The organism is Duganella zoogloeoides, from assembly GCF_034479515.1.
Lineage (GTDB): Bacteria > Pseudomonadota > Gammaproteobacteria > Burkholderiales > Burkholderiaceae_D > Rugamonas > Rugamonas zoogloeoides.
Genome location: NZ_CP140152.1, coordinates 226364 through 283787 on the forward strand (window position 1 = coordinate 226364; position 57424 = coordinate 283787).

A 57424-nucleotide genomic window follows, 5' to 3' on the forward strand; every position below is an offset into this window, starting at 1 on the left:
CCGGGTTGACCCGCCCCACCGACGGCGTGCTGCTGTGCGCCAACCGCGAGATCGCCGGGCCGTCGCCCGAGCGCTCGGTGGTGTTTCAGAACCACTCGCTGCTGCCGTGGCTTACCTGTTACGAGAACATCCACCTGGGCGTGGAACGCGTGTTCGGCAAGACCGATTCGAAAGCGCAGCTGCGCGAGCGCACCATGGCGGCGCTGGCGCTGGTCGGTTTGACAGCCGCCGAAACCAAGCGCCCCAACGAAATCTCGGGCGGCATGAAGCAGCGCGTGGGCATCGCCCGGGCGCTGGCGATGGAACCGAAAGTACTGCTGATGGACGAACCGTTCGGCGCGCTCGACGCGTTGACCCGGGCCCACCTGCAGGACGAGCTGCTCAAGATCGTCGCGGCCACCAAGTCCACCGTGGTGATGGTGACCCACGACGTCGATGAGGCGGTGCTGCTGTCGGACCGCATCGTCATGCTGACCAACGGCCCGGCCGCCACCATCGGCGAGATCGTCGAGGTGCAGCTGGACCGTCCGCGCGACCGCGTGGCGCTGGCGCAGGATGCGCGCTACATGGCATATCGCACCGCCGTGCTGGAGTTCCTGTACCGCAAACAGGCGCATCCGGCCAAGGACGCGGCCTGATGGACATGAACACCCGCCACCTGGAAAGCGAGGCCAAGGCGCTGTCGGGCGAAGTGTTCGGGGCCATGATCAACCTGTCGGGCCGGCGCCGCTTCACGTCGCAGCGCATCGTGCTGTACGCGGTGCTGGCGTCGCAGGGGCAGGAGGGAGCCGAGACCATCGCCCGCGAGGCGCTGGCCCTGTTCCGGGGCGCCCACAAGGCGCTGCTGGCGGACGCCGACGGCTTGCCAGGCGTGTTCTGCGCCGAACTGCGCGAAGCGTACTTCGGCAAGCTGGCCGGCGACCGCGAGATCGTCGCCTTTGCCGAGCAGGCCGACCGCACGCTGGCGGCCATCGCCAGCCCGCACGGCAAGGGCGCGGCCGACGGGCTGCTGGCCGAACTGGTGCGCCTGACCACGCCCACGCTGGCGATCCTCAACCAGATCACCAGCGTCTATGAGGAACAGGCGAAATTGCACGCGCGGCTGATGAAAAAGCAGCTGCGCGGCGTGATCACCGATATCGAGAAGATCAACAAGCAGGCGCGCATGGTGGCTTTCAATGCGCGCGTGGTGGCGGCGCGCGCGGGCCAGGCCGGGCGCGAGTTTGCGGTGGTGGCGGGCGTGCTGTCCGGGATCACCGATGAAATCGACCAGATGGTCAATACCGCGCTGGCCGCGGCAGCTTGAAGGGACTACCGATGAATACCCAAGGCAGTGTCACCCTGGTGGGCGCCGGACCCGGCGACCCGGAACTGTTGACCATCAAGGCCGTGCGCGCCATCGAGCGCGCCGACGTGCTGCTGATCGACGACCTGGTCAACCCGCAGGTGCTCGACTACGCACCGGCGAGTGCCCGGGTGGTCCACGTTGGCAAACGCGGCGGCTGCGCATCGACGCCGCAGGAATTCATCGAACGGCTGATGGTCGCCGAAGCGCGCGCCGGCCACCACGTGGTGCGCCTCAAAGGCGGCGACCCGTACATGTTCGGGCGCGGCGGCGAGGAACGCGCCACCTTGCGCGCGCAAGGCATCGCAGTGGACGTCATCCCCGGCATCAGCAGCGGCCTGGCCGCACCGACCAGCATCGGCGTGCCGGTCACGCACCGGTCGTGGAGCCAGGGGGCCACGTTCGTCACCGGCCATGGCAAGGATGCCGCGTCGGAGCCGAACTGGCAGGCGCTGGCGCAAAGCCGGCTGACGCTGGTGATCTACATGGGCGTGGCGCGCGTCGAGTCCATCGTGGCCGGCCTGCTGGCCGGCGGCGCAGCGCACGACACGCCGGTGGCGGTGGTGCAGGCGGCCACGCGCGACAACCAGCGCAAGCTGCTCACCACCCTGGGCGAGCTGCCGGAGGCGCTGCGCGCCAGCGGCCTCGGTAGCCCAAGCATCATCGTGGTGGGCGACGTGGTGCGCTGCGCCGACGACTGGCAGGACCTGGCGGTGGCTGCACCGCTGCAGGCCAGCGCCTGACGGCTGGCTGCACCGCCATGGCGCACTGATACCGTGCGCCATGCACCGCCAGCTTGCACCAGCCAGTCTTTTCATCTCCGCACCAATTCCCCGCAAAGCCGCATTCCCCCTCTGTAGCGCCCTCAAACACCCATCTGGCACGCCTCTTGCAATACCCAAGGCAAGAGGTCAACGGCGATCTCCCTGCAGCACACGAATACATAGCCGGTCCAAAGACGGACTGGCAGGACAACGGCGTCCGCCCAACCCGGTCTTTATGGCCCGGTTGCGCGGGCGCCTTTTTGTTTTCTGAACGGGATAAAAAATGGCCACCAAAGCTAACAGCATCAAGCTCCTCTCGATCTCAACGCCGCAGATGCGGGCGTTCCACCTGACCTGGATGGCGTTCTTCGTCTGCTTCTTCGCGTGGTTCGCCTGCGCGCCGCTGATGCCCGTCATCAAGGGAGAATTCAACCTCTCCGGCGCGCAGATCGCCAACATCAATATCGCCGCAGTGGCCATTACCATCCTGGTGCGCCTGATCGTCGGCCCGCTGTGCGACCACTTCGGCCCGCGCAAGACCTACACCGGCCTGCTGCTGCTCGGCGCCATCCCTGTCATCGGCGTCGCTTTCGCCCAGAGCTACGAGAGCTTTTTGTTCTTCCGTCTCGGGATCGGCGCCGCTGGCGCGAGCTTCGTCATCACCCAGTACCACACCTCCGTCATGTTCGGCCCGAAAGTGGTGGGCACCGCCAACGCGGCAGCTGCCGGCTGGGGCAATGCGGGCGGCGGCGTGGCGCAAGCCGTGATGCCGCTGTTGATGACCGCGATGATCATGCTGGGCGTGTCCGAAACCTTTGGCTGGCGCGCTGCGCTGATCGTGCCGGGCGTGCTGATGATCGTCATGGCCTTTGTTTACTACCGCTACACGCAGGACTGCCCGCAGGGTAATTTCAGCGAGCTGCGCGCCGCCGGCATCGCTATCGACGGTGGTAAAAAGGGGGGCTGGGAGAGCTTCAAGCTCGCTGCCGCCAACTACCGCGTGTGGCTGCTGTTCATCACCTACGGCGCCTGCTTCGGCATCGAGATCTTCATCCACAACATCGCTGCCATCTATTACGTCGATCACTTCAACCTGACGCTGGGCCAGGCCGGCATGGCTGCCGGCAGCTTCGGTTTGCTGGCGCTGTTTGCCCGCGCCCTGGGCGGCTGGGCGTCGGACAAGTTTGCCGCACGCGGCAACCTCAATCATCGCGTCACGCTGCTGTTCGTGCTGATGCTCGGTGAGGGGGCGGGCCTCTTGATGTTCGCCCACGCCAGCACTGCCGTCCTGGCGATTGGCGCCATGCTGATCTTTGGCCTGTTCACCCACATGGCCTGCGGCGCGACCTACGCCGTGGTGCCGTTCGTCGATAAACGTGCGCTCGGCGGCGTGGCCGGCATCATCGGCGCCGGCGGCAACGTCGGCGCGGTGGCCGCAGGGTTCCTGATGAAGGGCATGGGCGACGTCCAGCAGACGCTCTCCATCCTCGGCATCGTGGTGGCAGCCACCGCCCTGTGCGCACTGGCGGCGCGCTTCTCCAGCAGCACCATCGAAGAAAACGTCATCGCCTCCAAGCTGGCAGCGTAGTTACAACATCAAGGAAAAAATATGAAAATCATCGTCATCGGCCACGGCATGGTCGGCCACAAATTCCTCGAGTCGCTGGCCACCGGCGGCGCGCCGAACCTGCAAGTGACCGTGCTGTGCGAAGAGGTGCGTCCCGCCTACGACCGCGTGCACCTGTCCGAATTCTTTGCCGGTAAAACGGCCGAGGACCTGTCGCTGGTCAAACCTGGCTTCTTCGAACGGGACGACATGGTGCTGCGCCTGAACACCCGTGCCACCGCCATCGACCGGACCAATAAAACCGTCACCACCGGCGACGGCGATGTGCTCCCGTACGACAAGCTGGTGATCGCCACCGGTTCGTTCCCGTTCGTGCCGCCGCTGCCGGGCAAGGAACGCAAGGACTGCTTCGTGTACCGCACCATCGAAGACCTGGAAGCGATGCTCGAATGCGGCGCGCGCTCGAAGACCGGCGTGGTGATCGGCGGTGGCCTGCTGGGCCTCGAATGCGCCAAGGCGCTGCGCGACCTGAAACTTGAGACGCACGTGGTGGAATTCTCGCCACGCTTGATGGCGGTGCAGGTCGACGAAGGCGGCGCGCGCGTGCTGCGCCGGAAAATCGAAGAATTGGGCGTGACGGTCCATACCGGCAAGAACACCACGGCGATTGTCGATGGCGTCGATGGTATCGATGGCAAGGAAGGTGGACGACAGCGGCTGGAATTCGCCGACGGCGGCCACCTCGATGCCGACATGATCGTGTTCTCGGCCGGTATCCGCCCGCGCGACATGCTGGCGCGCGAGTGCGGCCTGACGGTGGGCCCGCGCGGCGGCATCGAGATCAACAACAACTGCGTCACGTCCGACCCCGACGTGTATGCGATCGGCGAATGCGCGCTGTGGGGCGGCATGATCTTCGGCCTGGTGGCGCCGGGCTACGAGATGGCGCGCGTGGCGGCCAGGCACATGCTGGGCGAAGCGGGCGAGTTCGCCGGCGCCGACATGAGCACCAAATTAAAGCTGATGGGCGTGGACGTGGCCAGCATCGGCGACCCGCACGGCAACGTGGCAGGCAGCCGCTCGTACCAGTTCACCGACGAGCGCAAGCAGATCTACAAGAAGATCGTCGTCTCCGACTGCGGCAAGTACCTGCTCGGCGGCGTGATGGTGGGCGACGCGGCCGAATACGGCACGCTGCTGCAAATGATGCTCAACAAGATCGAGCTGCCCGAGTCGCCGGAGTTCCTGATCCTGCCGCAGTCGGACGGTGCGGCCAAGCCGGGCCTCGGCGTCGATGCGCTGCCGGAAGGCGCGCAGATCTGCTCGTGCAATGATGTCTCGAAAGGTGCGATCTGCGCGGCGGTGGCCGGCGGCGCCACCACCATCGGCGACGTCAAAAGATGCACCAATGCCGGCACGTCGTGCGGCGGCTGCGTGCCGCTGGTGACGCAGGTGATGAAGGCCGAGATGAAAAAGCTCGGCATGGCGGTCAACAACCACGTGTGCGAACACTTCGCGTACTCGCGCCAGGAGCTGTTCCACCTGATCAAGGTCGGTCAGATCAAATCTTTCGGCGACCTGCTGGCCAAGCATGGCAAGGGCCTCGGTTGCGACGTGTGCAAACCGCTGGCCGCCAGCATTCTGGCGTCGGTGTGGAACGACTTCGTGCTGAAAAAGGAGCACGCCAGCCTGCAGGACACCAACGACTACTTCCTCGGCAATATCCAGAAAGACGGCACCTACTCGGTCGTGCCGCGCATGCCGGGTGGCGAAGTGACGGCCGACGGCTTGATCGCGGTCGGCATGGTGGCCAAGAAGTACGGGCTATACACCAAGATCACGGGCGGCGCCCGCGTCGATCTGTTCGGCGCGCGCGTGGACCAGTTGCCGCTGATCTGGGAAGAGCTGATCGCGGCCGGCTTCGAATCGGGCCACGCCTACGGCAAGTCGCTGCGCACCGTCAAATCGTGCGTGGGTTCCACCTGGTGCCGCTATGGCGTCGATGATTCGATAGGCCTGGCCATCGAACTGGAAAACCGCTACAAGGGCTTGCGCACGCCGCACAAGATCAAGTTCGGCGTCTCGGGCTGCACCCGCGAGTGCGCGGAAGCGCAGGGCAAGGACGTGGGCATCATCGCGACCGAAAAGGGCTGGAACCTGTACGTGGCCGGCAACGGCGGCATGAAGCCGCGCCACGCCGAGCTGCTGGCCACCGACCTCGATAAAGCCACGCTGGTGCAGTACATCGACCGCTTCCTGATGTTCTACACCCGCACCGGCGACCGCCTGCAACGCACCAGCACCTGGCGCGAAAACCTCGAAGGCGGCCTCGATTACCTCAAGCAGGTCGTGGTGCACGACAAGCTGGGGATCGCGGCCGACCTGGAAGCGGACATGCAGCACGTGGTGAACACCTACGCGTGCGAGTGGAAGGAAGCCGTGGAAAACCCGGAGACGCGCAAGCGCTTCCGCCATTTCGTCAACAGCGACAAGGGTGACGAGAACGTGCTGTTCATGGAAGAGCGCGGCCAGATCCGGCCAGCCACCGTGGAAGAACGCAAGCGCGTGATTCCGATTGCCGTTACCGCCTGAGGAGAATGCCATGCATCGAGATATTCAAACCGACCACTGGATCGCCGTCTGCCAACTGGACGACATCGTCCCCAATACGGGCGTGTGCGCCCTGCTGAACGGCGCCCAGGTGGCCGTGTTCCACGTCGATGACGGAGACTCACGTGTATTCGCCATCGAAAACTACGACCCGAACTCCGAAGCGTCGGTGCTGTCGCGCGGCCTGGTGGGGAGCGTGGGCGAACGCATCGTGGTCGCGTCGCCGATCTACAAGCAGCACTTCGACTTGCAGACCGGCGAATGCCTGGAATCGCCGGCGCACTCGGTGGGCACGTACCCGGCACGCATCGCCGACGGCACAGTGTGGGTAGGCCTGTGAATACGTCCGAGGCCCCCCCCGCCAGGCAGGCGCTGGTCGTCATCGGCAACGGCATGGCCGGCATGCGCACGGTCGAGGAGCTGCACAAGCTGGCGCCGGACCTGTACGACATCACCGTGTTCGGCGCCGAGCCGCATGGCAATTACAACCGCATCCTGCTCTCGCCGGTGCTGGCCGGCGAAAAGAGCATGGACGACATCATGCTCAACACGCGCGAATGGTATGTCCAGCATGGCATCACGCTGCACGCGGGCGACCCGGTCGAACACATCGACCGTAAAAAACGTATCGTGCGTGCGCGCTCTGGCCTGGAGGTGCGCTACGACCGCCTGCTGATCGCCACCGGCTCCAAGCCGTTCATCATCCCGGTACCGGGGCACCAGCTGCGCGGCGTGCTGGCCTTCCGCGACATCCAGGACGTGGAAACCATGCTGGCCATGGCCCGCAACCACCGCCACGCGGTCGTGATCGGCGGCGGCTTGCTGGGACTGGAAGCGGCCAACGGCCTGCAACGCCAGGGCATGTCGGTCACGGTGGTGCACGTGGGCGACGCGCTGATGAACCAGCAGCTCGACAAACCGGCTGCGCTGCTGCTGCAAAAGGCGCTGGAAGCCAAGGGTTTGCAATTTCTGATGAACGCTCATACCGCCGAAATCACCGGCACCGACCGCGTGACCGGCGTGCGCTTCAAGGACGGCACCGAGATCCCGGCCGACCTGGTGGTGATGACCGCCGGGGTGCGTCCCAATATCGAGCTGGCCAAGGCGGCCGGCCTGCATTGCGACCGCGCCATCGTGGTGGATGACACCTTGCAAACCTATGATCCGCGCATTTATGCCGTGGGCGAATGCGTGCAGCATCGCAGCGCCACATTCGGGCTGGTGGCGCCGATCTGGGACCAGGCGCGCGTGTGCGGCGCCCACCTGGCCGGCGCCGGCGTGCGCCGCTATGTGCAGCAAACCTCGCCCACGCGCCTGAAAGTGACCGGCGTCGATTTGTACTCGGTCGGTGACTTCATCGGCGGCGAGGGCAGCGAAGACCTGGTGCTGCGCGATGCGCGCCGGGGCGTGTACAAGCGGCTGGTATTGAAGGACAATCGCGTGACCGGCGCCGTGCTGTATGGCGATGTGAAAGACGGTCCGTGGTATTTCGGCCTGATCCAGAACCGCACCGACATCAGCGCCATCCGCCAAAACCTGTTGTTCGGCGAGGCGCTCAGCGCCAGGGCCGCGTAGCGAAACTTTTTCCAGATAGCGAGCCAACCTTGAACCTGTCCCAAGACCATCTTGCCATCCGCCCGATGCCCCCGGTGGGCACCGTCCGCACCACCTGCGCCTATTGCGGCGTGGGCTGCGGCGTGAGCGCCACGCCGCAGGCCGACGGCACGGTCGCCATCGCTGGCGACAAGCTCCATCCCGCCAACCTGGGACGCCTGTGTGTCAAGGGCTCGGCCCTGGGCGAGACAGTGAGCCTCGACGGCCGCCTGCTGTATCCGCAGGTGCGCGAGGCCGATGGCCTGCGCCGTGTGTCGTGGGACGTGGCGCTGGACCAGATGGCCGCCAAGTGGCGCGCCGTCATCGACGAGCATGGACCGGATGCGGTGGCGCTGTACGTTTCGGGCCAGCTGCTCACCGAAGACTACTACGTCGCCAACAAGTTGATGAAGGGGTACGTGGGCAGCGCCAATATCGACACCAACTCGCGCCTGTGCATGTCGTCGGCGGTGGCCGGCTACAAGCGCGCGTTTGGCGAAGACCTGGTGCCGCTGTGCTACGACGACCTGGAACTGGCCGACATGGTGGTGCTGGTGGGTTCCAACACCGCGTGGTGCCATCCGATCCTGTTCCAGCGTATTTTGAAAGCCAAGGAAGCGCGCCCGAACATGAAGCTGGTCGTGATCGACCCGCGCCGCACCGCTACCTGCGAGCTGGCGGACCTGCACCTGCCGATCAAGTCCGGCACCGACGTCTGGCTGTTCAACGGCTTGTTGAGCTACCTGTCGCGCATCGGCGCGGTCGCTCCCGATTTCGTCCTTGAGCACACCAACGGCTTCGATGCCGCGCTGGCCGCCGCCAGCATCGACTGCGCCGATCCGGCCGCCGTGGCCAAGGTATGCCGCATCGATCCGGCTTTGCTACTCGAATTCTACGAAGCCTTTGCGGCGACCGCCAAGACCATCACCGCGTACTCGATGGGTGTGAACCAGTCGTCCGCCGGTACCGACAAGGTCAACGCCATCATCAACTGCCATTTGATCGGTGGCCGGATCGGCCAGCCGGGCATGGGGCCGTTCTCGATCACAGGCCAGCCGAACGCCATGGGCGGGCGCGAAGTCGGTGGCCTGGCCAATATGCTGGCCGCGCACATGGACCTCGAGCGCGCCGACCACCGCGACGTGGTGCAGACCTTCTGGGACTCGCCGGCCATGGCCGACAAGGGCGGCCTGAAAGCCGTCGATTTGTTCCAGGCCATCGAAGACGGCAAGGTCAAGGCGGTGTGGGTGATGGCGACCAATCCGATCGTCAGTCTGCCCGACGCCGACCAGGCCCGCCGCGCCCTGGCCAAGTGCGAGCTGGTGGTGGCGTCCGACATCATGCAGAACACCGACACCAACGCCTACGCCCACGTGCTGCTGCCGGCGCTGGGCTGGGGCGAGAAGGACGGCACGGTCACCAACTCCGAGCGCCGCATCTCGCGCCAGCGTGCCTTTTTGCCGGCGCCGGGCGAGGCGCTGGGCGACTGGAAGATCATCTCGCTGTTCGCGCAGCGCATGGGTTACGCCGGTTTCGACTTTCCTGACGCCGCTGCCGTCTTTGATGAACATGCGCGCCTGAGCGGTTTCCGCAACCACGCCGAAGATATCCCGCGCGCGTTCGACATGTCCGGTCTTGCCGGCCTGTCGGGCGACGCGTACCAGGAACTGGAACCGGTGCAGTGGCCGGCGCGGCGCGATGCCGCCGGCGTGATCCACAGCGAAGCGCGGCTGTTTGCCGACCGCCGCTTCGCCCACGGCGACGGCAAGGCGCGCTTCATTGCCACCGCCACCCGGGCGCCGGCCAACGCCGTGTGCGAAGACTATCCGCTCACGCTCAACACCGGCCGCGTACGCGACCAGTGGCACACCATGACGCGCACCGGCAAGTCGCACACGCTGGCCGACCACATCTCGGAATCGTTTGTCGATATCCACCCGCAGGACGCGCTGCTGCACGGCGTGCGCGAGGGCGAACTGGCGCGCATCAGCTCCGCCTGGGGCGCCATGGTGGCGCGCGTGCAGCACGGCGGCGGCATCGCCCGTGGCAGCGTGTTCATCCCGATCCACTGGAACGGCCAGACGTCGTCGGACGCGCGCGTGGGCGCCCTGGTCAACCCGGTGGTCGATCCGGTATCGGGCGAGCCGGAATTCAAGCATACGCCGGTGCGCATCGACCAGTTCCGCGTCAACTGGCACAGTTTTATTCTGAGCCGCACCGAAGTGAACCTCGACAGCGTGGCGCACTGGACCCGCATCCAGGGCAAGGCGTTTGCGCGCTACGAGCTGGCGGGCCGCAACAACATCGGCGACTTCGGCGCCTGGGCGCGCGCGCTGCTGGGCGTGGCGGACCTCGACGCCGACTGGCTCGAATACGAAGACAAGACCGCCGGCGTCTATCGCGCCGTGCACGTGGTGGACGATCGCATCGAACAATGCATCTTCCTTTCGCCGCGCCAGGACATGCCATCGCGCGCATGGCTGGCCAGCCTGTTCGCCAAGGATCAACTGAGCGAGATCGACCGCGTGGGCCTGCTGGTGGGCATGCCGGTGGAGAAGGGCGCCGACACCGGCCCCACCGTGTGCTCGTGCTTTGGCGTGGGTCGCAATACCATCTGCAACGCCATTGTCGAGCAGAACCTGGAGACAGTGGCGCAGGTGACGGCGTGCCTGAAGGCGGGCGGCAACTGCGGTTCGTGCGTCCCCGAGATCAAGAAGATCCTCGTGCACACGCGGGCGGAGCTGGCTGCTGGTTGACCAGGCGGGGTTTAACTATTTACCAAATATGGTAAATTAGATCACCGATCGCTTGATCACCACCAGAGAGCGAACATGTCAATCCGTGAAAACTTTTCCGACGCCGATATGGACGCGTGGCTCAACGAGAACCGCGTCACTGAAATCGAATGCCTGGTACCTGATTTGACTGGTGTGGCGCGTGGCAAAATTCTGCCGCGCGCGAAATTTACACAAGACCGCGGCATGCGCATACCGGAAGCGGTACTGGGCATGACCGTCACCGGCAACTACCCTACCGCCAACGCCGCCTACGACCGCGCCATCTCCGCCACCGACCGCGACATGATCCTGCGCGCGGACCCCGGCAGCATCACCACCGTGCCGTGGGCGCAGGACCCTACCGCGCAGGTGATCCACGACTGCTATTTTTCCGACGGCACCCTCGTCGATTACGCGCCGCGCTCGGTGCTGCGCCGCGTGCTCAAGCTGTACGCGGACCGCGGCTGGCAAGCGGTGGTGGGACCGGAGCTCGAGTTTTACCTCACCGAGAAAAATATCGACCCCGACCTGCCGCTGCGCGCGCCGGTGGGCCGCAGCGGCCGCGCCGAAACCAGCCGCCAGGTCTATAGCATCGACGCCGTCAACGAATTCGACCCGCTGTTCGAGGATATCTACGACTACTGCGCGCTGATGAACCTCGATGTCGATACGCTGATTCACGAGACCGGCGCCGGCCAGATGGGCATCAACTTCCAGCACGGCGACGCACTGGCCCTGGCCGACAACCTGTTCTACTTCAAGCGCACCCTGCGCGAGGCGGCGCTCAAGCACGCCATGTACGCCACCTTCATGGCCAAGCCGATGGCCGGCGAGCCGGGATCGGCCATGCATGTGCACCAGAGCGTGAACGACCTGGCCACCGGCCGCAACATCTTCACCGATGCCGACGGCGCGTCGTCGCAGCACTTCCGTCACTACATCGGCGGCCTGCAGCGCTATACGCCGGCGGCGATGGCGATCCTGGCGCCGTATGTCAACTCGTACCGGCGCATGGTGCGCCACACGGCCGCGCCCATCAATGTCCAGTGGGGCATCGACAACCGCACCGTGGGCTTCCGCATTCCGATCTCCGGCACCGGCCAGCGGCGCGTGGAAAACCGCATCATCGGCGCCGACGCCAACCCGTACCTGGCCATGGCCGTCACGCTGGCCTGCGGCTACCTGGGCATGGTGGACCAGATCGACCCGTCGCCGATGGTCACCGGCAGCGCCTACGACCACGACCACGAGCTGCCGCAAGGCCTGCCGCAGGCGCTCGAAGGGCTGCGCCGCGAAGACCGGCTGCGCGACATCCTGGGCGAACGCTTCATCGACGTGTACACGGCGATCAAGGAACTCGAACACCAGGAGTTCATGACCGTGATCAGCCCGTGGGAGCGGGAACACTTGTTGCTACATGTTTGAAGCGCTGCATTTATAATCATGGGTTCGAAAAATCGGATGCGGACGACATGTCGCTGCCCGATGAGTCGTCGTTCCGCATCGGCGGACCGCCGCGCAAGCGGGAATCCATACTGAGTATCCGATTACGCGGTCTATGGATCCCCGCATGCGCGAGGATGACGGCTTGTCCGACAGTGGTTACATTTCTGTTCTCTAATTGGCACCATTAATTTTTACACAATATGACCCCAGAGCGAGCTGCTGAACCTTTTCCCCTGATCCGCAACCTGGTCAAGGACTTCGATGGCGTGCGCGCCGTCAATGATGTCTCCGTGGCGATCAACAAGGGCGAGATCTTCGCGCTGCTCGGCAGCTCCGGCTGCGGCAAATCGACGCTGCTGCGCATGCTGGCCGGCTTCGAAACGCCCACCGCCGGCGAGATCATCCTGGCCGGCCAGGACATCGTCGGCGTGCCGCCGTACCAGCGGCCCATCAACATGATGTTCCAGTCCTACGCGCTGTTCCCGCACCTGTCGGTGTGGGACAACATCGCCTTCGGCCTGCGCCGCGACGGTTTGCCAAAAGACGAAATCGCCGCCCGTGTCGAGAAAATGCTGGCGCTGGTGCAGCTGTCCGAGTATGGCAAACGCAAGCCGCACCAGCTGTCCGGCGGCCAGCAGCAGCGCGTGGCGCTGGCGCGCAGCCTGGCCAAGCGGCCGCAGTTGCTGCTGCTCGACGAGCCGCTCGGCGCGCTCGATAAAAAACTGCGCGAACGCACCCAGATGGAGCTCGTCTCCATCATCGAGGAAGTGGGCGTGACCTGCGTGATGGTCACCCACGACCAGGACGAAGCCATGAGCATGGCCACCCGCATCGCGGTCATGAGCGCCGGCCGCATCCTGCAGGTGGGCGCGCCCGACGAGATCTACGAGACGCCCAACTGCCGTTTTGTCGCGGACTTCATCGGCAGCGTCAACCTGTTAAATGGCAGCGTGACCGAGGACGAACCTGACCACGTGATCATCGATTCGCCGGAAGGGCGGCACTACATCACCCACGGCATCACCGGCACGCTGGGCATGCCGGTGGCGGTGGCCGTGCGCCCCGAAAAAATCGCGGTGCAGGCAGAGGCACCGACCCTCGAGCAGCGCGCCAACGCCAGCGAGCATGGCTACAACTGCGTGCAGGGCACGATTACCGCGCTGGCCTACTTCGGCAACGAGACGCTGTACCACGTGCAGCTCGACACCGGCATGAGCATCAAGGTCTCGCGCACCAACGCCGCCCGCCACGACGCCGCCGCGCTCAAGCGCGACCAGCGCGTGTATGCATGGTGGGACGGCGCCGATGTCGTGGTGCTTACCAGCTAGGGCGCGGCCATGAACTTCCTCAAGAACTTTTTCACGGGACGCCGCTTCGTCATTGCCGTGCCGTCGCTGTGGCTCGCGTTCGCCTTCCTGGTGCCGTTCCTGATCGTGCTGCGCATCAGCTTTGCGGAAGCCGACGTCGGCGATCCGTTCGGCACCCTGGTCACGGTGGCCGATGGTGTGATGACGTTCAAGGTCAAGATCTCGAACTACCTGTTCATCCTGCAGGACGACCTGTACGTGCTGACGTATCTCAGCTCGCTCAAGTTCGCAGCGATTACCACCGCGCTGTGCCTGATCATCGGCTATCCGTTCGCCTACTTCATGGCCCGGTCCAGGCCAGCGATTCGCCCGGTGCTGCTGATGCTGGTGATGATGCCGTTCTGGACCTCGTTCCTGCTGCGTATCTATGCCTGGAAGGGGATCCTGGCCAACAACGGCATCCTGAATAACTTCCTGCTCGGGATTGGCGCCATTACCGAGCCGCTGCAGCTGATGAACACCCAGTTCTCGCTGATCATCGGCATGACGTACGCGTATCTGCCGTTCATGATCCTGCCGCTGTACGCCAACTTGGTCAAAATGGACGTGCGCTTCCTGGAAGCGGCCGCCGACCTGGGCGCCACGCCGTTCCAGGCCTTCTGGCGCGTAACGGTGCCGCTGTCGAAGTCCGGCATCATCGCCGGCTCGATGCTGGTGTTCATTCCGTCGGTGGGCGAGTACGTGATACCCGAGCTGCTGGGCGGCCCCGATACCTTGATGATCGGCCGCCAGCTGTGGGACGAATTCTTCACCAATAACGACTGGCCGCTGGCATCCGCCGTGACGGTGGTGGTGATCATGCTGATCCTCGTGCCCATGGCAATCTTCAACAAGTACAAGGCCGAGCAGGAGGACAACCGATGAAAACCAATACGAGTTTCATGCAGCGCTGGTTCGGGCGCGGCTGGCTGTCGCTGGGATACCTGTTCCTGTACCTGCCCATCGTGGTGCTGGTGGTGTTCTCGTTTAACAGCTCGCGCCAGGACATGGTGTGGAGCGGTTTTTCGCTGCAATGGTACGCGGCGCTGATGCAGGACACGGAAATCATCAACGGCCTGGGACTGTCCTTGCGCATCGCCGTGATGACGGCGTTTGCCTCGGTGGTGCTGGGTACCTTTGCCGCCTTCGTGCTTGATCGCTACCGGCGCTTTACCGGCCGCACGATCTTTGCTGGCATGGTCAGCGCGCCGCTGGTGATGCCAGAGGTGATCATCGGCCTGTCTCTGCTGCTGATGCTGGTGTCGGTGCAAAAGGCGTTCGGTTTTCCCGAGCGCGGCCTGACCACGATCTGGATCGGCCACACCTTGCTGGGCATGGCCTACGCGGCGGTGGTGGTGCAATCGCGCCTGCAGGAGATGAGCAAGTCGCTGGAAGAAGCGGCGATGGACCTCGGCTGCCGGCCGTACCAGGTGTTCTTCCTGGTCACGCTGCCCAACATCAAGCAGGCGCTGGGTTCGGCGTGGCTGCTGACGTTCACGTTGTCGCTCGACGACGTGGTGCTGTCGGCCTTCCTGTCCGGTCCCGGCTCATCGACCATGCCGATCGTGATCTTCTCGCGCGCACGTCTGGGGCTCGATCCCCGCGTCAATGCGGTGGCCGCGCTCACCATCCTGGTCGTGACCATCGGCGTGATCGCGTCGAGCCTGTACATTGCTCGTGCCGAACGTTTAAGGCAGAAACAGATCTCCTCCGCCGGCAAGGATTAGCAGCAATTGCCTCGGCAGGCGCTCTTAGCGAATTAAGGGCGCCGGCGATATTCCCACCAGGCGCAGGCGACAAACGCCGCCGCGCCGCACCACATCACCACCGGCAGCGCGTTGATCCCGACCGAGTGCATCAGCACTCCGGTCAATAGCGGCCCGCCGCTGCTGGTGATGCCCCAGCTGGCGTTGAGGATGGCGCTGGCCGCCACCAGCCGCGCGCCCGCGAATCGCTGGCCGCAGGCCACGATCGACAGCATGTAGATCGCCCCCGCTGCCGCACCGAGCATCAATAACAAGGTCCACCACAACCACGGCGTGCCGGCCGCGAACGGCAGCACCGGCAGCAGCACGCACACGGCGATGCCGCAGCCGGTGTGCACGCGGCGGCGTCCGAACCGGTCGGCCAACCAGCCGAACGGGAACTGCAGCACCGTGTCGCCGACCAGCACCACCGTGGCCGACAGCAGCGCCAGTTCCGTGGCAATACCCTGGCGGATCGCGTAGAGCGGCAACAGGCTCAAAGCCAGCGTATCGAACAGCGCGAAGAACGCCGCGCCCATGGCGATCATCGGCATCTGCGGCAGCACCACGCGCCACGGCGCCTGTGCTTCATCATCGGAATGTTGGGCACCGCCGCGTATCAGCGCCATGCCGGGCAGCGCGAGCAAGAACAGCGCACCGGCAGCGGCAAACGCCCAGCTGATCTGATCTTCCACCGCCGCCACCAGCGCGGGGCCGACCAGCTGGAACAGCGTAAACGCCGTGGTGTACATGGCCACCACGCGCCCACGCGCGTTTCCCGGCGCCAGGTGGTTGACCCAGGCCTCGCCCACGGTGAACAGCACGCCCATGCAGGCGCCGAAGATAAGGCGCAGCAGGCCCCAAGCCAGCAGATTGTCAGTGGCCTCCATCAGCGCGGTGGACAGGCCGCCGATGACGATTGCCGCGATCATGCAGGCGCGCGCGCCATACCGCGCCACCCAGCGCGAGACGAACGGCGTGACGGCCAGGATGCCCAGCGCGCTCACTGCCGTGATCATGCCGATGATGTCGGTGCCGATGCCGCGCTGGTCGAGCCGCAGGGCGGTCAGCGGGATGGTTGCGCCAAGTCCTAGCCCGACCACGCCGATGCTGGCAACGAGCGCGATGAAGTCGCGCCACGGCAGGTTTTTCATGGGGTGAAGAAGGTCATGCGCAGCAGGTTTTAACCTGGGTCAAGTAGCAGTAATGGCAATCATACCAAATTAGGCTTATGATCAAATCTGCTTCATATTTCACAGACCAATATGCGCAGCCCCATCGTTCTCGTTCCCGCCTGCGTCAATCCGGTTGGCGCCCACGCCGCCCACACCGCGCAGTTCAAGTACGTGGCCGCCGTTGCCGACGGCGCCCGCTGCGCGCCGCTGATCATGCCGGCGCTTGGCGCTGCCACCGATTTCGACGCGCTGCTCGAGCTAGCCGACGGCATCCTGCTCACCGGCTCTCCATCGAATGTGCACGCTGGCCTGTACGGCCAGGCGGTGCTCGACCCGGCGCTGCCGCTCGACGCCGCGCGCGACGCCACCACCTTGCCGCTGATCCGCGCCGCCATCGTGCGCGGCATCCCGCTGCTGGCGATTTGCCGCGGCTTCCAGGAAGTGAACGTGGCGCTGGGCGGTACGCTGCACCAGTCGGTGCACAGCGTGGCAGGCATGAGCGATCATCGCGAACACAAGGGGCATACGTTGGAAGAGCAGTACGCGCCGATCCACCGCGTGCTGGTGGAACCGGGCGGCGTGCTGGCGCGCACACTGGGTGGCGTGGAGCAGATCATGGTCAATTCGCTGCACGGTCAAGGTCTCGATCGGCTGGCGCCTGGGCTGGCGATCGAGGCCCGCGCCGACGACGGTTTGGTCGAGGCCTACCGCGTGCGGGACGCCACCGGATTCACGCTCGCGGTACAGTGGCATCCAGAATGGAAGCTGATGGACAACCCTGATTCCCTGAGACTGCTGCAGGCGTTCGGTGACGCCTGCCGCCACTATAAAAACACCAGAACCACAAGGTTAAATAACTAGATCACCGGAGAGATTTGATGGCGATACGCGAAAACTTCACCTACACCGACATGGATGTGTGGCTCAACGAAAAGCACGTCACCGAAATTGAATGCCTGGTGCCCGATCTGACCGGCGTGGCGCGCGGCAAGATTCTCCCGCGCGGCAAATTCACCCAGGAGCGCGGCATGCGCATCCCGGAAGCGGTACTGGGCATGACCGTCACCGGCAATTACCCGGTCGATGATGCAGCTTACGACCGCGCCATTTCCAGCACCGACCGCGACATGATCCTCAAGGCCGATCCCACCACCATCACCATGGTGCCGTGGGCCAGCGACCCCACCGCGCAGGTGATCCACGACTGCTATTTTGCCGATGGCCGCCTGGTGGACTTCGCCCCGCGCTCGGTGCTGCGCCGGGTGCTCAAGCTGTACGCCGACCGGGGCTGGAAGCCGGTGGTGGCGCCCGAGCTGGAGTTCTACCTCACCGCCAAGAATACCGATCCCGATCTGCCATTGCGCCCGCCGATCGGCCGCAGCGGCCGTGCCGAAACCAGCCGCCAGGTGTACAGCATCGACGCCGTCAACGAGTTCGATCCGCTGTTCGAGGACATCTACGACTACTGCGAAACGATGAACCTCGACGTCGATACGCTGATCCACGAAATCGGCGCAGGGCAAATGGAAATCAACTTCCTGCACGGCGACCCATTGGGCCTGGCCGACAAGGTGTTCTTCTTCAAGCGCACCTTGCGCGAGGCGGCCCTCAAGCACGACATGTACGCCACCTTCATGGCCAAACCGATGGCCGGCGAACCGGGATCGGCCATGCACGTGCACCAGAGCGTGGTCGATATCAAGACCGGCAAGAACATCTTCAGCGCCGACGACGGTTCGGCCGCGCCGATTTTCAAACACTACATCGGCGGCCTGCAGCGCTACATGCCGTCGGCGATGGCGATCGTCGCGCCGTACGTCAATTCGTACCGCCGCATCGTGCGCCACACGGCCGCGCCGATCAACATCCAGTGGGGCATGGACAACCGCACCGTCGGTTTCCGCGTGCCGGAATCGGGCGTCAACGACCGCCGCGTGGAAAACCGCATCATCGGCGCCGACGCCAACCCGTATTTGGCGCTGGCCGTCACGCTGGCCTGCGGCTACCTGGGCATGATCGACCAGATCGAGCCCACGCCGATGACCACCGACAGCGCCTACGACCTTGACGTGGAACTGCCGCAGGGACTGCCCGAGGCCCTGCAACTGCTGCGCCGCGAAGACCGGCTGCGCACCGTGCTCGGTGAGCGCTTTATCGACGTCTATGCCGCCATCAAGGATCTCGAACACCAGGAATTCATGACCGTCATCAGCCCATGGGAGCGCGAGCACCTGCTGCTGCACGTCTGACCCAGTAACAGATACACGGAGACCAGAACATGACCATCCAGCTCAAAGAACTGTACGACACCGCCGCCATCCAGAAGCTCGACACGGCGCACTATATGCACCCGTTCACCGACCACAAGGCGCTTGGCGCAAAAGGCGCGCGCGTGATGGTGCGCGGCGAGGGCATCTACCTGTGGGACTCGGAAGGCAACAAGATCCTCGACGGCATGTCGGGGCTGTGGTGCGTGAATGTCGGCTACGGGCGCAAGAGCATCTCGGACGCCGTGTACCGCCAGATGGAGACGCTGCCGTTCTATAACAGCTTCTTCAACACCACCAATGTGCCGGCGGTACTGCTGGCCAATAAACTGTCGGCGATTTCACCGCCGCAGTTCAACCACGTGTACTTCACCGGTTCCGGGTCCGAAGCCAACGACACCAACCTGCGCATGGTGCGCCGCTACTGGGATGTACTCGGTTACAAGGAGCGCCACACCATCATCAGCCGCCACAATTCCTACCACGGCAGCACGGTGGCCGGCGCCTCGCTTGGCGGCATGACCGACATGCACGCCCAGGGCGGCCTGCCGATTCCGGGCATCGTCCACATCGGCCAGCCGAATTACCTGGAGTCGGGGCGCGGCATGACCGAGGACGCATTCGGCATCGAGGCGGCATCGTGGCTGGAACAGAAAATCCTGGAAGTGGGGGCGGACAAAGTCGCTGCCTTCATCGGCGAGCCGGTGCAGGGCGCAGGTGGCGTGATCATTCCGCCGGCCACGTACTGGCCCGAGATCCAGCGCATCTGCGACAAGTACGGCATCCTGCTCATCGCCGATGAAGTCATTTGCGGCTTCGGCCGGCTGGGGCGCTGGTTCTCGTCCGAGCTGTTCGGCATCCGGCCCGACCTGATCACGTTCGCCAAGGGCGTCACGTCCGGCTACATTCCGCTCGGCGGCGTGCTGGTGGGCGACCGCGTGGCCGAAGTCTTGATCGGGCAGGGCGGGGAGTTCAATCACGGCTTCACCTATTCCGGCCACCCGGTCGCCTGTGCGGCGGCGCTGGAAAACATCCGCATCCTTGAGGAGGAAAAGCTCATCGAGCGCGTGGCCGACGATACCGGCCCGTACCTCAAGCAGCGCTTTGCCGAACTGGCCGATCACCCGCTGGTCGGCTACGCCGACAGCTGCGGCTTTGTCGCGGGCCTGAACCTGGTGCGCACCAAGGCCGACAAGCCGCACGACAACGTGCCGTTCGACAGCGAGCTTGGCGTGGGCATGGTGTGTCGCGGCCATATGTTCGGCAACGGCATGATCATGCGCGCCGTGGGCGACCGCATGATCATCGCGCCGCCGCTGGTGATGACCCGCGAACAGATCGACGAGATGATCGCCCTGATCCGCCATTGCCTCGACCTGACGTACAACGACGTGAAACAGCGCGGCTGGCTGCAGGGAGATTGAGATGACCGCATCCTCGTGGCATGACCGCGCCGCTGCCGTCACCCCGGACGGTCGCGCCCTGATCGGCGGCCAGCGCATGTGGGCGCTGGGCGGCCAGCAGTTCGACAACCGCTCGCCCATCGACGGCCGCTCGCTGGGCATGGTGGCGCGCTGCGACGGCCAGGACATCGACGCGGCCGTGGCCAGCGCACGCGCCGCGTTCGAGGCGCGCGCGTGGGCCGGCAAGGCGCCGGCGCAGCGCAAGCGCGTCTTGATCAAGTTCGCCGAGCTGATCCAGCAGTACGGCGCGGAACTGGCGCTGCTCGAAACGCTCGACATGGGCAAACCCATCAAGTACAGCCAGAGCGTCGATGTCGGTGGCGCCGCCAACTGCATTCGCTGGTACGGCGAGGCGATCGACAAGATCTACGACGAAATCGCGCCCACGGCCGACAGCAGCCTGGCCCTGATCACGCGCGAACCTGTGGGCGTGGTCGGCGCCATCGTGCCGTGGAATTACCCGATGCTGATGGCCGCGTGGAAGATCGCGCCGGCGCTTGCCGCCGGCAACAGCGTGATATTGAAACCGTCCGAAAAGTCGCCATTGACCGCGCTGCGCCTGGGCGACCTGGCGCTGCAGGCGGGCATTCCTGCCGGCGTGTTCAACGTGGTGCCCGGTTATGGCAACGAAGCCGGTGCTGCACTCGCGCTGCACATGGATGTCGATTGCATCGCGTTCACCGGCTCCACCCGCGTGGGCAGGCAGATCATGCAGATGGCGGGGCAATCGAACCTCAAGCGCGCCTGGATGGAATTGGGCGGCAAGTCGGCCAACATCGTCTGCGCCGATTGCCCCGATCTCGATGCGGCGGTGGCCGCTGCCATCGGCTCGATCTATTTCAACCAGGGCCAGAGCTGCAACGCGCCATCGCGGCTGTTCGTGGAAGCATCGATCAAGGATCGTTTTATCGAGAAAGCGCTGGCCATGATGCCGTCGTTCGCGCCGGGCGATCCGCTCGACGAGAACACGGTGATGGGCGCCATCGTCGATGCCACCCAGCTCAATACCGTGATGGGGTATATCGAAGCCGGCAAGGCCGGTGGTGCGCGCCTGCTCGCTGGCGGCGCCCGCGTGCGCGACGATACCGGCGGCTACTTTGTCGAACCCACCCTGTTCGACCAGGTGGAGAGCAGCATGACCATCGCTCGCGAAGAGATTTTCGGACCGGTGCTGTCGGTACTGAGCTTTACCAACTTGAACGACGCGATCGAGCAGGCCAACGGCACCGTGTATGGTCTGCACGCGGCGGTGTGGACGTCGGATTTGACGAAAGCGGTGCAGACCTCGCGCGCGCTGCGCGCCGGCACCGTGCACGTGAACCAGTACGACAACGACGACATCACCGTGCCGTTCGGCGGTTATAAACAGTCGGGCAATGGCCGCGACAAGTCGCTGCACGCGTTCGACAAGTACACCGAGCTGAAAACCACCTGGATCCAGATCGGCTAAACCACCGGGAGAGCGGCGATGACGCAGGCAATGAGGGATTTTCTGCGCGAGCGTAACATCCACGAAGTCGAATGCGTGATCGCCGACATGACCGGCATCGCGCGCGGCAAAATCCTGCCCAAGGACCTGTTCCTGGGCGAGGGCGAAATGCGTCTGCCCAAGAGCGTGTTACTCAATACCGTCAACGGCGAGCAGCCCAACAACCGGCCGTACGTGGGCGTGACCGACCCGGACATGATCTGCGTGCCCGATCCGGCCACCCTGCGGCAAGTGCCGTGGGCGGCGGAAAACGTCGCGCTGGTGATCCACGACTGCCAGAACTTCGACGGCACGCCGGTGGGCCTGTCGCCGCGCGCGGTGCTGCGCCAGGTGCTCAGGCTGTACTTTGACCGGGGCTGGCAGCCGGTGGTGGCGCCGGAACTGGAGTTCTACCTGGTGGCGCGCAGCAGCAATCCGCACGAGCCGCTCACGCCGCCGCTGGGCCGCAGCGGCAAAGTGGAATCGGGCCGGCAATCGTATTCGATCGACGCCGTCAACGATTTCGACCCGTTCTTCCTCGAGCTGTCCACCTTCTGCAAGCAGCACCAACTGGGCGTGGAAACGCTGATCCACGAAGCGGGCGCCGGCCAGATGGAAATCAATTTTACCCATGGCGAGGCGCTGGAACTGGCCGACCGCGTATTCCTGTTCAAGCGCGCCGTGCGCGAGACGGCGCTGCGCCACGGCATCTTCGCCACCTTCATGGCCAAGCCGATGGAAGCGGAGCCGGGAAGCGCCATGCACATTCACCAGAGCGTGCTCGCTGCTGCCACCGGCGTCAATATCTTCAGCAACGCTGACGGCAGCGCCAGCGCGCTGTTTTTCAGCTATATCGCCGGTCTCGAACAATTCGCGCCGGCGGCCACCCTGCTGTTCGCGCCGCACGTCAATTCGTACCGGCGCCTGTCGCGCTTCATGTCGGCGCCGACCAATGTGCACTGGGGGTATGACAACCGCACCTGCGGGCTGCGCATTCCCAACTCCACGCCGGTCAACCGGCGCGTGGAAAACCGCGTGCCGGGCGTGGACGTCAACCCTTACCTGGCCATGGCCGCCACGCTGGCCTGCGGCTACCTGGGCATGACGCAGGGGCTGACCGCCTCGCCGCCGATGGCCGGCAGCGCCGAGCAGGTGCACGACCACCTGCCGCGCAACCTGGAGGACGCCATCAACCGCCTGCGCGAATGCGCGCCGCTGCGCGAGATTCTCGGCGACCTGTTTGTCGAAGCGTTCTGCGAAGTAAAGGAACTCGAATTTTCCACCTACAGCCGGGTGATCAGCTCCTGGGAGCGCGAACACCTGATGCTGCTGGTGTAGGAGGGCGCATGGGCACCCGCGACGGAGTGAACTGGCCCCGCGTGCAGGCGCTGGCTGTGCGCGAACGGGCCGACTACATCGCCCGCCATCCGGCGTCGCAAGCGCTGGCCATGCAGGCGGCGCCGCACCTGCTGTTCGGCGTGCCGATGCACTGGATGAACGACTGGTCCACGCCGTTCCCGTTGACGGTGGCCGCAGCCTCGGGCGCACACTTTATCGACGCCGACGGCATGCAATATGCCGACTTCTGCCTCGGCGACACCGGCGCCATGTTTGGCCACGCACCAGCGCCAGTGGCCGCCGCCATCGCGCGCCAGGCCACGGGCGGCTACACGGCGATGCTGCCGTCAAGCGATGCCGCGCCAGTGGCAACGGAACTGGCGCGCCGCTTCGCCCTGCCGTACTGGCAGTTCGCGTTATCCGCGTCCGACGCCAACCGCTTCATGCTGCGCTGGCTGCGCGCGGCCACCGGTCGCAGCAAGATCCTGGTGTTCAACGGCTGCTACCACGGCACCGTGGACGATGTGTTCGTGGACCTGGAGAATGGCGCACCGGTGCAGCGCGCCAGCCTGCTGGGCCAGGTGCACGACCTGACCGCACACACGGTGGTCGTGGAGTTCAACGACCTGGCCGCGCTCGACGCCGCACTGAGCGCACGCGACGTCGCCTGCGTGCTGGCCGAACCGGTGATGACCAACGTCGGCATGGTGCTGCCGCAGCCCGGCTACTGGGATGCCGCGCAGGACATCATCGCGCGCCACGGCACGCTGCTGGTCATCGACGAAACCCACACCATCAGCAGCGGCCCCGGTGGCTACGCGCAGGCGCACGGCATGCGGCCCGACGCCGTGGTGATCGGCAAACCGCTGGCCGGCGGCCTGCCGTGCGCGGCGTACGGCATGACGCAGGAACTGGCCCGCCGCGTGGAACACGCCAAGCGCAGCGCGCCGGCCGGCCACTCGGGCATCGGCACCACCTTGAGTGCCAACATGTTCGCCATGGCCGCCATGCGCGCCAACCTGGAGCAGGTGATGACGGCGGCGGCCTACACACAGATGTTCGCCATGGCGCAGCAACTGGCCGACGGCCTGCGCGCCAGCATCGCCAGGCACCAGTTGCCATGGTGCGTGACGCAAGTGGGCGCTCGCACCGAATTCCAGTTCGGCCCCGTGCCACCGCACAACGGCAGCGAAGCGCAGAGGCTGATGGACGAGGAACTGGAACAGGCCATCCACCTGTACCTGCTCAATCGCGGCGTGCTGATCACGCCATTCCACAATATGCTGCTGGTGTGCCCTTCCACCAGTGATGGCGATCTGCAGCATTTGCTCGCCGCATTCGACGGCTGCCTGGCAGCGCTGGTTTGACATAGCTTCGGGGTCAGTGCCGACATTTGGACACAGACTCGACCATTAAAAGCAGAGCTCGTGTCCGAATGTCGGCACTGACCCCGAAGTTCAGAAGCAGTGTTCGAGCGCCGGGAAGCTGCCGTCCTTCACCGCGCTGACGTACGCGGTGATGGCGCCGTCGATGCTGGTCTGGCCGTCCATGAAGTTTTTCACGAAGCGCGCCTTGCGGCCGGGGAAGACGCCGAGCAGGTCGTGCATCACCAGCACCTGGCCCGAGCAGTCGGGACCCGCGCCGATGCCGATGGTGGGCACGGTCAGCAGGTCGGTCACTTCCTTGCCCAGCGCGGCGGGGATGGCTTCGAGCAGCACCACGGCGGCGCCTGCCGCTTGCAGGGCCATGGCGTCGCGCTTCAACAGTTCGGCGCTGTCGGCGGTTTTGCCTTGCACCTTGTAGCCGCCCAGCTGGTGCACCGATTGCGGGGTCAGGCCCAGGTGGGCGCAGATCGGCACACCGCGCTCGGTCAGGAAGCGCACGGTGTCGGCCAGCCACGCGCCGCCTTCGATCTTGATCATGTGGGCGCCTGCCTGCATCAGCTGCACGGCGTTGTGGTACGCGGTTTCGGGCGTGCCGTACGAACCGAACGACAGGTCGGCCATGACCATTGCCGACTTGCTGCCGCGCGCGACAGCGGCGGTGTGGTAAGCCAGTTCGGCCACCGTGACCGGCAGCGTTGACGGGTGGCCATTGCAGACCATGCCCAGCGAGTCGCCGATCAGTAGTATCTCGACGCCGCAGCGGTCCATCAGCGAGGCGAAGCTGGCATCGTAGCAGGTGAGCATGGCGATTTTCTCGCCGCGTGCGCGCAGCTCGGCCAGCGTGTGGATGGTCACTGCCTTGGTGGCGGCCGACTTGGCCGGTGCAGGTGCGGGCACGTTGGCGGCGGGCTTTTGGCTCGCGGCCAGTTCGTTTCCTTGCAAATAACCAGACATGGTAATCCTTTAAAAATGGGGGCAGACGGCGCTAGTGTAGCGGTAAGCGCTGGCCGCTGCCCGGGAAGCTAAAGAGGGGAAATAGCCTGGTCGGCCACGGCGGCAAGATAATCGTGCGCCGCGCCGCGACCGGGAATATGGATGGCCGGGGCCAGTTCGAGCAGCGGCACCAGCACGAAGGCGCGCTCGGTGATGCGCGGATGCGGCACGCTCAAGGCCGGGGTGTCGATCACGGCGTCGCCATACAGCAGCAGGTCCAGGTCCAGCGTGCGCGGGGCGTTGCGGTAGGGACGCTCGCGCCCGTGCGCCTGTTCGATGGCGTGCAGGCCGCGCAGCAGCGCTGCGGCATCGAGCGTGGTGGCGATGCGCGCCACTGCGTTGATGTAGTCGTCGCCGCTGGAGTCGATGGGGGCCGTGCGGTACAGGCTGGAGGTGGCCATCAGCGTGCAGCCCGCGAGCTTTTGCAGGCGCTCGAAGGCGTCGGCCACGTTGGCGCGGGCGTCGCCAAGGTTGGCGCCGATGCCGATGTAGGCGATGGTGAAGGCGAAGCCGCCTTCATCCGGTTTGGCGATGATGCTCATGACTGCACTCAGTCGTGATCGGAACCCGCGCCGCCGGCGCCGCCATTGCCGCCGTTGCCACCATTGCCGGCACCGGGCGTGCCGCTTTCGGCAGCGGCCGCATGACCACGGGCGCGGCTGCGGCGTGGCGCACGCTTGCGCTTGGGCGCTTCGCCGGTGCGGGCCGGCGCATCGGCGTAATCATCGTCTCCGGTTGCGCCAGCGGCATCCGGGGCACCGGCAGCACTGAAACCGCCGGCACGCGAACCACCTGCACGCGAACCACCGGCAGCACCGGCGCCACCAGCACCAGCACCAGCAGCACGCGGTGGACGCGGCGCCCGGCTGGCGCTGGCGATCAGCGCCTCGCGGCCGGCTTCATCGGATTCGTAGAACGCGGTCCACCATTCACCGAGTTCGGCATCGATTTCGCCCGACGCGCAGCGCAGCAGCAGGAAGTCGTAGCCGGCGCGGAAGCGCAGGTGTTCGAGCAGCTTGTGCGGGGCCTTGCCGGTGCGGCGCTCGAAGCGTGGTTGCATCGACCAGATGTCGCGCATGTCGGTGCCGATCTTGCGTTGCAGCGCCAGCTTTTCGGTTTGCGAATCGAGCACGTCGTCGGCGGCCAGGTGCAGCGCGGGAATGGTCTGCTCGCCGGCGGCGCGGTACGCCGTCCATTTTTCCAGCACCTGATGCCACAGCAGGGACGCAAACAGGAAGCCCGGCGAAACGGTCTTGCCAGCGGCGATGCGCGCGTCGGTCGAGTCCAGCGCCAGCGTGACGAACTTGAAGCCCATCGGCTGTTCCAGCACCACGTCGAGCAGCGGCAGCAGGCCGTGGTGCAAGCCTTCCTTGCGCAGCTGCTGCAGGCAGGCCAGCGCGTGGCCGCTCATCAGCAGCTTGAGCATTTCGTCGAACACGCGCGCGGCCGGCACGTTGTCGATCAGCGGCGCCATCAGCGCGATCGGCGCAGCGGTGGTCGGTTCGATCGTGAATTTCAGTTTGGCCGCAAAGCGGACCACGCGCAGCATGCGCACCGGGTCTTCGCGGTAGCGCGCTTCGGGCTGGCCGATGATGCGCAGGGTTTTCGCGCGGATGTCTTCGATGCCGCCGTGGTAGTCGAGTACCTGCTGGTTCGCCGGGTTGTAGTACATGGCGTTGATGGTGAAGTCGCGCCGCACAGCGTCCTCCGCCTGCGAGCCGAAGGTGTTGTCGCGCAGGACGCGGCCATGTTCATCCTTGGGCGCGTTGTCCGACGTGGTGCCACGGAAGGTGGTCACCTCCAGCAAGTCCTGGCCGAACATCACGTGCACGATCTGGAACCGCTTGCCGATGATGAACGCGCGGCGGAACAGTTTTCGGACCTGCTCCGGCGTGGCGTTGGTGGCGATGTCGAAGTCCTTGGGTTTGACGCCCAGCAGCAGGTCGCGCACCGCGCCGCCCACCACGAACGCTTCGAAGCCCGCTTCCTGCAAGGTGCTGGTGACGCGTACCGCGTTGTTCGACAGCAGTTTCGGATCGATGCCATGCGCGTCCGGACCCAGTACCACGGGGGTATTGGTGTCGCGCACCTTGGTCTTGGTGCCCAGGATTTTGCGGATCAGTTTCTTAATCATTGAACAGTTCAATCAGTTGCCAGCCTTGGGCGGTGGCGTGCGTTTTCAGGGTGGCGTTGGCATTGGTGGCCACCGGGTGGCTCACCAGCGACATCAGGGGCAGGTCGTTGTGCGAGTCGCTGTAGAAGTGGACCGTGTCGAAATCGGCGAAAGTCTTGCCCATCTTGGCCAGCCACGCCTCGGTATGGGTGATCTTGCCCTTGCCTTGGGTGGGCGTGCCCAGCAGGCGGCCGGTGACGTTGCCGTCCGCGTCCAACTCGGGCATGGCGGCGATCAGGTGCTCCACGCCCAGCGCACGGGCGATCGGCTCGGTGACGAAATGGTTGGTGGCCGTGACGATGGCGACCAGATCGCCGGCATCCTGGTGCTGTTTGAGCAGCGCCAGCGCGGCCGGGCGGATGTTGGGCACGACCACCTCGGTCATGAATTGTGCGCGCATCTCGTCCAGTTTGGCGCGTGGGAACTGCGCCAGCGTGCCCAGCGCGAACTCCAGGTACTCGACCGGGTCGATGGTGCCGGCCTGGTACTGGGCGTAGAAGGCATCGTTGCGGCGGGCGAATTCGACGGCATCGACAGCGCCGAGGCGGACCAGGAACTCGCCCCACTCGTGGTCGGAATCGATGGGCAGCAGGGTGTGGTCGAGGTCAAATAAGGCGAGTTTTTTCATTCTTTTGCTTCCGCCTGCAACCACTCGCGCAACAGCGGCAGCGTGATCGGGCGTTGGGTTTCCAGTGAATATTGATCCAGCGAATCGAGCATGGTCGACAGGGAACTCATGTCTCGCTGGAAATGAGATAAGAGGTAGGGTATCACGCCCGGCGACAGCGTCAAGCCGCGCGCGGTGGCCGCTGCGCCCAGCGCGGCGACCTTTTCATCGTCGGTCAAGCCATGCACCTGGTAGATCAGGCCCCAGCCCATGCGGGTGCGCAAATCCTCGCGCACCGGCAACACTGCCGGGGCCACCGCACCGCTGCAGACCATGAAGGCGTTGTTGGCGCGGATTTCGTTAAACAGGGCAAAGGCGTCGATCTGGGCGACCGGCGACAGCTTTTCGCAGTCGTCGAGCAGGTACAGGTCAACGTCGGGGGAATAGACGAATTCGGTTTCGATCGAGAACGGCGAAATGTAGCGCGCGCGCAGCTGCTCGGCTTCGCCGCCCGCCGAGGCCAGCGCTTTCAACAGGTGGGTCTTGCCCACGCCGGCATTGCCCCAGAGATAGGCGAAGTGCTCGCGCGCCGTGCGCGAGGCGAACTGGGCCAGCAGCGCCATCGCCTCGGCATTTTGGCCAACCTCGAACGCGTCGAGACTGTGCGGCTGGTCCGCGCCCAAGTCGAGCACCAGCTGCTTCATGGTGGTCCCATCATCTGCATAACGTCGTACTTGTCATTTTTTCTTGTTAACGTCATGCATTATAGAATGTGCCGCCCCCACAACTGGCCGAAACGCTGTTTGTTTTCGCTTCCACGAGCAGAAAAATGGCGGCAAATGGCATAAAAAGGGATTTTGACGGGGCAGTTTGATAAAATAGCGGATTGACCGGGCCATAAAAACGGTCTCCGCCTTCTATTTTACCGCCTCCGCTGCGAAATACACCATGAGCCAACCTTCAAATGTTTCCCTGTCCTACCGTGACGCCGGCGTCGATATCGATGCAGGTGACGCCTTAGTCGAAGCGATCAAGCCATTTGCCAAGCGCACCCTGCGCGAAGGCGTGTTGGGCGGCCTCGGTGGTTTCGGCGCCATGTTTGAGATCAGCAAGAAGTTCAAGGAGCCGGTCCTGGTCTCGGGCACCGACGGCGTGGGCACCAAGCTCAAGCTGGCATTCGAGCTGAACCGTCACGACACGGTCGGCATCGACCTGGTGGCCATGAGCGTCAACGACATCCTGGTGCAGGGCGCCGAGCCGCTGTTTTTCCTCGACTATTTCGCCTGCGGCAAGCTCGACGTGGCCATCGCCACCGACGTCATCAAGGGCATCGCCCAGGGTTGCGAACAAGCCGGTTGCGCGCTGATCGGCGGCGAAACCGCTGAAATGCCAAGCATGTACCCGGCCGGCGAATACGACCTGGCCGGTTTCGCGGTGGGCGCGGTGGAAAAATCGCAGATCATCGACGGCACCAAGATCGCCCCGGGCGACGTGATCCTGGGCCTGGCGTCGTCGGGCGTGCACTCCAACGGTTACTCGCTGGTGCGCAAAATCATCGAAGTAGCGAAACCTGACCTGGAAGGCGACTTCCACGGCCGTAAACTCGCCGACGTGCTGATGCAGCCTACCCGCATCTACGTCAAGCCGCTGCTGGCGCTGATGGCGTCGCTGGAAGTCAAAGGCATGGTCCACATCACCGGTGGCGGCCTGGTCGAAAACATCCCACGCGTGCTGCAGCCTGGCCTGGTCGCCGAGCTGGACGGCAAATCGTGGACCATGCCACCACTGTTCACCTGGCTGCAACAGCACGGCGGCGTGGCCGACGCTGAAATGCACCGCGTGTTCAATTGCGGCATCGGCATGACCGTGATCGTCTCGCAAGAGAACGCCGCAGCAGCGATTGCCCAGCTGGAAGCGGCTGGCGAAACCGTGTACACCATCGGCAAGATCCGCGCGCGCGTGGGTGACGAGCACCAGACTATCGTGGTGTAAGTTTTATTTGTCGAAAAAATTAAAGCACGCTGCGGCGTGCTTTTTTTTAGCTCCTACCCATCAGCAAGGCCCTGTTGGCCTGGACGCGCAGCGCGATGACCGTGACCATGTCGGGCGGCAGCAGATCCCGAATGAGATCGAAAGTGTCCGTAATCCGCTTGATCAGGATGTCCATGAAACGCTGTGCCTCCTCGCTATCGTGAAAGCCGAAGCGCCGGTAATCGGCCAGCACCGATGCCCTCGAAATCTCCCGGCTCCCCCTGCTCAATTGAAGTTGCAGCGATGTCGGCGTGTCGTCCGTGCTGGGGACAAGGTCGAACGCTGGCGACAGGCGCCATGCGCCGTCACGCTCCCTGTAGTACACGGCGTGGTTGCGGCAATGATCGTCGTCGTTTCTCACCATCGCATTAAATACCATGCGGCCGAACAGTTCTTTCCAGTCTTCCATTGGAGCACCGATGCGGCGCAGTTCTTCTGCCAGCCTGGGGTAGCTTGCTGCTTTTATCTTGCGACCACGACCCACTGCCCGTTATCGGGGCGCTGCAAGTACACGTACAGCAGCCGGGAGCTTCGATCAGAAGTACTCATCATCATGTTTGTTTGAAGCGCGCGCACGCGGTGCTTCGGTGTTCATGCGCCAGAGGGTGGGATCAGGTTGCGGCGCCGTCATTTCCATGATCCCCAGCACATGCAGTGCCGACAAGTAATGGACGGCGCCGATGGTTGGTTCACCAAGTTCAAGTCGGCGCAGTGTCGGATGCGAGATGCCCAATCTGCTGCACAAGTCCACTGCCAGTATGCCCTGGGCCACCCGCTGCTTTCTGATACTCAAACCCCACTCCTTGAGCCGTTCGCAGACCAGCGTAGGGAAGTCTGCCTGCTCGATCCGCGTGCGTCCCATGGCTATCCCGTAAATGTAAATACTTTTTATATCAAGCCAGATAATCGAAAAAGTATATTCATATACGGCTCTAGGGCTTGAGTATCTTCTTCACCGGCGCCGGCCTTAGCCGGAACGCATCGGGCATCCCCGAGCCCAAGAGCGGGCGCAGGTACATCCTGAACGCATCGGTCACATCCGTGCCGCAGGCACTGATGAACTCGTCCTCCATCACCCGAGTCTTGCCGGCCACGTCCTGCAAGGCCTGCAATTCGTAATCGACCGAATAGAAGCCGGTGCGCTTGATGGCGACCGAGCCGTCGCGGTCGCCCCACATGGCGAACTGCACCGCTTTTTCTCCCACTTCGCGCGCCTCGCGCTGATCGACGTCCGAGACGCAGCCAATGAACGAGCGCTGCAAATAGCCGAAGGTATCGCCGCGCACGCGCTTGATGCCAAGCTTGGCCTTGATCTCGTCGCACAGCAAATCGGCCAGCGCACCGGTGCCCGACAGTTGCACATTGCCATGGGCGTCGCGCTCGACTTCCTGCGACAGCAAGGTGGCGATCGCCGCGCCCGAGGCGTCGTGGATGCCCTCCGATACCGCCACCACGCAGCGCCCGTAACGCGCATACACGTCTTTGACGTCGCGCAGGAACTGGTCGAGCGAAAACACCCGTTCGGGCAGGTAGATCAGGTGCGGGCCGTCGTCCGGGAATTTTTTGCCTAGCGCGGCAGCGGCGGTGAGGAAACCGGCGTGGCGGCCCATCACCACGCCCACGTACACACCGGGCAGGGCGGCATTGTCGAGGTTGGCGCCGGCAAACGCTTGCGCGACGAAGCGCGCGGCGGACGGAAATCCCGGCGTGTGGTCATTGCCCACCAGGTCGTTGTCGATGGTCTTGGGGATGTGGATGCAGCGCAGCGCGTAGTTGGCCTGTTGCGCCTGCTCGCTGACGATGCGCACGGTGTCGGACGAATCGTTGCCGCCGATATAGTAAAACTGTTCGATCTCGTGGGCGCGCAGCACCTTGAAGATTTCGGCGCAATAGGCCATATCGGGCTTGTCGCGGGTGGAGCCGAGCGCCGACGACGGCGTGGCGGCCACCATCTCCAGGTTCTGACTGGTTTCGCGCGTTAAATCCACCAGGTTCTCGTCGATGATGCCGCGCACGCCGTGCATGGCGCCATAGACGCGGGTGCAGTCGCGAAAGCGCCGTGCTTCGAGCACCACGCCGGCCAGAGACTGGTTGATCACGGCGGTGGGTCCGCCCCCTTGCGCTACCAGGATTTTGCCTGACGTCATGCTGTCTCCTCCGTATGAAGAAACCTGACTATACGCCTCTTAGCGCCTGCTAGCCGCCCGCGCCGATCTGCTTGTCGAGGAATTTTTCCACCCGGCCCCAGAAGTCGATGCGGTTCTTCGGCAGCGCCCAGCCGTGGCCTTCCTCTTCGTACTCGACCCATTCGACGTTCGGATTGGTCTTCTTGACGGCGTCGTAAAACTTGATGCCGTGGTTCAGTGGCACGCGCACGTCGGCGCCGCCGTAGGCCAGCAGCAGCGGCTGGCGGATCTCGGCCGCGCGCCGCAGCGGCGACGTGGCCTGGATCTGCGCCGCATCCTTGACCTGGTCGGCCACCAGCTCGGGCATGCCGTATTGCTTCCAGCCGGCCGACATGTCCGAGCTGTAGCGCCAGCCGCTGTCGTACATCAGGTCGATATCGGTAACGCCGATCCAGTTGATGCCGCACTTGTAGAGGTCGGGATCGTTGATCAGGCCCATCAGGGTCGAATAGCCGCCATAGCTGGCGCCGGCAATGCAGATGCGTTTGGCGTCGGCCGTGCCCTGGGCAATCGCCCAGCGCGTGCCGTCGGCAATGTCGTCCTGCATTTTCAGGCCCCATTGCTTCCAGCCGGCCATGAAGTGGGCGTTGCCGTGGCCGGTGCTGCCGCGAAACTCCGGTTCCAGCACCGCGTAGCCGCGCGAGGCCAGGAACTGGGCGTTGGCGTTCCAGTTCCAGTTATCGCCGCGCATGAACGGGCCGCCGTGGACCAGCACCACCATCGGCAAATTCTTGTCCTTGCTACCCGGCGGCAAGGTCAGCCAGGCGGGAATGGTCAGGCCGTCGCGCGCGGTGTACTGCACCAGGTCGCGCGTGCCCATGGCGGACGCCTTGATCGCGGGCGCCACATTGCCCACTTCGCTCATCTTGCCGGTCTCGGTGTTGAACACCAGGAAGCGGCGCGGCTGCCGGTCCGAGTACGATTCCACCAGCACCCACGGCGTTTCCGGCCGCTTGGGCGGGGTCACCAGGTTGACCAGGCCCGGCAGCCTGGCGTCGATTTTCTGTTGCAGCGCCTGCATGCCGGGATCGAACCACACCGAGCCCTCGGCGTCGCCATCGCCACGCACGCCCAGCAGCTTGTCGTTGCTGATCACCAGGTGGCCCTGAAAGTCGAAACCATCGAGTGTGACCAGGCGCTGGCCCAGCTTGTTGTTCTTGAGGTCGTATTGGTACAGCGCGCTCAGGTCCTGGCCGCCGTTGGCCACCACGTACAGGCTGCCGTCCGGCCCGAACGCCAGCGGCGAAAAGCTGTTCCTGTTGGCGGTGTAGGCGTTGAAACTGGCCAGCACGCGCCAGGCGCCGGTGACCGGGTCGAGGTACTGGATTTTCTGGATGTTCTGGTCCAGCGTTTCCACCAGGCGCGGTTCGCCCTGGTGGTCGAGCAGCCAGTCCTGCGCCGTGCCGGGATGATCAACCGGGCGCGACAGGCCGTTGCGGGTGTTGACGCGCACCAGGTCTTGCGAAACCAGGATGCCGGGCGCGATGATGCCGGCGTCGGTCACATAGACGTCGTCGCCGGTTTGCGGACCGTCCTGGTCCAGCATGAATGTATGCCACGGCAGCATGTCGTCGCGGTCGCCGCCGGCGCGGATGAACTGTTCGTTGCGCTTGGCCAGCTGGCGGAACTGCTTGCCGTCGCGGTTGACCGCAAACACGCCGGGCGCAAAGCGCACGTCGCGCCGGCCCTGGGTGCGGTCCACGGTGGAAAACAGCAGCCGCTCGTTGTTGACCCAGCGCGCCTGGCCGATATCGGTATCGCGGAACTGCGCCACCATGGCCGCTTCCATCGTGGTCAGGTCCACCACCGCCAGGCCGTCGCGCCGGTCCCTGGCGCCGGTGAAGGCGGCCAGGTAGCGGCCGTTCGGCGAGAGCATGGCGCCGTTGAAGGCGGGGTTGCTGAAGAAGCTGGCAATCGGCGGCGGCGCGGCTGGCGCCGGGCTGGAGACAGCCTCTGCCATCGGGACTGCCAGCAACAGTAGCGCTGTCAACCCCGTCAACGCTGTATTGAGCGCCCTCATTGCGCGGCTCCAGGTGCGTTCCCGGTCCCGGTCACGGCTGCTGCGGCACCAGCCTGGCCGATATGCTTGTCGAGGAATTTCTCCACCCGGCCCCAGAAGTCGATGCGGTTCTTCGGCAGCGCCCAGCCGTGGCCTTCTTCTTCGTATTCGACCCATTCCACGTTCGGATTGGTCTGCCTGACAGCCTTGTAGAACTTGGTGCCATGCGGCAGCGGCACGCGGCGGTCGGCGCCGCCGTAGGCCAGCAGCAGCGGCTGCTTGATCTCGGCTGCGCGCAGCAGCGGCGACGTGGCCTTGAACTGGTCGGCATCCTTGACCTGGTCGCCGACCAGTTGCGGCATACCGTACTGCTTCCAGGTCTCGGAGAGGTCGGACGCGAAGTTCCAGTGGCCGTCGTACATCATGTTGATGTCGGTCACGCCCACCCAGTTGATGCCGCACTGGTACAAGTCCTTGTCGTTGATCAGGCCCATCAAGGTGGAATAGCCGCCATAGCTGGCGCCGGCAATGCAGATGCGTTTGGGATCTGCCGTGCCCTGGGCAATCACCCAGCGTGCGCCGTCGGCGATATCGTCCTGCATTTTCAGGCCCCATTGCTTCCAGCCGGCGCGGAAGTGGCTGACGCCGAAGCCGGTGCTGCCGCGATATTCGGGTTCCAGCACCGCGTAGCCGCGCGAGGCCAGGAACTGGCTGTCCGCGTTCCAGCCCCAGGTATTGCCGCGCACATGCGGGCCGCCGTGCACCAGCACCACCAGCGGCAGGTTCTTGCCGCCGCCCTTGGGCAAGGTGAGCCACGCCGGAATGGTCAGGCCGTCGCGGGCCTTGTAGTGCACCAGGGTCTGGCGCGCCATCTGTTCGGGCTTGATCTTCGGATGGCTGCCGCCCACCGTGGTCAAACTGCCGGTCTCGCTGTTGTAGAGCAGGGTGCGCGACGGGAACTGGTCGGCATAGGCAATCACCAGCACCCACGGCGTTTCGGACCGGGTGGGCACGCTCAGCAGGTTGACGGTGTTGGGGAGCATGGCGTCGATCTTTTCCTGCATCGCCTGCATGCCGGCGTCGAACCAGGTGGTGCCGCTGGCATCGGCCAGGTAGCGCACGCCGAGCAGCTTGCCGTTGGCAGTGACCAGGCCGCCGCTAAAGTCGTAGCCGTCGATCTGTACCAGCGGCTGCGGCGCCACCTGGTTGGTGGCCAGGTCGTATTTATGCAGCGACGTGGTGTCCTTGCCGGCGTGGGTGACCACGTACAGCGTGCCGTCCGGGCCGAAGGCGCGTGGCGAGAATCCGTCCTTGCCGCCGGTATAGGTGTTGTACGTGGCCAGTTCGCGCCAGGTGCTGGTGGCGGGATCGCGGTACTGGATCGTGCTGATGCCTTTTTTGGACGTGGTGACGATGCGCGGCTCGCCCTTGTCGTCGAGCAGCCACCGCTTGCTGTCATCGGGGGCGCCGGTCACCGGCGTGGCCCGCCCGGTCAGGGTGTTGAGGCGAAGCAGGCCCGTCTCGTGCACCTGGCTGGCCCCCGACATCTCGGGACGCACCACGTACACGAACTCGCTGTCCTGCGCGGCCTTCTGGCCCAGCAGATAGGTATTGGCCGGCAACATGTCGCGGTTGCGTATCATGCTGCCGCCGGTAAACAGCGACTTGCCGCTGCGGCTGGCCAGCTGGATGAACTTGCTGGCATCGCGGTTGATCGCGTACAGGCCCGGACCATAGCGCGCGTCGCCCTGGCCCACGGTGCGGTCGGTGGCGGTAAACACCAGTCGCTCGTCATTGACCCACTGGAAGCTGCCAATGTCGGCATCGCCAAAGGTGGCCACCACCTTGACGCTGGTGTCGGCCAGCGTAACCACCGCCAGGCGGTCGCGCTGGTCCTTGCTGCCGATGCGCACCGCCAGGTATTTGCCGGTGGGCGAGAGCAGGGCGCCGCTGAACTCGGGGTTTTCAAAGAAGTCGGCGATCGGCGGCCGTTGGGCGACCGTGGCTGGCGCCGACTCGGCGGCGCGCGCCAGCGTGGCAAGCGCGGCGTTGGCCACAACAGCGGCCAGTACTGTGTAGCGGGCGCAGCGTGCGAAAACTCGGGTGGAGCACATGGTGATCGAGAGAAATTGTTAAGCTCTCAACAATACCATCCAGATATCATAAAAGCCATGAAATTATTTCTCAGGCGCACGAATATAGTCCACTAGCGCACTCGTCTGTGAGTCTTGTGGCGGCGTCAGCAGGCTCACCACCACCATTACCAGGAGCCCCGCCGGCACGCCGAAAATCCCCGCCGACGTGGGTGCGATATGGAACCACTGGCCGGTAACGCTGCCGCCCAGCACCGGGTTGGCGTGCAACATGTAGTACAGGCACACGGCAAAGCCGGCGATCATGCCGGCCACGGCGCCCTGGTGGTTGGCGCGCTTCCAGAACACGCCCAGCACCAGCGCCGGGAACAGGGTCGAGCCGGCCAGCGAGAACGCCGCACCGACCAGCGAGATGATGTCGCCGGGCCGCTGCGAGGCCGCGTAGGCGGCAATAAAGGCCACGCCGAGCAGCAGCAGCTTGGAAATCGTCACCCGTTTCTGGGTGGACGCGTGGCGGTCGACGATCTTGTAATAGATGTCGTGCGACAGCGCATTGGAAATCGCCAGCAGCAGGCCGTCGGCGGTTGACAGCGCCGCAGCCAGGCCGCCAGCGGCCACCAGGCCCGAGACCACGTACGGCAACCCGGCGATTTCGGGCGCGGCGAGCACCAGCACGTCGGCGTCGATGGTGATTTCGGCCAGTTGCACCACGCCGTCGCGGTTGACGTCGGTGATGCTGAACAGCGGCGTCAGTTTATCGACATTGGCCCAGTACGACACCCAGCCGGGCAGGTGGTTGAAGTCGCTGCCGACCAGCGCCGTATAAATATCGTATTTCACCAGGACCGCCATCGCCGGAATGGTCAGGTAGATGAGCAGGATGAAGAACAGTGCATACACCATCGACTGCCGCGTCTCGTGCACCGACGGCGTGGTGTAGGCGCGCATCAGGATGTGGGGCAGCGCGACGGTCCCCAGCATCAGGCAGAAGACCAGTGCGACGAAGTTGTTGCGCTTGATGGCGGAGGTTTCCGCGTCGCCCGCATACGGTTCTGCGTGCGGGTTGATCGGACGGGCCCGGGCCAGGTTGTAGGCATGGGCTTCGGTCCATTCGCTGGCAGCGATTTCCGGGTTCTTCGGGTAGGCGATCAGCGCCCGTTCGGCGCTGCGGATGTCGAGCAGCGAGGCGTTGCGGGTTTTCACCTGGTCGAGCCGGCGCTGGGCGTCGCGCCGGCCCGCTTCCCACGAGGCGGGCAAGTTGTCGAGCCGCTGCTGGTAATCGTCGGCGCGCTGCTGGAAGATGGTGCGCACCTCGGCTTCTTTCGGATCGGCCTGCAATACCGCCTCGCGCGCGCTGAGCTTGGGCAGCAGCTTGCCGTAGGCTACTTGCGGGATCGGATTGTCGCTGAGCTTGACCGACATCCAGATCGCCGGCAACAAAAAGGCGACCAGGATGATGATGTACTGCGCCACCTGGGTCCAGGTAATCGCCCGCATGCCGCCCAGGAACGAACAGACCAGGATCGACGCCAGTCCCAGGAAAATCCCCACGGAAAAATCGACGCCCGTAAAGCGCGAGGTGATCAGCCCCACCGCGTAAATCTGCGCCACCACGTACGTAAACGAGACGATGATGGTAGCCATGACCGCCATGATGCGCACCACGCGCCCGGCCGGGTTGTCTTCGCCATTCGCTCCCCCAACGCCGCCGAAGCGCATGGCGAGGAAATCGGGAATCGTGTACTGGCAAAACTTGCGCAGGTACGGCGCGATCAGCAAGGCGACCAGCACGTAGCCGCCGGTCCAGCCCATGATGTAGGCGAGGCCATCAAAGCCGTGCAGGTACAGGCCGCCCGCCAGGCTGATGAAGCTCGCTGCCGAAATCCAGTCGGCAGCAGTGGCCATGCCGTTGAACATGGCCGGCACTTTGCGCCCCGCCACGTAGTATTCAAGCACGTTGGACGTGCGGCTCAGCACCCCCAAGATCGCGTACAGCACGATGGTGGCAAACATGAACAGGTAGCCGATCCAGATGCGCGGCATGCCTTCCTGTTCCAGCAGCGTGAGGGAAAGCAAAAAACCGCCGAAGCCGGCGGTAAACAGCAGGTAGTAGCGCCGTAGTTTGCTGGCGAAGCTGCGCTCTGTCATGGTTTGATCCTGGCTGCGGCACGGGCCTGGCGGTCGAGCCGGCGCATGCGCCAGGCATAGAAGCCGATGATGGCCAGGTACACCAGCGAGGCGCCTTGCGCGGCGAGATAAAACGACAGCGGCCAGCCGAAGATCGACAGGTTGTTCAGTTCGCGCGCAAAAAACGCCGCGCAAAACGTGGTGATCAGCCACAGCAGCAATAACCAGCCGGTCATGCGGCGGGTTTGCTGCCAGTGGTGGCGGCGGATGGTTTTATCCATGCTTTATCCCTGGTTAACCAAAGTGGGGCGCCTCATCGGGCGCATCTGGCGGATCGGCTGGCAGCGGGAAGGTCAGGCGGAACAGGCTGCCCGGCAGCTTGGCCAGTTGTGCGCGCGGATTGTTGAATACATCCACTTCGGCGCCGTGCTGCTGGGCGATTTCGCGCACGATGGCCAGGCCCAGGCCGCTGCCTTCGGCAGTGTTGCCGAGGATGCGGTAAAACCGCTCGAACACGCGGGTGCGCTCGGCCGGCGGAATGCCGGGGCCCGTGTCTTCCACTTCCAGCAGCGCATGGTCGTCGATATCGACGCGCACCCGCACGGTAACGCTGCCGCCGGCCGGCGTGTAGCGCAGCGCGTTGTCGATCAGGTTGGACAGCAGCTCGCGCAGCATGGTCGGATCGCCGGCGATGTGCACCGGTGCCGGCGGCTCTTCGTAGCCGAGGTCGATCTGCTGGACGAACGACGCTTGCACCCAGTCGTGCACGGTGCTGCGCGCCAGCGCCGACAGCTCCAGTTGCACCATGCTGGAGCCAGCCTGCGGCTGGTTTTCCGCGCGGGCCAGGGCCAGCAGCTGGTTGACCAGCCGCGTGGCCGATTCCGAACTCTTGGCCAGTTGCTCGAGCGAGCGGTGGATTTCGTCGCTGTCGGTCTGGCGCAGCGCCAGCTCGGACTGCATGCGCATGCCGGCCAGCGGCGTGCGCATCTGGTGCGCGGCGTCGGCAATAAAGCGTTTTTGCATCTCGATGGTGTGGCCTAGCCGTTCGAGCATTTCGTTGAGCGAACCGACCAGCGGCGAAATTTCCTCCGGCACCAGGTTAGCCGCGATGGGGCTGAGGTCGTCCGACCCGCGTGCGCGTATGCGTTCCTGCAACTGCGCCAACGGAGAGAGCCCGCGCGACAGCGCAAACCACACCAGGGCCAGCACGATGGGCAGGATGATGAACTGCGGCAGGATCACGCCCTTGATGATCTCGTTGGCGAGCTGGGCGCGCTTTTCCAGTGTTTCGGCCACTTGTACCAGCGCCAGCGGCGGATGGGGCGAGGGGGCGCTGTCGCTGGGTTCGACGCGGATGTGGATGTAGGCGACGCGCACCGGCGTGCCGTGCATGGTGTCGTTGCGGAAGCGCACGCTGCCGGCGCGGGCCTGGTCTTCGTCGGGATCGCTGCCGGGGTGGGGCAGGTCGCGGTCGCCGTCGATGGCGTCGCCGCGCGGCCCGAGGATCTGGAAATAGATGTTATCGACATCGTCGGCGCGCAGGATGTCGCGCGCGGCGCCGGACAAACCACGGATCAGCTTGCCATCGACCGAGCGCACCTGCTGCGCCAGCACGGTCACGCTGTCTTCCAGCGCATGGTCGAACGGTTGGTTGGCGATCGACTTGGCCACCAGGTACGTAATCGCGATGCTCATCGGCCACAGCAGCAGCAGCGGCGCCAGCATCCAGTCGAGGATCTCGCCGAACAGCGAGCGTTGCATGCTCTCGTCGGGCTCGACGACAGGCGGCTGGTACTCGGGGGCGTCGTCTCCCGCGTCGGCCGCCCGGTCGCTCACTTGACCGCGTCTCCGGCGTCGACGGCGACAGCCTTCGCTTCAGAATATTTTTCCAGGCAATAGCCGAGGCCGCGCACGGTGACGATGCGCACGCCGCCCACCTCGATCTTCTTGCGCAGCCGGTGCACATACACCTCGATGGCGTTGTTGCTCACCTCTTCTCCCCATTCGCACAGGTGATCGACCAGTTGCTCCTTGGAAACCAGGCGGCCGGTGCGGGCCAGCAGAATTTCCAGCAAGCCCAGCTCGCGCGCCGACAGGTCCAGCATCTGCTCGTTGATATAGGCGCTGCGGCCCACCTGGTCGTACGACAGCGGACCGTGCTTGATCACGGTGGCGCCACCGCCCGCGCCACGGCGGGTGAGGGCGCGCACCCGCGCTTCGAGTTCCGACAGCGCAAACGGCTTGGCCATGTAGTCGTCGGCGCCCAGGTCGAGGCCGTTGACACGCTGCTCGATCGAATCGGCGGCGGTCAGGATCAGCACCGGCAGCAGCGAACCGCGCGAGCGCAAGCGGCGCAGCACTTCCAGACCCGACAGCTTGGGCAGGCCCAGGTCGAGGATCAACAGATCGAATTCCTGGGTGGAGAGGGCGGTATCGGCCTCCTGGCCGTTGCGCACGCAATCGATGGCGTAGCCGGACTGGCGCAGCGAGCGGGTGAGCCCGTCGGCGAGAACGCCGTCATCTTCGGCAAGTAATATACGCATGTGGATACTCCGGGTGCACTGGGGCAAAGACTCAAGCCGGTATTGTGTTGGATTTTTTGCTTGCTGGCGAATTTTTGCACGGCGCCCGGGCGCCGCCAAAATTAATCGACATTTCAATCAAATCGCGCTTGCGCTTATCACTGTTTTTTTATACAGTACTACCTGTACCGACAAATTGTCACCACCAACTGGTTGAAAGCACATTATGGACGATAAAAAAGCTGTAGTACCCGCATCCGAGAAAGCCAAGGCGCTGGCCGCCGCGCTGGCTCAGATTGAGAAGCAGTTCGGCAAAGGTTCCGTCATGCGCATGGATGCCAGTGCGCCGATCGAAGAAGTACAGGTGGTCTCCACCGGTTCGCTGGGCCTGGACGTGGCGCTGGGCGTCGGCGGCCTGCCGCGCGGTCGCGTGGTGGAAATCTACGGCCCTGAATCCTCGGGCAAAACCACGCTCACCTTGCAAACCATCGCGGAAATGCAAAAACTGGGCGGCACCTGCGCGTTTATCGACGCCGAGCACGCACTGGACGTCACGTACGCGCAAAAGCTGGGCGTCAACCTGAGCGATCTGCTGATCTCGCAACCGGACACCGGCGAACAAGCGCTGGAAATCTGCGACGCCCTGGTGCGTTCCGGTTCGGTGGACATGGTCGTGATCGACTCGGTCGCCGCGCTGACCCCGCGCGCCGAGATCGAAGGCGACATGGGCGATTCGCTGCCAGGTTTGCAGGCACGTTTGATGTCGCAAGCACTGCGCAAGCTTACCGGTTCGATCAACCGCACCAACACCCTGGTCATCTTCATCAACCAGATCCGCATGAAAATCGGCGTCATGTTCGGCAGCCCGGAAACCACCACCGGCGGTAACGCGCTGAAGTTCTACGCCTCCGTGCGCCTGGACATCCGCCGTACCGGTTCGATCAAGTCCGGCGACGAAGTCATCGGTAACGAAACCAAGGTCAAGGTCGTCAAGAACAAGATCGCGCCACCGTTCAAGGAAGCGCACTTCGACATCCTGTACGGCGCCGGCACCTCGCGCGAAGGCGAAATCCTGGACCTGGGCGTGGAAGCGAAGATCGTCGAGAAATCGGGTTCGTGGTACAGCTACAACGGCGAACGCGTCGGCCAAGGCAAGGACAACGCCCGCATCTTCCTGCAAGAGCGCCCGCAACTGGCGTGGGAAATCGAAAACCGCGTGCGCGAATCGCTGGGCGTACGCTCGCTGCCGCCACTGGCGCCAGTGGCCGCTGAAAAGCCTGATACTGTCGTCAAGCTCAAGCCTTCCAAGGGCGAAGCTGACGCGGCGTAAGTCTTAACAGTTAGCAGTCGAGCCGTCACCCCCCCGCTTTCGCGAGGGTGACGGTTCTCACCTCAAAGTTCAGAGGTTCCCCATGCCCCGTCCCCCCCTCAGCCTCAAAGGTCGCGCCCTGCGCTACCTGTCCCAGCGCGAGCACAGCCGTCTCGAACTGTCACGCAAGCTCGCACGCTATGCCGAAGACACCGACGACATCGACGCCTTGCTCGACCTGCTCGAAAAAAACAACTGGCTGTCGCAAGAACGTTTTTCCGAATCGCTGATCCACCGCCGTTCTGCCCGCTTTGGCAACGCCCGCATCATGGCCGAGCTGCAAAGCCACGGCGTACAGGGCGAAGCGCTGCAAGGCCTCAAGGAAAGCCTGGCCGACACCGAGACCGCGCGCTGCTGCGAGATCTGGGAACGCAAGTTCGGCGAAGTGGCCACCGACCCCGAAGGACGCAACAAGCAAATGCGCTTCCTGCTGCAACGCGGCTTCTCCCAGCGCGCCATTCGCACCGCCATGAAGGGTACGGCCGATTTCGACCAGTGATTGCCGATATTTCCAGTGTGAATGCCTGTAAATACCCCTGCCAGCGCCAACGGTTTATCGCCAGATGTCATATGACACGTATCAACTCGGTCTGGGGTGTGCTACACTTTTACGGTTTTTGCAGCACCGTGGGTGCGGTGGTTGTCCGTAGAAGCTACGACAACGTATATTTTTTATAAGAGAAATGTACAGGGCTGCTAACTAATCATGCCGCGCGAGCGGTATTCATCTTATGTCATTGTCGATTCCTGTTCCTCGTCGTGCGTCCCGCACGCGCGCGATCGCCGCCAGAGCGTGTACACGCCATGGCGGACCGCATGGTATCGATGCCGGTTACACCCTCCTCATGCACCCCCCGATTTGCCTTGCCGCCAGTACGATCAGCGACCGGGCCATAGTTTTACCCGAGCATCACACTATTCCGCAGTCTTAATCGATTTTTACACATCAGCATCAGAAGGGAAGCCAGCATGAAGATCCATGAGTATCAAGGCAAAGAAATCCTCCGGAAATACGGAGTGACGGTACCACGCGGTATTCCGTGCCTGTCCGTCGACGAGGCAGTAAAAGCTGCTGAAACCTTGGGCGGCCCGGTCTGGGTTGTAAAAGCACAAATCCACGCCGGTGGCCGTGGTAAAGGCGGCGGCGTGAAAGTCGCAAAATCGCTGGAACAAGTTAAAGAATTCTCCGAGCAAATCCTGGGCATGCAACTGGTCACGCACCAGACCGGTCCAGAAGGCCAAAAAGTACGTCGCCTGCTGATCGAAGAAGGCGCAGACATCAACAAGGAACTGTACGTATCGCTGGTCACCGACCGCGTATCGCAGCGCGTTGTTCTGATGGCCTCGTCGGAAGGCGGCATGGACATCGAAGAAGTGGCTGAATCGCACCCGGAACTGCTGCACTCGATCGCCATCGATCCAAAAGTCGGCCTGACCGACGCCGAAGCTGCCGGCATCGCCGCCAAGATCGGCGTACCAGAAGCCTCGATCCCTGACGCCGTCACCAACCTGCAAGGCCTGTACAAAGCCTACTGGGAAACCGACTCGTCGCTGGCCGAAATCAACCCGCTGATCCTGACCGGTTCGGGCAAGGTTATCGCCCTGGACGCCAAGTTCAACTTCGATGCCAACGCACTGTTCCGTCAACCGGAAATCGTCGCTTACCGCGATCTGGACGAAGAAGATCCAGCTGAAGTCGAAGCGTCGAAATTCGACCTCGCTTACATCTCGCTCGACGGCAACATCGGCTGCCTGGTGAACGGCGCCGGCCTGGCCATGGCCACCATGGACACCATCAAGCTGTTCGGCGGCGAGCCGGCCAACTTCCTCGACGTCGGCGGTGGCGCCACGGCTGAGAAAGTGACCGAAGCCTTCAAGATCATGCTGAAAAACCCAGGCCTGAAAGCCATCCTGGTGAACATCTTCGGTGGCATCATGCGTTGCGACGTGATCGCCGAAGGCGTGATCACCGCAGTGAAAGCCGTGTCGCTGAACGTGCCGCTGGTCGTGCGCATGAAGGGCACCAACGAAGATCTGGGCAAGAAGATGCTGGCCGATTCCGGTCTGCCGATCATCGCAGCCGACACCATGGAAGAAGCAGCGAAGAGCGTTGTTGCAGCTGCTGCCGGTCAAGCTTAATTAAGGAATCACTATGTCCATTCTGATCAATAAAGATACCAAAGTCGTCACCCAAGGTATTACCGGTAAAACCGGCCAATTCCACACCCGCGGTTGCCGCGACTACGCGAACGGCAAAAATGCCTTCGTGGCAGGCGTGAACCCAAAGAAAGCCGGCGAAGACTTCGAAGGCATTCCAATTTTCGCTAACGTTGCAGAAGCGAAAAAAGAAACCGGCGCCAACGTGTCGGTCATCTACGTCCCACCAGCAGGCGCAGCCGCCGCAATCTGGGAAGCCGTAGAAGCCGAGCTGGACCTGGCAATTTGCATTACCGAAGGCATTCCAGTGCGCGACATGATGGCACTGAAAGACCGCATGGCCAAAGCCGGTTCGAAAACCCTGCTGCTGGGCCCTAACTGCCCAGGCCTGATCACCCCTGACGAAATCAAGATCGGCATCATGCCAGGTCACATCCATAAAAAGGGTCGTATCGGCGTCGTGTCGCGTTCGGGTACCCTGACCTATGAAGCAGTGGGTCAGCTGACCGCACTGGGCCTGGGCCAATCGTCGGCAGTTGGTATCGGCGGCGACCCGATCAACGGTCTGAAGCACATCGACGTCATGAAGATGTTCAACGACGATCCTGATACCGACGCGGTCATCATGATCGGCGAAATCGGTGGTCCGGACGAAGCCAACGCGGCTTATTGGATCAAAGACAACATGAAAAAACCAGTGGTCGGCTTCATCGCCGGTGTGACCGCTCCTCCGGGCAAGCGCATGGGCCACGCCGGCGCGCTGATCTCCGGCGGCGCTGACACCGCACAAGCCAAACTGGAAATCATGGAAGCTTGCGGCATCACCGTTACCAAGAACCCGTCGGAAATGGCGCGTCTGCTGAAAGCCATGCTGTAATCACAGGCTTTACTGCAACATAACAAAAGGGAGCCCTGTGCTCCCTTTTGTCATTTTTGATTGACGAAAATTGTCAGCGCTGACAAATCGCGCCAGCGCGACTGACAAAAAACGGCAGTTTTGGTGCTGCCGCCGCATGGTTTGCCCCGGCGTAAAGCTGGCACGGCGATTGCGATATCTCAGGTGTGACACTGACCCATCTCAACCCCGGAGACGCAACCATGAAATCCCTCAAACACATGAAGTCCATGAAATCCCAGGCCCAGGCCGGCTTTACCCTGATCGAACTGATGATCGTGGTGGCCATTATCGGCATCCTGGCGGCTGTCGCGATTCCTGCTTACAGCAATTACACGGTCAAGGCCAAAGTCGCCAACATCCTTGCAGCAGCGGACGCGACCAAAACCGCCGTGGCGCTGTGCGCCCAGGAAGCTGGCGGCGCAGTCACCAATTGCACGTCCGGCTCGAATGGGGTTCCGACTGTGACGGCCACCAAGGAAGTGGCCTCCGGCTCCGTTACCGGAGGCACCATCACCCTGGTGCTGGCCGAGGGCGTCGCTACTGACTCCAAGGACAAGACTGTTACTTTTACGCCGGTCATCGATGCTGGCGCTACCAGCGTGAGCTGGACCGTCGATACCACCTTGGCTAACGCAGCAGCAGTCGAAGCGTTGAAGAAAAACAATAAAACAGCCGTCACCACCCCAGCAGGTAGCTAACACGGCAAGAGGAATCGGCCATGCGCCGATTCCTCTCGTGGGCTATTGATCGTAACTGTGGAAAAACGGTTGTAATACTTCCCCCGCCGCACCCGGCGCACCCACCCAGCCTTGCAAGGTGTCGGGCCAGGCGCCCGCCAGCGGCAGCAGCATGAACCGGCCGGAGATTTCTTCCACCTTGTCCAGCGCGACAATGGTTTCCGGCTGGGTTCCCTTATTCCCCAAGCCCCCGATGACCGCGTTGTGACTGAGCAGCGTGCGCGCGCCGTGGCGCTCGACCGCCACATCGGCGGCCGACAGCGCCAGCGCAAAACCAGCACCGGCAGCGTCCGACAAGACCGCCAATTCAGTCTGGCGCCGGTTGCCCTGAAAGCGCAGATCGGCGCGATTCTGGTGGTACACGCCGAATTCGTTCAATTGATCCTTGCCCGGGTAGCCGGCATACGGTCCCTGGCCGATCCAGTGGAACTCACCGATGCCCGCCGGCGCCACCAGCGACAAGCCCGCTTCCGAGACGATGGCGCCCGGCGCCAGCGGGCGATACGCATAGCTGACGGCAATCGCTCCCTTGCCATCGATCTCGAGCGTGTAACCACCGCTCAAACCTTGCTCCTTGCTGATTGCGGCAATGGCGTCGCCGGTGGGCAGCAGGTCGTCGGGTAATGCATTTTTTTGCGTTGCCATTGTCGTTGCAGCAGTCGCCGCCGCCGCCGCAGTCGCCGTCGCTGCAGTCGTCGCAGCCGTTGTCGTCGCAGTCGCCGCCGCAGTCGCCGACGCCGTGGCCGCATGTGCAGCCATGGGCAGGCGTAAGGCATCCGCCACCGCCGCAGCAACCTTGGGCAAGCGATACGTCGCCTGCACCGACAGCCGTACGCGGTCGCCAAGCTGCTCGGCCCGGATCACCGGCTGCTCGGCCTGTTCCAGTATCGACGCCGGCCAGGCGCCGGACTTGGCCGCACCCAGCGCCTCGGCCATGGTGAACTTGCGGCCGCCATGCGGGTAGAGGCCATCGACCAGCACCCGGCCAGCGCGGTCGCGGATCGTCAGCGCACCGGTCGCGCGTTGCACGCTCAACACCCATTGTGACGTGGTAATGGACACCACGCCGGCCTCGTCTGCCAGCACCGGCGCCGGGGCCGGCGCTTTAGCGGCGGTCCAGTCGAATTGAGACGGTGCCGCGCGCAGCAGGCGCAAGCTGCGTTCATTGATTTGCAGGCCGTGTTCATCCACCGCGCGCAGCTGCACGACCAGCACATCGGTGAGCGACGCGGCCGGCGCCGGAATGTCCACCGCGATCGTGGTGGCCTGGCTGGAACGCGCCGGTGCCGACAGTGCTTGCTGGCCTTGCTGGCGCGTCACACCGTTCTGTTGCAAAGCCCAGTGCAGGGTGATGCCCTGCAAGCTGCGAAAGTCGTGGCGGTTTTCCAGCGTGACAGCGACGCGTTGCGGACCGGCTGCTACCCGCGCCGTGCGTTCGACGAACTGGACCGGCGCATACACCTTGCGCATCTGCCAGAAATCCACCTGCGGCGTGCGGTCGGCATAGACCAGGCCGTCGGCGCCGTCGAGACCGTGGGTGTCGTAGAACTGGTGGGCGTCGCGCCAGGCGTACTGGGTCGATTGGCCGGGATCGGCCGGCGTGCTGCTCCGGCGCAGCAAGCCCTGGTCGTGGAAATGCCAGATCGAGCCGCCCGCGAATACCGGGTTCGCTTGCAGGATCGCCCACTGGTCCTGGATGCGGTCGCTGGCCAGGCCCAGCCCGTGCGCGTACTCGGTCAGGATGGTCGGGCGCATGAGTTTGGACGCGTAGCCGGTCAGTGTGGCGTTGCTCGGGTAGTGCGGCGAGTACAGGTCCACGAACGGCGGGATCTGCTCGTAGTTTTTGGCGAAATAGCTGCCGATCTTGGGCAGCGTGATCGGCCGGGTGGGATCGAGCTGTTTGACCAGCCGGCCGGCGTCGAGCTCGAAGTCGTTGTGCGGATTCTCGTTGCCGATGCTCCAGATAATTACCGACGCATGGTTCTTGTCGCGCATGACGGTTGCGCGGGCGCGGGCCAGGATATTGTCGCGGTAGGCGGGATTGTCGAGGTTTTTTTCGCCGTGTCCGATGGCTACCTCGTCCATCACATAAAAGCCGAGTTCGTCGCAGAGTTCGAGCAGGCGCGGGTGGGGCGGGTAGTGCGACGTGCGCACGTAGTTGACGTTCGCCTGCTTCATCAGCGCCAGGTCTTGCCGCATCTGCGCCTCGGTCACGGCGCGGCCGGTGACGGGATCGAGATCATGGTGATTGACGCCGCGCAGCTTGACCGGCTTGCCGTTGACCAGCAACTGCTTGCCGACGACCTTGACTTCACGCAGACCGACGCGTTGCTCGACGGTCTGTATGGTTTTGCCTTGCTGCTTCACGCTCAGCACCAGGCGGTACAGTGTTGGCGTTTCGGCGGTCCAAAGTTGCGGCTGGGTGATGCGTAGCGTTGCGCCCAGGCTGAGGCGGTCGTGGTCTGCGGTAATACGCGTAGCGACACCCCTGAGCACCTGCTGCGCAATGCGTTTGCCCTTCGCATCAAACAGTTCGGCATGTACCATCGCACCAGGGGCGTTCAGTTGCACATCGACCGTAAGTCGGGCAGCGCCATCTTGCAGCGACGTCGTGGTGGTCAGGTCACGCATGTGCACGTCCGGCAGCGACATCAAGGTTACATCGCGATAAATCCCCGACAGCGACCAGTCGTCGTTGAGGTCGAATTCGTAGCCGAGCGGTTTGGTGGTCACGCGCACGGCTACCATGTTCCGGTCTTGCAGCAAATCGGTGACATCGAAGGTATGGCGATTGAACGCGCTGGCCGACGACGCGCCGGCCAGCTTGCCGTTGACCCATACCTGGTAGCCGAAGGCCACGCCGTCGAAGCGCAGGAAGGTGCGCCGCCCCTGCCAGTTTTTCGGCACCGTGAACGTGCGGCGATACAGGCCAAGGCCATCCTTGAGATTGTCGCCATACGACGGCTCGGCATGGCCGTGCAGTTCCCAGTTGGCCGGCACCGGAATGGTCTGCCAGCGCGCGACGTCGAAGCCGGGCGCGGTGAACTGCGCATCGGCGCCAGCGTCCAGGCCGGGCAGGTATTTGAATGACCAGTTGCCGTTGAGCGACTGCGACCAGGCCGGATCTCTGGTCGGGACAATCTCAGCGGCGTTGGCCTGGCCGAACAGGCCCAGGATGAACAGCCAACATGCTGGCCACAGCGTCAACCACTTCGTGCTTGTCATTTGTTGCATGCGATAGTTTCCTTGGAGAGAAAGGAAAAATATCACCTTCAGGCACGATGCGGATGACCAGGAAGTCAATTCTCAAGCCAGTGATTGCACCACGCGGGACCAGTCCTCACTCACAAACGACGCGCACTTCCTGATGATTGGCGCTGCGGTTATCAGTAACGGTAATCGCACACTGATCAATGGGGGCGGGCAGTCGATACACTTGCTCGATATCGCCACCCTGACCATAGGAGCAGACGAGCCATTTCTGCTCCTGCTCACGCAGCCCGGAAAACCGTGTCTGCGTCCTGCGGGCGTCGATGCGTCGCTCCCCGCCACGCAATTCCGCCCGCGCCACATCGTTGACAGGCCCGATGACAATGCCCGCGCGATCAAGCAGCAAGCGACGCGATGCCAAACCGCGCCAGCCGGTCTGCACAGCTTGGACCCGAATCAGGTCACCACTAATTTCGGCGGGGCATTGTGGGACTTGAGCGACCGCATTGTGTAGCGCGAACGTTGCGATGGCCAGGGCCGCAAAGATTTTCATGGAGCTCACCGAATGATGTAAAAGGCTTCAGCATTGTCGCTATCCGCGATCCCCTTGGCTTTTGCTTGATCCGGGCTGTAGCGTTTGATTGTGCGGGCCTTGATATTGCGGCTTTTCCATTGGTCCAGGACCACAATGTACGCCGGCTTGCCGTCCTGGTCTGCTGGCCCGGCAGACATGAATAGCGCAGCGTGATTACCGTGGGCATTCTTGTAGCGGGCGGTTGGCCCCGCAAATGTAGCGATCGCAGTCCCTGCCGGGATGTTGGCGGTGTCCAGCACACGTGCTCCCGGCTTCCACAAGCTCGTTGCCGGAGCATTGGCGAAATGCTGGACCAATCTCACACATTCCTCGTCTCCGACTGGTTTGGTGTTTTCCAGTGCGCCCAGGCTTCCCAGATATTTGTACCCCATCATGGCTCCGGATAAGTTTACCGAGTGGCCATTTTTGTCGTACAGCTACCTAGATGATTTGAATTTACTCAGCAAATAGTGATTTTTGGAAATTGGTCTGTGAAGGCATCAACTCGTCACACTCCAGTCGCCCGACTTGCCACCGTGCTTTTCCATCACCCGGATCTCGCCCATCACCATGCCGCGGTCCACGGCCTTGCACATGTCGTACACGGTCAGCAGGCCGACCTGCACGGCGGTCAGCGCTTCCATTTCCACGCCGGTCTTGCCGAAGGTTTCCACCTGCGCCTTGCAGTGCACGCTGGCGTTGGCTGCGTCGGTCTCGAAATCGACGGTCACGCGGGTCAGGGCCAGCGGATGGCACAGGGGGATCAGGTCGCTGGTGCGCTTGGCGGCCATGATGGCGGCGATGCGGGCGATGCCCAGTACGTCGCCTTTTTTTGCCGTGCCGCCCATGATGATGGCCAGCGTTTCCGGCTTCATGCGGATCGTGCCGGAAGCGATGGCTATGCGGTGGGTCTGCGCCTTGGCGCCGACGTCGACCATGTGGGCCTGGCCGGTGGCGTCGAAGTGGGTCAGGTGGTCGGCTGGGGGGAGGATATCGGTCATGGGCGTGGTGCGGATGGTGGCAAGGGTCAATAAATTGAGCGAGGGACGGGCGCCGTGCGCTGTCGTCCTAGTTGCGGGTATCATAGCACCGTGAATTCAAAACACCGCCCCCCTACCAGTGAGTCCCGCCGCCCCCTGCGTCTGCGCATGGTGGCTGCGGCTTTGTTGATCGCGATGCCGATGGCGATGGCGCAAAACGCGCTTGCGCCTGCGAAAATTCCCAATTTGCCAGCGCTTGGCGACGCCGAACGCCAGGACTTGTCGCCCATTACGGAGCGCAAGATTGGCGAGGAAATCATGCGCGATATCCGCCGCGACCGCGATTTCCTCGACGATGGCCCCATCCTCGAATACCTGAACAACTTCGGCAATGCGCTGGTGGCGGCGCGTCCCGGCGCGCGCGGCGAGGCCAATTACGATTACTACTTTTTTGCGGTGCGCGATCCCCAGCTGAACGCGTTCGCGCTGCCCGGCGGTTTCATTGCCGTGCACTCGGGCTTGCTGCTGGCGGCGCAGAGCGAGTCGGAACTGGCGTCCGTGCTCGGCCACGAGATCGGCCACGTGGCACAGCGCCACATCGCCCGGTCGATCGGCCAGCAAAAGCAGGATGCACTGATACCGCTGGCGGCGATGATCCTGGCGGCGCTCGCGTCGCGCGCCGGTGGCGACGCGGCCATCGGCGTGTTCATGGGTGGGCAGGGACTGGCCATCCAGCGCCAGCTCAATTTCGGCCGCGAAGCCGAGCGCGAGGCCGACCGCATCGGCTTCCAGATCATGGGCGAGGCCGGTTACGACACTACCGGCATGGTGGCCTTTTTCCAGCGCATGCAGTCGGCCACCCGCAATTACAGCGACCTGGTGCCGGCCTACCTGCAAACCCACCCGCTCACCACCGAGCGCATTGCCGACATCCAGGCCCGCATCCGCGACCAGCCCTATAAACAGCGCGCCGACAGCCTCGACTTTTACCTGGTGCGTTCGCGCGCGCGCGTGTTACAGGCGCAGGGCGCGCAGGCGATGGCCGAGGCAAAACAATTCTTCGAAGAGCAGATGAAGCAGGAAAACCGCCTGCAACTGACGGCCGGCCAGTACGGCATGGCGTTCTGGTCGCTCAAGAATGGCGAGCCGGCCAATGCCCAGGCATGGCTGGACAAGGCGCGCGGCACCTTCAACAAGGCGCCGCCGCCCGGCACGTTCAGCGCCGCGCCCAAGCCGGCGTCGGACGCGATTTTCGTCACCACCTCGATCGAGATCAAGCTGGGCAAATCAGACGATCACGAATCGATCGCCAAGGGCCTGGAAGAAGCGAAAGCGGCGCAGCTGAAATTCCCGCTATCGCGCACCGTCTCCCACCTGTATGCCGAGGCCATGATCGCCGCCGGCAAGTACGACGAGGCGGCCGCCTACCTGCGCGACCAGGCCCAGCTCTATCGCGAAGAGCCGGAAGTGTTCGATTACCTGGCGCAGGTGTACTCCAAGCAGGGCAAAATCGCCCTGCAGCACATCGCGCTGGCCGAATCGTACATGCTGCAAGGCGGCACCCTGTCGGCGCTGGAACAGCTCGGTTTTGCGCGCAAGGCCTCCGATGCGTCGTTCTACGACCAGGCGCTGATCGATGCGCGCGAGCGCGACTGGCAGGCGCGCCAGCGCGAGGCGATGGGAGACAAGGCCAAGAAAGACCTGGCGTTGCAGCCGGCCTTCAAGGCCGAGCTGCGCGGCGGCAGCAGTGCCAGTGGCAGCAATGGCACTGGTAGCACCAGTAGCGCCAGCGGCTTGGGCAATAGCGCCGACAGGGAGTGGACCGACCCGTCCGGCCGCTTGCGCCAGAGTACCGATCCGTTCGAGCGGCTGCGGCAAAAATCCGATTTCGATAGCCTGACGCGATAGCCGCCGGGCTGCCGGCAGCGCGCCCAGGCTGCGCTGGCGGCGTTGCCAGTACGCCTGGCCAGCGCATCGTTGCAGGCTACCCGCCCCATTAGGCGCGAGCAGCTGACAGCGGGGTCTGCGCGGAAGGCTCCACACCGGCCCAACCGGACCGAGCCCTCGTATCTGCCATCTGCTCGCCGTATCCGCAGCTAACCTTGAGCGCGCGGTATGCTGACAAAGCCGAAGCGCCGGGCTAACTGGTCTGCAGCGACGCGTTCGATCGCCATGTGGCGCTCGCCATCGGCCAGGGTCAAGGGGGCGGAAGGATCGTCCAGCCACGCCAGCAAGGCCTCGTCGCCGACCGGTGCGCCATGCAAATGCAGGCGCGGCAGTACCTGGGCGAAATCGCGGTCGTCCAGCTGCGCCACCACCCTATTCCCCGCCAGTATCAGGGCGCCCGCATCGGTGAGCGCCACCGTCTCGATGGCAGGCATGGCCGCGCCCGTATGCAGCAGCCAGCCGTCGGCCGGATCGGTGCGCACGATGAATGGCGTTGCTGCCAGTTGCACGTACACGCGCTGCGGGCCGTTCTGGAAATACCAGCAGCCGCGCTCGTCGGCGGCATAGTTGCGGTTGATAAAACCTACCAGCGCGGCATTGGTGAGCTTGTCGCCGGGCAGGTCCAAGTGCTGGGCGCGTTCGTCGCGCATGCGCCAGTGGCCGCGCGCGTCGAGCGCCAGCCAGCCGTAGCAGTTGGGAACGTCGGGCCACTTGGCCAGCGCCTGCTTGACGATGTCATCCATATTGTAAGTTTCCAGTGTCGTTGGCGCCATCGAGGAAGTGCAGCAGGCGCCGGGGCAGCCAGTCCAGCTTGCCGGGCAGGCTGCCCACGGCAAAGCCCACATGGCCGCCGTGATCAGGATACTCGAGCACCACGTTCGACGCCGCACGTTGCGGCAGGTGGCGCCCCGGCAGGAACGGATCGTTTTTGGCGTTGAGCACCAGGGTGGGCACGGTGATGTCGGTCAGGACGTGCTTGGCGCTGGCGCGGTCCCAGTAGTCGTTGGTATCGCGGTAGCCGTGCAGCGGGGCGGTGACGACGTTGTCGAACGCATACAGGTCGCGTGCCGCGTGCAGCGCATCGAGGTCGAACAGGCCGGGGAAGTTTTCGAGCTTGGCGATGCACTTGGGCTTGAGCGTTTGCAGGAACATGCGCGTGTACACCATGTTGAAACCGCGCGACAGCGAAGCGCCGCCCTGCGCCAGGTCCAGCGGCGCCGACACCGCGCAGGCGGCATCGACGAAATCGGCCTGGTGCTGCGATTCGCCGAGCCAGCGCAACAGGGCGTTGCCGCCCAGCGAGACCCCGACCGCGTAAAACTTGCCGGTGTGGCGGGCGTGCAGCCTGCGCACGATCCAGTCCACCTCGGCGGCGTCGCCCGAGTGATAAAAACGCGGGGCGCGGTTGGCTTCGCCCGAACAGCCGCGAAAATGCGGCACGGCGCCCGACCAGCCGCGCGCGGCCACGGCGGCCATCAGCGAACGGGCATAGTGGCTGTCGGACGAGCCTTCCAGGCCATGGAACAGCACCACCAGCGGTTGCCCCGGCTGGCCATCGACGAAATCGACATCGACGAAATCGCCGTCCGGTGCATCCCAGCGTTCGCGCCGGTAGCGCACCGCCGGCTTGGCGATGCACTTGGCGGGGTAGATGGTTTGCAGGTGGCCGCTGGGCAGCCAGAACGGCGCAGGGTATTTCACATCAGTGCAGGATTTGCGCCTGCGGATCGACCGGCGCCGCGCCGGGCGCGATCGAGACGTGGTGCAGCACGATGCGCCAGCCGCGCGGGGTTTTGCTGTAGACGTTGGTGGCCAGCAGGTGGGCCGGCTCGCCGCTGGCGGCGGTGGTGCCTTCGACCACCGTATGCACCGAGCTCATCAAGGTATGGGTTTCGTGCAGCTGCGACGGCAAAATGTGCAGGCCGCCCTGGGCCAGGATCGCTTCCCACGAAGTGCGGATGGCGGCGTGGCCGATCAGGCGCTGGCCGCCCGGGTGGATACAGACGATCTCGTCGTCATCGGCCCACAGGGCCATCAGCGCATCGACGTCGGCCCGGTTGAGGGCGTCGTAGAACGCGGTCTCGGTTTCGGCAGCGCTGCCGTTGAGCTGTTTGACACGTTTGGTTGGCATGCGGCTGCGTCCGGGGCTTAGTGGTGACCGACGACGGTGCCGGGCTTGAGGCGGTAGGCAGTGCCGCAGTACGGGCACTTGGCGGTGCCGTGGTGGTCGAATTCAAGGAACACGCGCGGGTGCGACGACCACAGCGGCATAGCCGGGTTGGGGCAGTGCGCCGGCAAGTCCTTGCCGTCGAGTTCAACTGCGGCGGCTGCGTTGGTGGTGTTGGCGGTCATGTTATGCGGGCTCCGAAGGCTAGGGAAAACCACGATTTTAACGGATTCGCGCATTGAGCAAAAATCATCGGTAAAATAGCGCCTCTTCATTCGCGGCGCGCCCTGCCATGTGGCAGGAATGCCACACCTCCCTCATGACCAACCCTGCCTTGAACACCCTGGACCGGCACCACCCGCAAGCCTGGCGCGAAGCCGTGCGCGCCGGCATGCCCACGCTGTTCGGCATCGCTGCCTGGGGCCTGGTGGTGGGCGTGGCCATGGTCAAATCGGGCCTGTCGGTGCCGCAGGCGCTGGCCATGACCTTGCTGGTGTTTGCCGGCTCGGCGCAACTGGCGGCGCTGCCGCTGATCGCCACCGGCGCGCCAATCTCGGTGATTTTTCTGACAGCCGTGGTGGTCAACCTGCGGTTCGTGATCTTTGCCGCCTTGCTGGCGCCGCACTTTGCCCACCTGCCATGGCGCCAGCGCCTGATGCTCGGCTATGTGTCGGGCGACCTGGCCGTCGCCTTGTTCCTGCAAAAATACCCGGACGCCGCGCCGCAGGCGGGCAAGCTGTCCTATCTAAAAGGCCTGATCTATCCGAACTGGTCGGCATGGCAGGTCGGTTCCATCATCGGCATCTTCGTCGGCAGCACCGTGCCGCCCGAGTGGGGCCTCGGTTTTGCCGGCACCCTGGCCATCGTGTGCGTGATGATCCCGCTGGTGGCGGGCGTGCCGGCGCTGTGCGGCGTGCTGGTCGCCGGCGCGGTGGCGGTGGCCGGGTTCGGGTTGCCGTACAAGCTAGGTTTGCTGGTGGCAGTGGTGGTGGGCATGCTGGCCGCCATGCTTGTGGAAAGTTGTGTGACGCAGCTGCGGGGCCGCCATGTCTGACCTGGAGATCTGGATCGTGATCGGCGCGCTGGTGCTGGCCACCGCCACCGCGCGCAGTTCCTTGTGGCTGATCGGCCACCATATCAACATCCCGAAACGGGTGCAGGACCTCTTGCGGTACGCGCCCGCCTGCGCGCTGGCGGCGATTATCGGCCCGGACCTGGTCTTGTCGCCCGCCGGACAGGTTGTGTTGGACTTGAGCAATATCAAATTATTGTCAGGAATCGCGGCAACGCTCTATTATTTGCTGCGTCGCAATATGCTGGAAACCATCATATTCGGTATGGCTTGCTTCACGGCACTACGTGTTTGGATAGGCTGATTCGTGTATTTCAATAACAATTAAATCACGCTGGCCTTGCGGTAGAATAGCGCCTTCTTATCACTCAACCAATGGGTCGCCATGTCCGCTGTCTTGAACTTCATCCGTCTGCAAGATCTTATCGACCAAAATGCCCTGCAGGGCAAGCGTGTGTTCATCCGCGCCGACTTGAACGTGCCGCAGGATGATGCGGGCAATATCACCGAAGATACGCGTATCCGCGCTTCCGTACCAGCCATTCGCGCTGCCGCTGCCGCTGGCGCCAAGGTCATGGTCACGTCCCACCTCGGCCGTCCGACCGAAGGCGAGTTCAAGCCTGAAGACAGCCTGGCGCCGGTTGCCGCGCGCCTGTCCGAATTGCTGGGCCAGCCAGTCGAACTGAAGCAGAACTGGGTGGACGGCGCCGGCCTGGAAGGCCTGCAAGCGGGCCAGGTAGTGCTGCTGGAAAACGTTCGCGTGAACAAGGGCGAAAAGAAAAACGCCGATGAACTGGCCCAAAAAATGGCCAGCCTGTGCGACATCTACGTGAACGACGCGTTCGGCACTGCCCACCGCGCCGAAGCGTCCACCCATGGCATCGCCAAGTTCGCGCCGGTGGCTGCCGCCGGCCCGTTGCTGGCTGCCGAACTCGACGCACTGGGCAAGGCGCTGGGCGCCCCGGCCCGTCCGCTGCTGGCGATTGTCGCCGGTTCGAAAGTATCGTCCAAGCTGTCGATCCTGAAAGCCCTGGCCGACAAGGTGGACAACCTGATCGTGGGCGGCGGTATCGCCAACACCTTCATGAAGGCTACTGGCCTCAACATCGGCAAGTCGCTGGTGGAAAACGAGCTGGTGGAAGAAGCCAAGGCCATCATCGAGATCATGGCCAAGCGCGGCGCCACCGTGCCGATTCCGGTGGACGTGGTCTGCGCCAAGGAATTCTCGCCAACGGCAGCGGCCACCGTCAAGGACGTTGCCAACGTTGCCGACGACGACATGATCCTCGACAT

The 57424-nt window shown here is 64.0% G+C and carries 51 protein-coding genes (2 of these 51 cut by a window edge); 28 read left to right on the top strand and 23 right to left on the bottom strand.

Translation table 11 applies throughout. The features are described 5' to 3' along the window. The 12 genes from SR858_RS01055 to SR858_RS01110 form a co-directional block, all read left to right on the top strand. Positions 1-638, top strand: the 3' portion of a protein-coding gene (locus SR858_RS01055; RefSeq protein WP_019923750.1) for an ABC transporter ATP-binding protein. The gene continues 169 nt to the left of window position 1, outside the view; only the last 638 of its 807 coding nucleotides appear in the window; its start codon lies off the left edge, out of view; the stop codon is at positions 636-638. Continuing rightward, entirely contained in the window at positions 638-1306 is a 669-nt protein-coding gene (locus SR858_RS01060; protein ID WP_019923751.1) for a methyl-accepting chemotaxis protein, read from the top strand. Before SR858_RS01055 ends, SR858_RS01060 begins: the two co-directional genes overlap by 1 nt. A gap of 11 nt (positions 1307-1317) precedes the next feature. Continuing rightward, complete coding sequence (cobA, locus tag SR858_RS01065) at positions 1318-2088, top strand: uroporphyrinogen-III C-methyltransferase (protein WP_019923752.1); 771 nt, start codon at positions 1318-1320, stop codon at positions 2086-2088. Between the two features lie 304 nt (positions 2089-2392). Continuing rightward, positions 2393-3697, top strand: coding sequence for an MFS transporter (locus tag SR858_RS01070; RefSeq protein ID WP_019923753.1), 1305 nt, complete (start codon positions 2393-2395; stop codon positions 3695-3697). A 21-nt stretch (positions 3698-3718) separates the two neighbouring features. Then, on the top strand, positions 3719-6268 hold the full coding sequence (gene nirB / locus SR858_RS01075) for a nitrite reductase large subunit NirB (protein ID WP_019923754.1): 2550 nt from the start codon (positions 3719-3721) through the stop codon (positions 6266-6268). A gap of 10 nt (positions 6269-6278) precedes the next feature. Next, a complete protein-coding gene (gene nirD, locus SR858_RS01080; RefSeq protein WP_019923755.1) occupies positions 6279-6626 on the top strand; it encodes a nitrite reductase small subunit NirD in 348 nt (115 codons plus the stop codon). Beyond that, complete coding sequence (locus SR858_RS01085; protein WP_019923756.1) at positions 6623-7861, top strand: NAD(P)/FAD-dependent oxidoreductase; 1239 nt, start codon at positions 6623-6625, stop codon at positions 7859-7861. Before nirD ends, SR858_RS01085 begins: the two co-directional genes overlap by 4 nt. 29 nt (positions 7862-7890) lie before the next feature. Next, entirely contained in the window at positions 7891-10635 is a 2745-nt protein-coding gene (locus SR858_RS01090) for a nitrate reductase (RefSeq protein ID WP_026637621.1), read from the top strand. Between the two features lie 75 nt (positions 10636-10710). After that, complete coding sequence (locus SR858_RS01095; protein ID WP_026637622.1) at positions 10711-12081, top strand: glutamine synthetase family protein; 1371 nt, start codon at positions 10711-10713, stop codon at positions 12079-12081. Positions 12082-12302: 221 nt separating this feature from the next. After that, positions 12303-13430, top strand: a complete 1128-nt coding sequence (locus SR858_RS01100; RefSeq protein WP_019923759.1) for an ABC transporter ATP-binding protein — start codon at positions 12303-12305, stop codon at positions 13428-13430. A 9-nt stretch (positions 13431-13439) separates the two neighbouring features. Beyond that, complete coding sequence (locus SR858_RS01105) at positions 13440-14333, top strand: ABC transporter permease subunit (RefSeq protein ID WP_019923760.1); 894 nt, start codon at positions 13440-13442, stop codon at positions 14331-14333. After that, complete coding sequence (locus tag SR858_RS01110) at positions 14330-15175, top strand: ABC transporter permease (protein ID WP_019923761.1); 846 nt, start codon at positions 14330-14332, stop codon at positions 15173-15175. Before SR858_RS01105 ends, SR858_RS01110 begins: the two co-directional genes overlap by 4 nt. A gap of 32 nt (positions 15176-15207) precedes the next feature. Here the strand turns inward: SR858_RS01110 and SR858_RS01115 are convergent, their stop codons facing one another. Further along, the gene (locus SR858_RS01115) at positions 15208-16347 is read right to left on the bottom strand and encodes an MFS transporter (RefSeq protein ID WP_019923762.1); all 1140 of its coding nucleotides are present in this window, start codon (positions 16345-16347) and stop codon (positions 15208-15210) included. 111 nt (positions 16348-16458) lie between these two features. Here SR858_RS01115 and SR858_RS01120 point away from each other — a divergent pair, with 111 nt between their 5' ends. Genes SR858_RS01120 through SR858_RS01145 form a run of 6 tightly spaced genes read left to right on the top strand, consistent with a single transcriptional unit; the run spans position 16459 to position 24271 of the window. Further along, the gene (locus tag SR858_RS01120) at positions 16459-17229 is read left to right on the top strand and encodes a gamma-glutamyl-gamma-aminobutyrate hydrolase family protein (RefSeq protein WP_019923763.1); all 771 of its coding nucleotides are present in this window, start codon (positions 16459-16461) and stop codon (positions 17227-17229) included. 17 nt (positions 17230-17246) lie between these two features. After that, complete coding sequence (locus SR858_RS01125; RefSeq protein WP_019923764.1) at positions 17247-18617, top strand: glutamine synthetase family protein; 1371 nt, start codon at positions 17247-17249, stop codon at positions 18615-18617. A 29-nt stretch (positions 18618-18646) separates the two neighbouring features. Next, complete coding sequence (locus SR858_RS01130) at positions 18647-20059, top strand: aspartate aminotransferase family protein (protein ID WP_019923765.1); 1413 nt, start codon at positions 18647-18649, stop codon at positions 20057-20059. Position 20060: 1 nt separating this feature from the next. Beyond that, positions 20061-21548, top strand: coding sequence for an aldehyde dehydrogenase (locus tag SR858_RS01135; RefSeq protein ID WP_019923766.1), 1488 nt, complete (start codon positions 20061-20063; stop codon positions 21546-21548). A gap of 18 nt (positions 21549-21566) precedes the next feature. Further along, positions 21567-22904, top strand: a complete 1338-nt coding sequence (locus SR858_RS01140; RefSeq protein WP_019923767.1) for a glutamine synthetase family protein — start codon at positions 21567-21569, stop codon at positions 22902-22904. 8 nt (positions 22905-22912) lie between these two features. Then, complete coding sequence (locus SR858_RS01145; protein WP_019923768.1) at positions 22913-24271, top strand: aspartate aminotransferase family protein; 1359 nt, start codon at positions 22913-22915, stop codon at positions 24269-24271. A gap of 90 nt (positions 24272-24361) precedes the next feature. Here the strand turns inward: SR858_RS01145 and panB are convergent, their stop codons facing one another. The 5 genes from panB to hda all read right to left on the bottom strand — a co-directional run bounded on the left by panB (position 24362) and on the right by hda (position 28766). Further along, positions 24362-25243 (bottom strand): 3-methyl-2-oxobutanoate hydroxymethyltransferase, encoded by an 882-nt coding sequence (gene panB, locus SR858_RS01150; protein ID WP_019923769.1) that lies wholly within the window; start codon positions 25241-25243, stop codon positions 24362-24364. Between the two features lie 68 nt (positions 25244-25311). After that, positions 25312-25824 (bottom strand): 2-amino-4-hydroxy-6-hydroxymethyldihydropteridine diphosphokinase, encoded by a 513-nt coding sequence (gene folK / locus SR858_RS01155; protein ID WP_019923770.1) that lies wholly within the window; start codon positions 25822-25824, stop codon positions 25312-25314. An 8-nt stretch (positions 25825-25832) separates the two neighbouring features. Next, complete coding sequence (gene pcnB / locus SR858_RS01160) at positions 25833-27416, bottom strand: polynucleotide adenylyltransferase PcnB (protein WP_019923771.1); 1584 nt, start codon at positions 27414-27416, stop codon at positions 25833-25835. After that, entirely contained in the window at positions 27409-28083 is a 675-nt protein-coding gene (locus SR858_RS01165; protein ID WP_019923772.1) for a histidinol-phosphatase, read from the bottom strand. The genes pcnB and SR858_RS01165 overlap by 8 nt, the downstream gene beginning before the upstream one ends. Then, on the bottom strand, positions 28080-28766 hold the full coding sequence (gene hda / locus SR858_RS01170; protein ID WP_019923773.1) for a DnaA regulatory inactivator Hda: 687 nt from the start codon (positions 28764-28766) through the stop codon (positions 28080-28082). Before hda ends, SR858_RS01165 begins: the two co-directional genes overlap by 4 nt. A gap of 244 nt (positions 28767-29010) precedes the next feature. Here hda and purM point away from each other — a divergent pair, with 244 nt between their 5' ends. Further along, the gene (purM, locus tag SR858_RS01175; RefSeq protein WP_019923774.1) at positions 29011-30054 is read left to right on the top strand and encodes a phosphoribosylformylglycinamidine cyclo-ligase; all 1044 of its coding nucleotides are present in this window, start codon (positions 29011-29013) and stop codon (positions 30052-30054) included. A gap of 46 nt (positions 30055-30100) precedes the next feature. Here purM and SR858_RS01180 read toward each other — a convergent pair whose 3' ends face one another. The 9 genes from SR858_RS01180 to SR858_RS01220 form a co-directional block, all read right to left on the bottom strand. Beyond that, positions 30101-30577, bottom strand: a complete 477-nt coding sequence (locus SR858_RS01180) for a HipA domain-containing protein (RefSeq protein ID WP_084670109.1) — start codon at positions 30575-30577, stop codon at positions 30101-30103. Between the two features lie 51 nt (positions 30578-30628). After that, positions 30629-30955: a helix-turn-helix domain-containing protein gene (locus tag SR858_RS01185; protein ID WP_019923776.1), complete on the bottom strand. Its 327-nt coding sequence runs from the start codon at positions 30953-30955 to the stop codon at positions 30629-30631. Between the two features lie 70 nt (positions 30956-31025). After that, positions 31026-32240 (bottom strand): 6-phosphofructokinase, encoded by a 1215-nt coding sequence (locus SR858_RS01190; RefSeq protein ID WP_019923777.1) that lies wholly within the window; start codon positions 32238-32240, stop codon positions 31026-31028. A gap of 49 nt (positions 32241-32289) precedes the next feature. Continuing rightward, positions 32290-34239 (bottom strand): alpha/beta hydrolase family protein, encoded by a 1950-nt coding sequence (locus tag SR858_RS01195; RefSeq protein ID WP_019923778.1) that lies wholly within the window; start codon positions 34237-34239, stop codon positions 32290-32292. A gap of 56 nt (positions 34240-34295) precedes the next feature. Further along, a complete protein-coding gene (locus SR858_RS01200; RefSeq protein ID WP_154820043.1) occupies positions 34296-36392 on the bottom strand; it encodes a S9 family peptidase in 2097 nt (698 codons plus the stop codon). A 63-nt stretch (positions 36393-36455) separates the two neighbouring features. Further along, a complete protein-coding gene (locus SR858_RS01205; protein ID WP_019923780.1) occupies positions 36456-38519 on the bottom strand; it encodes a sodium:solute symporter family protein in 2064 nt (687 codons plus the stop codon). Further along, a complete protein-coding gene (locus SR858_RS01210; protein WP_019923781.1) occupies positions 38516-38779 on the bottom strand; it encodes a DUF4212 domain-containing protein in 264 nt (87 codons plus the stop codon). The genes SR858_RS01205 and SR858_RS01210 overlap by 4 nt, the downstream gene beginning before the upstream one ends. A 13-nt stretch (positions 38780-38792) precedes the next feature. Continuing rightward, positions 38793-40334, bottom strand: coding sequence for a sensor histidine kinase (locus tag SR858_RS01215; RefSeq protein ID WP_019923782.1), 1542 nt, complete (start codon positions 40332-40334; stop codon positions 38793-38795). After that, positions 40331-41041 (bottom strand): response regulator, encoded by a 711-nt coding sequence (locus SR858_RS01220; protein WP_019923783.1) that lies wholly within the window; start codon positions 41039-41041, stop codon positions 40331-40333. Before SR858_RS01220 ends, SR858_RS01215 begins: the two co-directional genes overlap by 4 nt. A gap of 205 nt (positions 41042-41246) precedes the next feature. On the opposite strand from SR858_RS01220, the gene recA reads away from it, so the two are divergent. The 5 genes from recA to SR858_RS01245 all read left to right on the top strand — a co-directional run bounded on the left by recA (position 41247) and on the right by SR858_RS01245 (position 46142). Continuing rightward, positions 41247-42350: a recombinase RecA gene (gene recA / locus SR858_RS01225; protein ID WP_019923784.1), complete on the top strand. Its 1104-nt coding sequence runs from the start codon at positions 41247-41249 to the stop codon at positions 42348-42350. A gap of 82 nt (positions 42351-42432) precedes the next feature. Then, the gene (recX, locus tag SR858_RS01230; RefSeq protein ID WP_019923785.1) at positions 42433-42888 is read left to right on the top strand and encodes a recombination regulator RecX; all 456 of its coding nucleotides are present in this window, start codon (positions 42433-42435) and stop codon (positions 42886-42888) included. A 470-nt stretch (positions 42889-43358) separates the two neighbouring features. Continuing rightward, positions 43359-44528 carry an ADP-forming succinate--CoA ligase subunit beta gene (gene sucC / locus SR858_RS01235; RefSeq protein ID WP_026637624.1) on the top strand — a complete coding sequence of 390 codons (1170 nt, stop codon included), beginning with the start codon at positions 43359-43361 and terminating at the stop codon, positions 44526-44528. Between the two features lie 13 nt (positions 44529-44541). Beyond that, positions 44542-45423 (top strand): succinate--CoA ligase subunit alpha, encoded by an 882-nt coding sequence (sucD, locus tag SR858_RS01240; protein WP_019923788.1) that lies wholly within the window; start codon positions 44542-44544, stop codon positions 45421-45423. 221 nt (positions 45424-45644) lie between these two features. Further along, positions 45645-46142 (top strand): pilin, encoded by a 498-nt coding sequence (locus SR858_RS01245; RefSeq protein ID WP_304438330.1) that lies wholly within the window; start codon positions 45645-45647, stop codon positions 46140-46142. Positions 46143-46184: 42 nt separating this feature from the next. Here SR858_RS01245 and SR858_RS01250 read toward each other — a convergent pair whose 3' ends face one another. From SR858_RS01250 to moaC, 4 genes are all read right to left on the bottom strand, one after another. Then, entirely contained in the window at positions 46185-49415 is a 3231-nt protein-coding gene (locus SR858_RS01250; RefSeq protein WP_084670111.1) for a glycoside hydrolase family 2 TIM barrel-domain containing protein, read from the bottom strand. A gap of 106 nt (positions 49416-49521) precedes the next feature. Beyond that, complete coding sequence (locus SR858_RS01255) at positions 49522-49944, bottom strand: STY0301 family protein (RefSeq protein WP_019923791.1); 423 nt, start codon at positions 49942-49944, stop codon at positions 49522-49524. 5 nt (positions 49945-49949) lie between these two features. After that, a complete protein-coding gene (locus SR858_RS01260) occupies positions 49950-50360 on the bottom strand; it encodes a BPSL0067 family protein (RefSeq protein ID WP_154820045.1) in 411 nt (136 codons plus the stop codon). 105 nt (positions 50361-50465) lie between these two features. Continuing rightward, on the bottom strand, positions 50466-50966 hold the full coding sequence (gene moaC / locus SR858_RS01265; protein ID WP_026637626.1) for a cyclic pyranopterin monophosphate synthase MoaC: 501 nt from the start codon (positions 50964-50966) through the stop codon (positions 50466-50468). Positions 50967-51113: 147 nt separating this feature from the next. Between moaC and SR858_RS01270 the strand changes: the two genes are divergently transcribed. Then, a complete protein-coding gene (locus SR858_RS01270; RefSeq protein WP_019923794.1) occupies positions 51114-52853 on the top strand; it encodes a beta-barrel assembly-enhancing protease in 1740 nt (579 codons plus the stop codon). A gap of 188 nt (positions 52854-53041) precedes the next feature. Here SR858_RS01270 and SR858_RS01275 read toward each other — a convergent pair whose 3' ends face one another. From SR858_RS01275 to SR858_RS01290, 4 genes are read right to left on the bottom strand one after another with little or no spacing between them, the layout of a single operon-like run. Further along, positions 53042-53635, bottom strand: a complete 594-nt coding sequence (locus SR858_RS01275) for a DUF2946 family protein (protein WP_019923795.1) — start codon at positions 53633-53635, stop codon at positions 53042-53044. After that, positions 53628-54593, bottom strand: coding sequence for a YheT family hydrolase (locus SR858_RS01280; protein WP_019923796.1), 966 nt, complete (start codon positions 54591-54593; stop codon positions 53628-53630). The genes SR858_RS01275 and SR858_RS01280 overlap by 8 nt, the downstream gene beginning before the upstream one ends. A 1-nt stretch (position 54594) precedes the next feature. Further along, a complete protein-coding gene (locus tag SR858_RS01285) occupies positions 54595-55023 on the bottom strand; it encodes a YybH family protein (RefSeq protein ID WP_019923797.1) in 429 nt (142 codons plus the stop codon). Between the two features lie 17 nt (positions 55024-55040). Continuing rightward, a complete protein-coding gene (locus tag SR858_RS01290; RefSeq protein WP_019923798.1) occupies positions 55041-55244 on the bottom strand; it encodes a zinc-finger domain-containing protein in 204 nt (67 codons plus the stop codon). Between the two features lie 134 nt (positions 55245-55378). On the opposite strand from SR858_RS01290, the gene SR858_RS01295 reads away from it, so the two are divergent. The 3 genes from SR858_RS01295 to SR858_RS01305 all read left to right on the top strand — a co-directional run. After that, complete coding sequence (locus SR858_RS01295) at positions 55379-56113, top strand: AzlC family ABC transporter permease (protein WP_019923799.1); 735 nt, start codon at positions 55379-55381, stop codon at positions 56111-56113. Next, entirely contained in the window at positions 56106-56435 is a 330-nt protein-coding gene (locus tag SR858_RS01300) for an AzlD domain-containing protein (RefSeq protein ID WP_019923800.1), read from the top strand. The genes SR858_RS01295 and SR858_RS01300 overlap by 8 nt, the downstream gene beginning before the upstream one ends. Positions 56436-56516: 81 nt before the next feature. After that, positions 56517-57424, top strand: partial view of a phosphoglycerate kinase gene (locus SR858_RS01305; protein WP_084670113.1) — the 5' portion only. The gene runs 310 nt beyond the window's last position; only the first 908 of its 1218 coding nucleotides appear in the window; its start codon is at positions 56517-56519; its stop codon lies off the right edge, out of view.

What these genes read in the sequence shown, in the direction of transcription:
- SR858_RS01130 (WP_019923765.1), top strand. Translation starts at nt 18,647, where the DNA reads ATGACCATCCAGCTCAAAGAACTGTACGACACCGCCGCCATCCAGAAG.
- cobA (WP_019923752.1), top strand. Translation starts at nt 1,318, where the DNA reads ATGAATACCCAAGGCAGTGTCACCCTGGTGGGCGCCGGACCCGGCGAC.
- SR858_RS01285 (WP_019923797.1), bottom strand. Translation starts at nt 55,023, where the DNA reads ATGCCAACCAAACGTGTCAAACAGCTCAACGGCAGCGCTGCCGAAACC.
- nirD (WP_019923755.1), top strand. Translation starts at nt 6,279, where the DNA reads ATGCATCGAGATATTCAAACCGACCACTGGATCGCCGTCTGCCAACTG.
- SR858_RS01140 (WP_019923767.1), top strand. Translation starts at nt 21,567, where the DNA reads ATGACGCAGGCAATGAGGGATTTTCTGCGCGAGCGTAACATCCACGAA.
- panB (WP_019923769.1), bottom strand. Translation starts at nt 25,243, where the DNA reads ATGTCTGGTTATTTGCAAGGAAACGAACTGGCCGCGAGCCAAAAGCCC.
- pcnB (WP_019923771.1), bottom strand. Translation starts at nt 27,416, where the DNA reads ATGATTAAGAAACTGATCCGCAAAATCCTGGGCACCAAGACCAAGGTG.
- SR858_RS01115 (WP_019923762.1), bottom strand. Translation starts at nt 16,347, where the DNA reads ATGAAAAACCTGCCGTGGCGCGACTTCATCGCGCTCGTTGCCAGCATC.
- SR858_RS01200 (WP_154820043.1), bottom strand. Translation starts at nt 36,392, where the DNA reads ATGTGCTCCACCCGAGTTTTCGCACGCTGCGCCCGCTACACAGTACTG.
- SR858_RS01060 (WP_019923751.1), top strand. Translation starts at nt 638, where the DNA reads ATGGACATGAACACCCGCCACCTGGAAAGCGAGGCCAAGGCGCTGTCG.
- SR858_RS01145 (WP_019923768.1), top strand. Translation starts at nt 22,913, where the DNA reads ATGGGCACCCGCGACGGAGTGAACTGGCCCCGCGTGCAGGCGCTGGCT.
- SR858_RS01275 (WP_019923795.1), bottom strand. Translation starts at nt 53,635, where the DNA reads ATGGATGACATCGTCAAGCAGGCGCTGGCCAAGTGGCCCGACGTTCCC.
- SR858_RS01195 (WP_019923778.1), bottom strand. Translation starts at nt 34,239, where the DNA reads ATGGCAGAGGCTGTCTCCAGCCCGGCGCCAGCCGCGCCGCCGCCGATT.
- purM (WP_019923774.1), top strand. Translation starts at nt 29,011, where the DNA reads ATGAGCCAACCTTCAAATGTTTCCCTGTCCTACCGTGACGCCGGCGTC.
- SR858_RS01260 (WP_154820045.1), bottom strand. Translation starts at nt 50,360, where the DNA reads ATGATGGGGTACAAATATCTGGGAAGCCTGGGCGCACTGGAAAACACC.
- hda (WP_019923773.1), bottom strand. Translation starts at nt 28,766, where the DNA reads ATGAAGCAGCTGGTGCTCGACTTGGGCGCGGACCAGCCGCACAGTCTC.
- sucC (WP_026637624.1), top strand. Translation starts at nt 43,359, where the DNA reads ATGAAGATCCATGAGTATCAAGGCAAAGAAATCCTCCGGAAATACGGA.
- SR858_RS01135 (WP_019923766.1), top strand. Translation starts at nt 20,061, where the DNA reads ATGACCGCATCCTCGTGGCATGACCGCGCCGCTGCCGTCACCCCGGAC.
- SR858_RS01095 (WP_026637622.1), top strand. Translation starts at nt 10,711, where the DNA reads ATGTCAATCCGTGAAAACTTTTCCGACGCCGATATGGACGCGTGGCTC.
- SR858_RS01105 (WP_019923760.1), top strand. Translation starts at nt 13,440, where the DNA reads ATGAACTTCCTCAAGAACTTTTTCACGGGACGCCGCTTCGTCATTGCC.
- recX (WP_019923785.1), top strand. Translation starts at nt 42,433, where the DNA reads ATGCCCCGTCCCCCCCTCAGCCTCAAAGGTCGCGCCCTGCGCTACCTG.
- SR858_RS01165 (WP_019923772.1), bottom strand. Translation starts at nt 28,083, where the DNA reads ATGAAAAAACTCGCCTTATTTGACCTCGACCACACCCTGCTGCCCATC.
- SR858_RS01070 (WP_019923753.1), top strand. Translation starts at nt 2,393, where the DNA reads ATGGCCACCAAAGCTAACAGCATCAAGCTCCTCTCGATCTCAACGCCG.
- recA (WP_019923784.1), top strand. Translation starts at nt 41,247, where the DNA reads ATGGACGATAAAAAAGCTGTAGTACCCGCATCCGAGAAAGCCAAGGCG.
- SR858_RS01295 (WP_019923799.1), top strand. Translation starts at nt 55,379, where the DNA reads ATGACCAACCCTGCCTTGAACACCCTGGACCGGCACCACCCGCAAGCC.
- sucD (WP_019923788.1), top strand. Translation starts at nt 44,542, where the DNA reads ATGTCCATTCTGATCAATAAAGATACCAAAGTCGTCACCCAAGGTATT.
- SR858_RS01110 (WP_019923761.1), top strand. Translation starts at nt 14,330, where the DNA reads ATGAAAACCAATACGAGTTTCATGCAGCGCTGGTTCGGGCGCGGCTGG.
- SR858_RS01190 (WP_019923777.1), bottom strand. Translation starts at nt 32,240, where the DNA reads ATGACGTCAGGCAAAATCCTGGTAGCGCAAGGGGGCGGACCCACCGCC.
- SR858_RS01250 (WP_084670111.1), bottom strand. Translation starts at nt 49,415, where the DNA reads ATGCAACAAATGACAAGCACGAAGTGGTTGACGCTGTGGCCAGCATGT.
- SR858_RS01255 (WP_019923791.1), bottom strand. Translation starts at nt 49,944, where the DNA reads ATGAAAATCTTTGCGGCCCTGGCCATCGCAACGTTCGCGCTACACAAT.
- SR858_RS01205 (WP_019923780.1), bottom strand. Translation starts at nt 38,519, where the DNA reads ATGACAGAGCGCAGCTTCGCCAGCAAACTACGGCGCTACTACCTGCTG.
- moaC (WP_026637626.1), bottom strand. Translation starts at nt 50,966, where the DNA reads ATGACCGATATCCTCCCCCCAGCCGACCACCTGACCCACTTCGACGCC.
- SR858_RS01185 (WP_019923776.1), bottom strand. Translation starts at nt 30,955, where the DNA reads ATGGGACGCACGCGGATCGAGCAGGCAGACTTCCCTACGCTGGTCTGC.
- SR858_RS01290 (WP_019923798.1), bottom strand. Translation starts at nt 55,244, where the DNA reads ATGACCGCCAACACCACCAACGCAGCCGCCGCAGTTGAACTCGACGGC.
- SR858_RS01120 (WP_019923763.1), top strand. Translation starts at nt 16,459, where the DNA reads ATGCGCAGCCCCATCGTTCTCGTTCCCGCCTGCGTCAATCCGGTTGGC.
- SR858_RS01220 (WP_019923783.1), bottom strand. Translation starts at nt 41,041, where the DNA reads ATGCGTATATTACTTGCCGAAGATGACGGCGTTCTCGCCGACGGGCTC.
- SR858_RS01245 (WP_304438330.1), top strand. Translation starts at nt 45,645, where the DNA reads ATGAAATCCCTCAAACACATGAAGTCCATGAAATCCCAGGCCCAGGCC.
- SR858_RS01270 (WP_019923794.1), top strand. Translation starts at nt 51,114, where the DNA reads ATGGTGGCTGCGGCTTTGTTGATCGCGATGCCGATGGCGATGGCGCAA.
- SR858_RS01210 (WP_019923781.1), bottom strand. Translation starts at nt 38,779, where the DNA reads ATGGATAAAACCATCCGCCGCCACCACTGGCAGCAAACCCGCCGCATG.
- folK (WP_019923770.1), bottom strand. Translation starts at nt 25,824, where the DNA reads ATGAGCATCATCGCCAAACCGGATGAAGGCGGCTTCGCCTTCACCATC.
- SR858_RS01100 (WP_019923759.1), top strand. Translation starts at nt 12,303, where the DNA reads ATGACCCCAGAGCGAGCTGCTGAACCTTTTCCCCTGATCCGCAACCTG.
- SR858_RS01300 (WP_019923800.1), top strand. Translation starts at nt 56,106, where the DNA reads ATGTCTGACCTGGAGATCTGGATCGTGATCGGCGCGCTGGTGCTGGCC.
- nirB (WP_019923754.1), top strand. Translation starts at nt 3,719, where the DNA reads ATGAAAATCATCGTCATCGGCCACGGCATGGTCGGCCACAAATTCCTC.
- SR858_RS01125 (WP_019923764.1), top strand. Translation starts at nt 17,247, where the DNA reads ATGGCGATACGCGAAAACTTCACCTACACCGACATGGATGTGTGGCTC.